Here is a 57,671-nt window from a genome sequence, read left to right as displayed (position 1 = left end):
GTGATGTCATAGGGGCACTAATTGAAAATCCTAGTTTTTTGGAATATGAATCTGCCATGACAAACTTGCATTTTCTAGCTAACCTCAATCATCGTTTTAATGAAAAGCGGGTAAGAAGCTTATTACAACAATTTGAGCTTGATCCTGATGATTCCCAAGCTATCGCTAAATATTCGGTAGGTATGCGTCAAAAGGTAGGTATTATTCAAGCAGTAATGGAGGAGCAAAACATAATATTACTTGATGAGCCCACACGCGGTATTGACCAAGAAAGTATTGGGCAATTTTTGACCCTCCTAAATCGACTGAAACAGGAAAATAAAACAGTAATAATTGCTAGTCATGATCAAATTGACGAGATTAACTATGATCAGGACTTAACACTACAAAATGGAATTTTGCTTAATGAATAAAAAATATTCTTTCACTATTTATGCCGTTATTTCTGCGTTAATCATTTTGCTGGCTAGGCAAAATTGGAATACGGTATATTTAAAGTTACCTCAATTGGTGCAGGCAAGTTTTGGCTGGATTAGAAGTCCAATGAAATTAGCGTTAATAAGCGCTAATAATTTTGTCTTTGATTATGTCACGATTATCTTACCCCGAATGGAAAGAAATTCAATCGAATCTTTTATAATTGTGCGTAAACCCAAGTTGCAGGCTTTAATAAGGGGCTTAGCTCCTAAAGAATATTCGTATTTACTTTTATTTGTCATAGTCCACTTAACTGCTTTTGATATAAGTAATCTTATTAGTTCACTATTAATATTGTTGGTAATGATAATAGTCTGGTTAGTATTAGTGTTTGTTATGACATATCGCTTGTCAGTGGTTAAACAGAATGTACTAGTTTTCTTGCTCTTATTGGGATTACGTACGTTAATATTTAGTTTGAATTTATAGTTTGAAAAATCGATCTGATCCGCACCTTGTTTGGTTTATGCATGAATTTCGATTTGAGGAAAAAGCGATTTTTCAGACTAAACCAAAAAAGTATTTTGCAATTTATTAAATTAGCGATTATAAAGCCGCAACCAATGACTTCAAACTAAAGTTTCCTGATTGTAGTATTTTTACAGCTTACTCAGCTCAATTAAAATAAGCAACAAAAGGGAATCAAGGTACTAATTTTTAGGTATAACTTAGCTTATGACCAATTATTATTAATCATTGAACTAAGTTATAGCTTACTTTTCTTGCATTAGTTTAAAAATCAAACTTGTCTTCTTCTAGATGAAGTAGTTTTACTAAAGCAATGATTCCCAAAAAACCAATAAAAGCAGCCATAGCTACATCAGAAAGATAATGTTTTTCCATAATCATTCTTGAAAAACCACCAATGATTAAATAGATAAAACCAATATATTTCAAAAATTTTTTCAGTTTTTCATTATTGTTATTAACAAACATAGGAAAAAAAAGTGCCATACTAAAACATCTTGTGTGACCTGATGGAAATGATGCAAAATTATCAGAACCTAACATACCATTGATTATATACCATGATTTAAATAACTTTTTTTTAGTTAAATTCATAAAAGGACGTGGTCTGCTAACAATATTTTTAATTTGATTAAGAATTTCTCCAGTTGCCGTGTCAATTACAATTCCAGCTAAACCGACGATTACCAATCTTGCAAGATCACGGTCACTAACTTTTTGTAACCAACTTAATTGTATAATTTCGTGAATTATATAAAAAGAAATTATATATATTAAAATAATATTTAGATCTTTGTTTGTAATTATGAATGTGTAGTTGCTAACAGCACCAACAGGTAGATTTTTATTAATATTTGCAAAAGCTTGTCCCATTTGGCTTCTAGCTTCAATAAAAAAGTCCCAAGTCTTAGTTAAACCAAATAAAAAACTAAAAATCATTGTTATATATTTAAATAAACGATTTTGCAGTCTAGTCCCTTTTTGAAAAATGACTTCTGCTCCTAAAAAACATAGAATTACATTTGGAAATGCGCCTATATCTTGCATTATAGCTGCCCACCATACATTTTGATTTCCTACTAATTTAGAAAGTGGTTGATCCCAAATAGTGCCAATAACAAATAATATTAGGATTACAATTAGAGTAATGGTAATTGTTTTCTTGGAAAAAACTTTGTAATTTGACTCTAATTTTTGCTTAGTATTCATATCCATAATTAATCGATAACTTTTTAAACCTTTCTAGATTTCAATTATTAACTCTTTTGCCATTGGTTTATTGCTACAATATGGAGTTATTATCAATTGCTTTTGTTTGTTATATTTAACATAAATATTTGTTTTATAAGTAACAGCAAGATAATGCTTTACTTGGCCATATTCTTTTATTACATAAAATTCTGCGCCTTTAATTTTTGGCCAAGTTAAATGAATCATACCAATTCGCTGATCAATAACTGGTCTAAAATCTTGATTAAAGTTTTTTAACTCAATATATTTTTCACCAATAACATTGCTTAAATGTTGTGCAATAATTTTAGCTAAAGTAAAAGCACCGAACGAGCAAAAATGGGTTATATCATGCTTGTTTTCACTAAGATTAGGATAATCTGCTTTACTCGTTTGTAAATAAAGCATGTGTGCTGCATCCCAACCTAAAGTATTTAGTAACTCCGTTGATTCTTTGCCTAAATCAATTAACAGGATATTTTTTTGGTGACTAAGCTGCAGCATAACTTTGCGGTAATCATTAAAACATACACTAAACCGTTTTATTCTGCTATTATATTTAAACTGTGCTGGCGGAGAAACTAAAATCGGAATAGCTTTTCTTACCAATGCGCTATCTATAAATTGTTCTAAATATTTTGTGAATTTTTTGGGTTCAACATAACGATTAGGACGATACATTGTTGCATCATTATCACCGAATTGGATGAGTAAATAATTTCCCGGAGAAATATCTTTTAAAATTGCTTCAAGTCTTGCTTCTAAGATAAAAGACTTAGATGATCTTGCTCCTATTGAGCGATTATCAATAAATATATTCTCCCATTCATAGATTGTTGCTTGCGGATAAAAAGATGATCGCCTTATTTTTACCGTTTTTCCTTTTAATTGATGATATAATTCTTCTCCCCAACCTGATTGCGGATATTCTGTTAAAGAATACGTTTGTGCTGTAGAATCAGAGGCAATATAGATGCCTATTTTTGTGCTAGGTGGCTTTAACGCCTGCCGTTCTAGCTTCAAATATTTCAAATAAATTGCTGCAACACGTGCTGTTTTAGCATTATCAGGTCGATTATGAGTAATTAAAGATAAATCAAATGATGTCTGCGATAAGGCAATTTCCAATTTTAGTTTTAACTGCCCTGTAGCTGGAATTAATATTGTTTTTTCGTTAATTCTATTAATAATAATATCAACTTTTTGATCAACTTTTTCAGGATTAGCAACTGTTAAGGAAAGTTGATAGTTGGCATTAGCAACTTCAAGTACTAAATGTAATGTTTCAGCGTAGGTATAATGTGGACAAGTTTTAGTATCATCATTTATTGCTACGCCAGTTTCATCCCATGATTTATTGATCATTTTTAAGCCGTCTAAATCAGTCTTTACAGAGTAATTACTAGTAATTTGGGCAGATCTTGGATAATAAACCTTTTCTTGCCATCCTACAGCAGATTTAGGGTACTCACAAAAATAATATTTGGGAGTATTGGTAAAATTATTCTTTTGAAAATCAAGTACAATGTCTTTCATTTTATACACTACTTTTTATACTTCGCGTAATATCCATAACTTTGTTATTTCCCCAAACTCTTTCATACGGTAGTCCAGTTAAATTTTCGACAACCGCCTTAGTAGTAGGAGTGACGTCCTTTTTTGAACCACCATTTCTAAGCCGCTTTATTTCCCGCAGAATAATCTTATGATTTTCTACATTCAATTTACAAATGTAAGAAAAGGCTATACCTAAAAGCAATAGAACGATCGGTACTATACAATATAAAATTAATAGAGCATTGATCGTGGTTGGAGATTGTACTTTTGTACCAGCCTTAAATCCGGTCGTTTGTAAAATAATACCGATGATTAGGGTAAAAAGCGAATCAAGAATAGTATCAATGGTAGTGTTTACACCAGCATATTCTCCTTCTCGCCTTTTGGTAGTGACAATTTCATCGACATCTGGTAAAAAAGTAAATATATATTGTGAAGAATTAACGACTCCAGTAATACCAAAATTTAGCGCTACCATTGCAATAATCCACCAAATATTTAAATGATCTGGTTTTAAAACGGCTAGTATGAAAATGCCAATAAAGACAACGATCGCTCCCCAAGCACCCACACGGTATGAAAACATACCATTTGTTTTAGTCTGTAACCACATGAAGAACACTAAAAAGATAATACCAAAAAAGTAGCCTACACTCGTAGAAACAGCAACTTCTGTGGGACTTAATAGTAAGACAAAGATAATGAAGTACGTATTAATATCTCCCCGAATAGTACGAAACAATTCTTCACACTGCCACATTAATAAATATGTCCAATAAGATTTTATTCTGATAGCACTAATAAAATTCCAAAAAATATTAACTAAACGTTTCCACAAACTAATTTTATTTTGCTCAAGAACTGTCGACTCATCAACAGGTCTTTCATAAACCGAATTATAAAAAAGAATCAACATCAACGTACCCATAATATCATAGACTATGGCGGCGATTACAAAACTATTAACATTATTTTGACCACAAAGTTTGAATATCCAAGCAATAAATAAAGAAGCAAATATTCCGGAAGTAGCTGCTCCAGCCTGATTGAAACCTACTAATTGTGCCCTTTGATCAGAATCTTCTGACATTTCTGATGTCAAAGTTAACTGAGAAGTTGATAGCATCGGCGTAATAAGAAAATATAGCAAAAAGAAAATAAAATATGATGGTTGTGGCATTCCTGGAATCCACATAAAAATATAGGTCAGGGATTTTAGCGGAATTCCTATTAGAAACATTGATTTTCTACGCCCATGTTTGCGACCAAATTTTGTTTGATACAACCGGTCTGAGATGTAGCCATAAATTGGGGTTAAAACAGCACCAATAATCTTAGCAGATGTGAACATTAAAGTAACGACCACAATCGGAATTTTGAGAAAAGTTGTGTAATAATACATCAACCATGTAGTTACCAGTGTGATCATTACATTGGACAATTGAAAAGCCGAAAAGCCGATTTTTCGCCATAAAGGAATTTTAACTCCTTCTCCACCTGTAGAAAGATACTGGGTGTTTTTCTTTTCTTTGCTCATAATTGGCCTCCTCATACAGAAAAGCACTAATCAATTATTGATTTAACTAAACTTATAGTATCGCACATTAAGTACCCATCAGTTGAAATACTAATAATATTATTGCTTAAAATTTTTGCGGCAGGTAATTTTATCTGCCATAGGTGATAGCCACCACTTTTCATGGCTGAGCGGTAAGCGGCACGATCATTTGGGAAAGTTTTAGTCGCTAATGTATTACCATTTAAAATGATTTTTATCGTGCAGCCATTATCATTTGTCATATTTTTTTGAGATGTGCCGGCAAAGGATAGTTGCAGCACATAGTCTTGGCCATCGAATTGTAATGATTTTTTACTAAAGTGGATTGACCACTGTCCACAATCATTTTGCAAATAATACCATTCTGTATCTTTACCAATGTAGTAATCCAAGTTTGTAGGAACCAAATTAATCCAACTATAATTTCTTAGTTGATCGTTTAATTTCATTCCAGCTGTAGTATGGGTACACAGTCCAATTTGCCAAATAGTTCTTGTTGACCGTTTAATTTTTAGTAAACCAAGATTTAAATTGTGATTGGTAACTGTTACATGTTTTAAAAAATGCGTTGTCAAATCATCCGCATAATTTTCATAAACATATAAAAAATATTTGTCTGGTCTGATGTTATTGATGTTAAATTCGCCTTCAGTATTCGTATCCGTATAGTACATAAAACCAGCTTTTTGCTGGTTAAGCGGAACTTGATCAGCATCAGTATCAGTTAGAATGACTGTACAGTTTTTATTATGATATTCTGAATAAATTTTACCTTTTACTTGAAAAAGAGTTTGGACATAATCAGGGTCTTTAACCCATTTATAAGGCCAAGAAGCTTTTTCATGATCCGCTTTTTTTTTGGCATCGGCTAAATCACCATTATTTAAATAAATGCACCATGGACCAAAAATTTTATTAAAATTAGGCTTAACTTCAAACAGGCCTTTGCCGAAGTGCTCACTAACCATGTAATTTAGGATAATCGCATCATAGTGCACCATTAGATCCTGATTAAGAGGACCACAACCATACGCACTTTTATCTGGTAAAATTAGCCAAAATCCTAATTTAGCACTAAATTGTCCCCACAAATCTGTCTTTCCCAAATAGCCAGCATAATCATATTTTGAATAAATCATACTACTGTCATAAAGTGAACCATCCGGCATGAGGTAGGTTTCATCTTGTAATTTTTTCCCTTGCATCATGTGCGCGGAAGAAGGTTGTAATCCAGTGCGCTCGCCATTATAGCTAATAGGAAATAAAGAGCGATTTAATCGGTAAACCGTGCGTAATTCATTAATTTTAAAGCTGTGGTGCACGTTATTCCAAGCTTTAACATAAGAATAAATTGCGGGATCGTTATTATTTACAATAATATGATATTCAATACCTAATTCTTTTGTATCATCAATATATGCAATATGTAGTCTTAATGCAGATTTTTCAATAATTTTTAGGGAAGAAGGCTGTAAGTTAACAGTTTTTCCAGCCATATGATAGTCACAATAAAAACTATGACTTTTATCGGGATCATTCGGTTCGCCAGCAAGGTTGGTAAGTAATTCCAAGCCCTGATAGCGTAAATGCCTTACTTTGCCTTGCTCATCAAAATATACTTGCAATTTACCATTATCAATTAAAACTGCGCGTGAATTTTTGCCATTAATTTTAAACCATAGACTTGATTTCATTTTTAATTTACCTTTTTAAAAAAGACCAGACAAAGCACAAGCTCTACCTCGTCTTTAAATCAAATGATCAGCATATCGCATTATCTACTACAAGTGTAGTTGCTATACCCCAAATGTGCACACTATTTATTTACTTTTTGCAAAACCAATTTTGCCATGCCTAAAATTCCGGCATTATTGCCTAAACTTGCTAATTTAATATTAATTTGGTTCTGATCGCTAAAATAAAGATATTTATTCATAGCACGTTCAACTTTTGCTCTTAAAAATTCGCCAGCATTTGCTACACCGCCACCGATAATAATTTCTTCTAGATTAAGAACATTAGAGACATTTGCTAAAGCCAATCCTAAATAATCACAAGCTTGATCCACAACGCACAAAGCTAATGGAGAATTTTGCTTTGCCTTATCAAAAATTTCTTTTGCTGTGATTGAGACTTCATCTTGTCCACTCTCTTTTTGATAAAGATGTACTATTCCAGTGGCTGATGATACCGTTTCAAGACAACCGCGATTGCCACATGTACATTTGAATCCCTTTGGGTCAACAATAACATGTCCTAGTTCACCGGCAGCACCAGCAAAACCGTGAACCAACTCACTATTTAATACAATTCCGGCTCCTACACCAGTTCCTAACGTAACGTACATTAAATTGTCTTTACTGCTACTATCTTGCCATTTCTCACCGATAGTAGCAGCATTTGCATCATTTTCTATCACAATTGGAATATCCAAGCTTTTTTTAAGCAGCGCTATGATATCTGTATCATTATTCCAACATAAATTATTACAGTCATAAACAGCCAAAGTCTCGGGTCTTACTGATCCCGGCATACCTAGACCAACTCCTAAAAGCAGCTCTGTATTACTTACTTGCCGTTTTATTTCCCGAATAATTTCTGCCATAACGGTTTCTGGTGCAGTTTTTGTGGGAGTGGCAAGAGACCATTGCCTTTTTATGTATCCAGTTTCAGTAACCAAGCCAAATTTAATTGTTGTTCCTCCAAAATCAATACCAATTACAACATTTTCCATATTTATCGCCCGTTATTTACTAAAATTTTAATTTGTTAAATCATCAATTTTTAAATAGTTGGCAGTATTAGCCGATACTTCTTTATTATTAATAGTTAATTTTTCAGGTCTTACTTTGAAGTTTCGTCCGTCAGCTACTACTTCTCTTTTTACATCATCTATTTTAAAGCGTTGGAGTAAATTAGTACGAGAGGGTAACTTACCATTTACTGTAAAACAGGTAATAAAAATAAAGTGATTAGTACCGTTACTGATAAATTCACGGTTCGTTTCGGGACCAAACTTAGTTTTTACAATTGAATTTGAAAAATGAATAAAGCAAGCAGCATTACCTTTACGAAAGGCTAACCAATTTTTACCACTTAATTCTTCATCAAACTCCCAGAATGGATAATACATATGAATAAAGGGTAAGTCATCTTTAGTTAAATTATATGTCATAAACATATAATTTTTATACTGATTAATTTGAGGTTCTCTATTATTACCTGCCCAGTAACTCGGCTTATGATCACCGCTATACTTACGCTCACCTGGATTAGTAATCCATACATTAGTAATCATATCTTTCAAAGTAATATTCATATTATGTTGCTGGACTCCATGCTGACCAACTTGGTAGTTAATTACACTGGCCATTGCGTATTTAGGGGCTTTATAGATATATGAATGAGCCTGATTAATCCCTTGAAGATATTCAAATTTATATGGTTCAGTCGGTATAAAGTATTTTTTGAGCTTACTTTGCGGTACATAATCAGAGAGTGAAAATATGGCAACATCCCTTAAGGCATCATTAAAACAGCCAATATTAAACGCCACTTTAGATAAACTTGCAATTTCACTTAAAGAGATATTTTTCAAATTATGTTCATAAACGCGCCCATAAGTTGAAGCATAATTTTTACCAAATGAATTAATAGCAATAATTTGAAAACAAAAATCTAGTCCTTTTTTCGCTAGATTCCTAATACTTTCATCTGGTGCTGCATTGTATAAACTAAATAGACCAATTAAATCAATTGGCATGTAAGTTAATGAATTCCATTCAGCTAGACCATACTTAAAAAACTCATCAAACCAGTCTTCAATTTGCTTTTTACCCAGTTCATATTGTTCTCTGCCTTTATGACCACTTACAGCAAATAGTTCATTAGGATAAAGATGACCAGCAAAGTAACGTGCAATATGAAATAAAAATGCGTGATTCTCACTGAAATACCACATAACATCATTACCCGGCTCATCTATCCAATATCTAAATTTTAGTGAAGTTTCTTTAAGCGTCTGCTTGATTTCTAGGGGCATCTTGTCCGGATATTTAATCATAAAGCTTAACAAAGGTGCCAAAATAAAGTCTGAACAATCCCCATGGTTATTAACTAAATTAAGAGCACTTTCTAATTCAAAAGGCAGCTTGTGTCCTTTTTTATAAGTAAGAGGCTTATTCAGATACATCTTTGCCATAGCAACATTAATATCATCAAGATTTTGCTGAGCATAATATTCTAAAGCCTGTTTTTTGCGCTCTGCCAATGTTTTTCCAGTAATTACATTTTCATAATTTTTAGTATTATAAATTGTTAGCGTAATAATTCTTGTAACCCATGAATCGTCTGGCAATTTTACCCCAAATTCAACATTGGTTAAAGAAGCAAATTGGAAATCATATGTATTGCCCATTACATATTCATGAGCACCTGTGTTAATTGTTATTTTGCGCTCATCCTGTTTAAATTCGGTAATATTTCCGTTCTGCATATCACTATATGGATCATCGGTAGGTGGATTAAATCTAATTCTTAAAACAGTATCTATTGTTGAATCTGCAAAAAACTTTATGTCACCTTGAGCATAATAATCTTTCAGGAAATGAATGGAAGCCAATAAATGTTGCGCATTGTCAAGAGCAGAAACATCTTTAACTGGAATGTGGCCATAGAGCTTTTTAGTGCTTAAATTGACCATAGAAAAGATAAAATCGGCGTCTCTTTCTGCTAAGTCATCAAAATAAACAACTATTTCATTAGTACCTTTTGCTAAAAACAATTCGCAATTTTTAGCCTTAGTTGTATTCCGCGTATAATTTTTATAAGTTACTTCCAACTCATCATTAACCCATATCTTCATGCCACCAGGTGTTGAAATTTGGAATGGAATTTTAGCATCTTCATCCAAATCAATATAAGTTTTAGCCCAACATCTTAAGATTGTAGGCACCGGAACCTCAGTAGATAAAGTAATAAAATCATCTTCAAATCCAGAATACACTTTGGTATATTTAATATTCTTATCTAAATCTTGATGATCAATTACTTTATGAGTTAAAAAATAAGCTCTTCCCGGATACTCATTATCAATGCCGTTCATCTCATACTCATATGGACTAGGACGAAGTCCACTACGAAATTTTCGTGGTGGAACTGTAGTCTGTCGTTCGTAGGTAATTGGTGAAAGCAAAAAATTAGTTAAAGATTCATTTTGTGAAGCAGTAAATTTCTTAGAATCCATTTAAATATTTCTCCTAACTTTTTATTTTTTGTGACCGCTTCCATGTTTTTAATTTAGCATAGTAATTTAACTAAAACAACTTTTAAAAAAAACTGGTTTTTTTGATGAAATATGTATACAATTTTCATTGGAACCGCTTTCTAGAGGATAAAAGGATTAGATTTAATTTATACTTAGGGGGGTAATAATTTAAAATGAATAAACTTTCAAAAAGGATTTATACTAAGCGAAAAGTCACTCTCTGGACTGCTATATGTTATGGTTTAACTGATTTCAGTAGTGGTGGGGCGCAAGCTGTGCAATCAGCGTGGATGCTCTACTTCTTTACATCATTTTGTAATTTGTCGGCTACACAAGGTACTTCAATTATTGCTATCGGCAGTTGGGTAACTGCAGTTTTTGGTTTGGTTGCTGGTGGTATTACCGACAACTTTTACCATACTAAACTAGGAAAAATATTTGGTAGGCGTCATTTCTTTTTAATTTTTGGTTCCCCATTAATTCTTTCCTACATTTGTCTGTGGTTTGGTGGTTTAAACTACTGGTACTACTTCTTTGTTTATTTAGCATTTTTGCTAATTCAGCAGATGATTACGGTGCCGTATTCAACATTACCTAACGAAATGACTACTGATTTTAATGAACGTACGCTACTTTCTACTACTAGGTTAGTATTTGCTGCGTTTTCTAACTTTTTTGCCAATTTTATTCCAGCACAACTTTTTAAGGTGTTCGGACAACACAGTGCTATGGCGCTAACGCTTAATGCCGTGTTCTTTGGTATAGTATATTTACTTGGTCTTTGGCTGACAGCCTTTAATACTTGGGAAATGCCTGTTGACCAAGTTGAAAATGTTGCTGACAAAGAAGCGAAAGAAAATAACCAAAAAAAGAACCAAAAAGTTCACGGTTCTTTCTGGAAAATATTGGGAAGACAGTTATTGGATTATCTTCGCGTATTCCGGGTAAAATCATATACACAACAAATTTTAATTTATCTACTGTCATTTACCGGCTTTGATGTTATGAGTATGGTATGGACATATTATGTTATTTTTTGTCTACATGGCACTGCTTCTACTGCTGGGTATATCATGTCATTCGCTGGTTTCGGCTTTATTGGTACTTTAATTGGTGGCTGGGCAGTTGTTAAATTTGGACCTAGAAAAATTTATGGTGTAACTTTAACAATTGATTTGGCTACATTTATTATTCTTTATGCTCTAGGCAAATTGCAACCCAAGAACACATTTGTATTATTATTTATTATCATGATGCTCTTTATAATTTCGAGGGCTATTGACTGGTTCCTGCCATGGAACATGTACCCATTTATGCCAGACTTGGGCGAACTTCTCACTGGCGAAAATAAAGCTGGTACTTTCCAAGCAGTTGTCAGTTTTGTCCGTGGTTTAACTTCTGGACTATCTGGCATTTTCGTTGGTATGTATCTTGATAACAATGGCTTTGTAAAAAATGCACCGACTCAACCAATTGCAACCCAAAATGCAATTTTAAATGTTATTTTATTTGGCTCTGGTATATTGATTTTCTTAGCACTACTCATTTCATTAGGTTATAAATTAAACAAGAAGAATCATACAATAATAATTAATGAAATTGCCAGACTTCGTGCCGGCGGCTCTAAAGCTGATGCTACTGATGAAGTAAGACGTACCACAAAAGAAATTATCGGCGTTGATTACGATAATGTATGGCCAGAAGCTAAAAACTCAAATAACTAGATTTAATTGCTTAAGAGATCGGAAAAATATTTCCGTCTCTTATTTTTTATAGAATAAAGAAAGTGTTATAAAGTAATGGTAAAAATTAAGAATCCTGTACTAAATTGGTTAAGTGATCCGGAAGTTTTTCAAGTTAATCGTATACCGGCACATGCGGATTTTGATTTTTATCAAAATCAAGTAGAATTTAAGAATAAAAAAACCAGTTTAAAGCAAAGTTTAAACGGTATGTGGAAAGTGCATGTTGCTCAAAATCTGTCTACTGCACCATTAAATTTTTACAAAAATGATTTTAATGATAATAGTTTTTCATACGTTAAAGTCCCCGGCCAATTAGAATTACAAGGATTTAATTGCCCTAAATATGTTAATACGCAATATCCGTGGGATGGACATGAACAGTTGATGCCTCCCGCTATTCCGCAAAAATTTAATCCAGTAGCAAGTTATGTTAAGAGGTTTAAAGTTAATGATAATTTTAAAAACAAAAAAGTTTTTCTTTCTTTTCAAGGCGTACAAACGGCTTTTTATGTTTGGTTAAATGGTTGTTTTATAGGATATAGTGAAGATTCATTTACTCCTAGTGAATTTGATATCAGTGATTATTTACTACCTGGTATCAATCGTTTGGCAGTGGAAGTATTCAAATACTCCAGTGCCAGTTGGCTGGAAGATCAAGATATGATTAGATTGTCTGGGATATTCCGTGATGTCTATCTTTATGCTGTACCCTCTATTTATATCAAAGACCTGCATTATCAGCCTGTTCTTAACACCGACTTTTCAGAAGGAAAAGTTAGCATTACTGCTGAAGTGGAAAATAAGAATGATCAAACCAAGTTTTGCTTTGAATTATTCGATCCATGCAATAACAAAGTGTTAGAGCGAACTTTACCTTATAAAGAATTATCCCAGGCAGTATTTAAGATAACTCAACCTAAGTTGTGGAGTGCAGAAGAACCTAATTTATACAAAGCTGTTCTTAGTATTATTAATCAAAAAAATCTTATTGAAATCACGTCTACTCAAATTGGCTTTAGAAAATTCGAAAAAAAGAACGGCATTATGTTGCTAAACGGAAAAAGAATTGTCTTTAAGGGCATTGACCGTCACGAGTTTGATTATCGTTTTGGACACAGTGTCACTAAAGAAGATATGATATTCGACATAAAATTTATGAAACGGTATAACATTAATGCCGTAAGAACATCTCACTATCCCAATCATCCTTTGTGGTATAAGCTTTGTGATCAATATGGTATCTATATGATTGATGAAGTTAACTTAGAAACTCATGGATGCTGGTTACAAATTGATTCTTTAGGAAAATCTTGGAATATTCCTGGTGATCATCCTGAATGGCTCCCCGCTATTATTGACCGTGACAATTCTATTTTTCAAAGAGACAAAAATCATCCAGCAATCTTAATTTGGTCTTTAGGAAATGAATCATATACCGGCGAAGATTTAGTCGCAAGTGCCAATTGGTTTCATCAACATGACCAATCAAGATTAGTTCATTATGAAGGATTCTTTAGGGGTGGTGCAAATCAGGAATATTCTGACATGGATACACATATGTACTGGAAACCTCAAGATATTATTAATCAATTGGAAAAACACACCGACAGGCCTTTTATTCAATGCGAATATATGCATTCAATGGGTAATTCAACTGGCGGCATGAAATTAGATACTGACCTTGAGGACATGTATCCTAACTATCAAGGGGCATTTATTTGGGACTTTATTGATCAAGGCCTTTTAGCAAACGACCCACGCGGACATAAATGTATTTCGTATGGCGGTGATTGGACAGATCGACCAAGTGACTATGAATTTTGTGGTGACGGTATTCTGTTATCTGATCGTACTCCTTCTCCTAAAGCAGTTGAAGTTAAGCAAGACTATTCTAATATTAAAATAAAAATTGATCAGGAAGGTTTTGCCATTGAAAATAAAAATTTGTTTGTTAACACTTCTAATTTAGTTTTTACTGCTAAAATGTTAAAAGATGGCAAGCTTTTGAAGCACCAAGACTTTAACCTAGTTGTTAAACCTGGTAAAAGCTTTCATCAATCTTTGGATTGGTCAACCGATACAAAGTCAGGGGAGTATGTTGCAGAAGTTTCGGCTAAACTTAAAAATAATACTCTATGGGCTCAGAAAAATTATGAAATCTGCTTTGCCCAAAAGCTAATCAAGCACATTGACAAATCAATAGTTCAAAAAGATAAAATTAACGTTGTTATTGGCAGTACCAACATTGGTGTCAGTGGGGAACACTTTAGCCTAGAACTATCAAAGGCCAAAGGCGGCTTAAGTTCATATAAATACGACGGACAAGAATATATTTCCGAAATTCCTAAGTCTAGCTATTGGCGTGCATTAACCAATAATGACGATGGTTACAATGGCGGCTTTAAGCTTGGTATGTGGTTAATTGCTGGTAAATATCAAAAATTAATTGATAGTAATATTTCTCAAACTGAGACAACAGTTACGATGAGTTTTAAGTATCAATTAGCTCTGCCCGAAAAAGTGTATAACATTATCACCTACACGATAACTCAAGATGGAGCTGTAACAATTACTCTTTCTTATCCAGGACATAAACATTTACCTAATATTCCTGCTATCGGGATGGATTTTAAGTTGCCATTACAATTTAACAACTATGAGTTTTACGGTTTAGGACTAGACGAGAATTATAGTGATCGTAATAACGGTGTTAAACTCGGAATTTTTAAAGGTAGTGCTCAAGACAATTTCACTCCATATTTAGTACCACAAGAGGCAGGAAATCATGGTGAAACACGTTGGCTCACAGTAACTGACAACAATGGACAAGGGTTAAAATTTACTGCACTCAATAAGTCGTTTGAGCAAAGTGTTCTTCCTTATAGTGAATATGAAATTCAAAACGCTCATCATTATTATGAATTACCCAGTCCTTACTGCACCAGAGTACGAATTTTGGCCAAACAAATGGGTGTTGGCGGAGATGATTCTTGGGGTGCACCAGTTCATTCACAATACCAAATTAACGCAAATAAACCAATTAAACTATTATTTAAGTTCCAAGGTTTTAATGAAAGCCATTAAACATTTAGGCTTTTGATAAGAAACTAGTAATTAGATAACTATATTTGATAGCTCTTTAAATAAAAACAAAAAACATATTGTCAAATTAAACTAATATCAACAATTAAAAAGAAGATAAAATAATTTTTCAATGTGTAGACTTCTTCTTTATTAAATCAGAAAGCAAATTTTATTAACTCTTTTAGCTTACGTCCAAGATGTTTAATTGCGGTAAAATATAACTAAAAAAGAAGGTGAGCTAATGATTAAAATTATTCAGGGAGATATTACCCAATTAGCCGTAGATGCAATTGTTAATGCCGCCAATAATTCGCTTCTTGGCGGTCTTGGTGTTGATGGCGCAATTCATCAAGCAGCTGGTCCCGACTTACTTCAGGAGTGTCGCGGACTTCACGGTTGTGAGACCGGTCAAGCAAAAATTACCCAGGGCTATCGCCTGCCTGCTAAGCATGTGATTCATACAGTTGGCCCGGTTTATTCAGGTTCATCTACCGATAGCCAGCTTTTACGCGCTTGTTACCTTAATTCGCTATCTTTAGCCAAGCAGAATAACTTACACAGTATTGCCTTTCCGGCTATTTCAACTGGTGCTTACGGTTTTCCTGCAAAAGGGGCGGCTGAAATTGCATTTGCAACAGTAAAAGACTGGTTAAAGCAAAATCCTTCAGCTAAGATGGAAGTTACGATGTGTGCTTTTGACAACGCAACATTTCAGCTTTATCAAAAAGAACTAGCCAAATAAAAAAACTCGTGAATGATCATCAGTCCGCTAACTAGTAGACGGTTTTTATCAAGTTCACGAGTTTTTATTTAACTTAGTTAACAATTGCAGCAAAGGCTTCATATGGTTTTAAGGTAAGTGCCTGTAAAGTTTGCGGAGCGCAATAGTTACTGAGTAAAACCTGTTTAAGCTGATCTGGTGCAGTAAATTGCGCTTTATTTTCACTAAGATTAGCGACAATTAGCCAGCGCTGATCGCCTAATTCGCGGTAATATGCTAAAACATCAGCAGAAGTTGTTAGTGGCTTAAATGAGCCCGTAACAACAATTTCATTTTCATGGCGCAAACGAATTAGTTTTTGGTAAGTGTAAAAAATAGAATTAGGATCAGCTAAAGCGGCTTGAACATTAATTTGCTTGTAATTGGGATTAACTTTAAGCCAAGGTTTACCACTGGTAAAACCGGCTTGCAGCCGATCCGACCATTGCATTGGCCGCCGAGCGTTATCGCGACCTTTGGCATTAATTGCCTTAAGGAGCTCTTGTTTAGAATAGCCCTTTTGAAGTCGGTCATGATACATATTGATGCTTTCAAGGTCTGCAACTTCAGCGATATCTTTAACCGGATAATTGGTCATCCCAATTTCTTCACCATTATAAATATAAGGTGTGCCGCGCATTAAATGGAGGGCAATTGCGAACATCTTCGCTGATTGCACGCGGTAAGTAGTGTCGCTGCCCCAGCGCGAGATGACACGGGGAAGATCATGATTTTCCCAAAAAAGACTATTCCAAGCATGGCGGTAGTCTAGTTGCGTTTGCCATTTAAGCAAAATCTTTTTAAGAGCAGCTGGTCGATAGGGGGCAAGATCCCACTTTTCTTTGCCTAGCTGCTGGTCAACTTGCTGATTCTCAAACTGAAAGACCATTGAAAGCTCATGCCGTGCTGGATCTGAATACTTAGTAACTGTTTCTAAATCGGCGCTCCATGTTTCGCCAACGGTCATGATATCACGATTGGCTAATACTTTCTGGTTCATTTCTTGCAAGTAGGGATGCAATTTTGGTCCGTTTGCGCCAATCTTGCGATCAGGCTCTTTACCAATTAGCTCAATTACATCCATGCGAAAACCGCCAATGCCCTTATCAAGCCAAAAAGTCATCATCTCATAAATTTTTTGTCGTAATTCAGGATTTTGCCAATTTAAGTCAGGCTGCTCAGGAGCAAAAAAGTGGAGGTAGTATTGGCCAGTTGTCTGATCATATTGCCACGCAGAACCAGAGAAATTAGAAGTTAAGTCATTAGGCTCGTGCCCATTGATAGGATCACGCCAAATGTAAAAATCACGCTTAGGATTATTTTTACTTTTCCGTGCTTCGATAAACCATTGGTGTTGATCAGAGGTATGGTTAACCACGAGATCCATAATAATGCGGATATTTCTTTTTTTGGCTTCTGCAATCAGCCTGTCTAAATCCGCCATGGTCCCATATTGCGGGTCAATGGCCTGATAATCAGAAATATCATAACCGTTATCAACGCCAGGTGACTGATAAATGGGTGAGAGCCAGATGGCATCAATTCCCAATTTTTGTAAATAATCTAGGCGGTTAATAATCCCGTTTAGGTCTCCAATACCGTCACCAATGCTGTCTTGGAATGATTTAGGGTAAATTTGATAGATAACTGCATTTTTCCACCAAGGTGTCATATTTTTCCTCCCATTTGTAAGCGTTAACTTGAGATGCTAGTCAAATTATAACATGGTGCAGCTTCAGTAGATTTTGTTACCGGTATCTAATTAAATCCCTAGTTCATTGCGTAAAGCTAGCGCATCTTGATCGTTACCTAATTGAGCAAGTGCATCTTTTAAGCCTAATAGCGGTTTACCATCACGGTCTGGCGTGGTTTTGCCATGAGCTAGTGAACTTAGGATAGCTTCATTAACAATATCGACAGTAATTCTGAAGTAGCGGTCAATCTTATCATCAGTAATTGCTTGAATCGAACTTAATTCATGTTCAGGGAAATGACTAACCCGGTTTGTAGTTGAAAAGGCCAGTGTAATTTCGCCACTGCCATTACCACTAAATGAACCGCTGCGAGTAATGCCGATACTAGAACGTTTAGCGATTCTTTTTAATTGACGCGAATTAAATGGAATATCCGTTGCAATAATCGTGATAATACTACCTTTTTCTTTACTATCTTTATTATCAACAATCTTTTTGCCAATTGCCCGACCGTAAATATTTAAGTCGGTGCTGAGGCCAAAATTAGACATGACTAAAGCGCCCATTGTGAAAGTTTGGTCATCAATTTTAATTTTGCGTGAAGCAGAACCGATGCCGCCTTTAAGCTCATAGCAGCGCATTCCAGTACCAGCGCCTACGCCACCTTCAGCAAATTCAGACGAAGCAGCCGCAAAGGCCTCGTTAACGTCTTCTTCAGTAACGCCTAAATCGCGAATATGATTAATACTACTGTCATTGCATTCCATTACTATCGGATTAACACTACCCGTTGACAGGCCGATTTCTGGATTTTCAGCGAGCATTCTTTTCACTAAAGCAGTAGTGGCGGTTCCGACACTTAGAGTATTAGTTAAGACTAGCGGTGTTTCAATTGTACCCAGTTCTTCTATCTGAACTAAACCAGTGCTTTTACCAAAGCCGTTGATAACATGCGCAGCTGCCGGCATTTTTTCACGAAAAATATTATCCTGGCAAGGCTTGATGACGGTTACACCTGTTTGCAAACGATCAGTAACAATTGTTTTATGGCCAACGGTCACGCCAGCCACATCGGTAATTAGATTTCGCTGTCCGGTCGGTGCGTCACTAAGCGCAAATAAAAGTGGTTTGTTAAGTCCCATGGTATCTCCTTTAATGTATAAATTGTAATTGAAACCTTATTTTAAGCTTAAATATAAAATGCTTCAAAAGTCAAAACAGGAAGGCTAAGTTTATGAATTAAATCATTATATTTTTTAAATTTAACTATACTGGTTTGTATTCTATATTTAAACTGAGTACGTAACCTTTTAGCATGTTACTAATTTTAGTATTGGATTACATTTTCATAGTCTCCTACAATATTTTCTGGCAAACAGTAGGTTAAGTGATATCTGTGTCATATTTTTGGTACTTATTATTCAATTATCAAAAGCTATTACAGTTTTGATAATAATATTTATAAAATAGTTATACAATTCAAAGTAGCGATCCATATTAATAATGGATCGCTACTTGATTAATTAATGGGAAAAATTATCCTAATATAACAGAATGTGAAATAAATCTTTCTTCTTGCAATTAAGAAAACTCTGTAAAAAGAAAATTAAACAGTTCCATTTTCTTTTTACACCATCAAATTAATATAAAATATACTAGCTAACTCTCAGCTTTTCCCTTTCGACCAAACTGTATATCTATCAATCCTCCAAATATTGATAGATAATCTCAAGTTCAACAATTTCCAGAAAAATTGTTGTCTGTCTGTATCAGTTTCAGCAAGTTCACTGCCAATGACATTACTGCTCAATGCCATATAAATGTAAGTTACATCTTGTAGTTAATTTGTAAAAATGCCAGACTCATTAATTACTTGAAAGTTAGAATATAGCCTGCAAAGTTTTGGTTAGAGATAGCATGTTGGCACCTACTATGTCTTTTAAATCAATTAAGTGCCAATAGTGCTGATACTTTGCACATTACTATTACTAAGAATAGAGAAGACAGTTGAATACATCTGCAATGATAAATTTGCTAACTTTTAAATGGATCATGCCCTTAATATTAGTATTAAACATAAATTCCGCAGATGACTTATACTTGAAAAGTTTGTTATTCATTCCGAGTATCTTACAAATTTATCTCTCCAAAATAAACAGGAAACTTTCACCACATAAAGCAACTTTATGGTAAATTTATTCTAGCATTTTAATTAATGAAAGTATAGTATTAATTACCATAAAATTATAATTATTTATTTACTGTAAGTAGCTATTGTTATTAAAACCCTTAGCAATATACAACTGTAGAAGTATATACCACTTCTTATTTATCTGAAACGTTTTTTTATAAAATTAAATCATTATAAAATTTATTTATCTTATTCTGCAAGTGAAAATATGATTTACGTTATTTTTGATAACGCCTAATAAATAAGAAAATATATTTTTTATTACTTAATATTTGTGAAATATTTAACTTTATTAAAAAATATGTTATTTATTTTTTATATAAATAACATATTTTTTAGTAGCTTTAATTTAAGAATAAGCGTTTTTGTAAATTACTAAGATATTATTTAGAATATGCTATAATTTTGTTAAAGTATTTCTATTTGAAATAAAATAGGATAAAAAAGCGCATATTCATTATGTTCTTGAATATACGCGCTAAAAATATTATTTAATAGTTTTATTATAATTTCTTGTAGATATACCAACTTCCAGCAAGACTTCCGATTATTGCAATAGAACCTAATCCAATTACTACTGCATTGAAGCAAGCGTTAATGCCTGTCCGTGGTAATTCTTTTGAGAACTTGTGTTGAGTAAAAAGTTTTCGATTTACTCTAATAGTTTGTTTTAAATTATTTGCTTTAATTTTAGTCCTGATTCCACTTGATACTTGATTTTTTTTATGGACTTTTTTATGAGATAGATTTTTAGTAAAAGTATCGTTAACTTCTACTCCTGCTCCTTTTTCATCAATTCCGATCCCAATTACATCATTTCCATCTCCGGGAAAATGTTTTGCTTGTTCAGCAGCTTCGGCAGGGCTTATTTTATGATAAATATAAGTAATGCTTTGCGTATTATTGTTAAAAGTACCTGATGTATTTTTAGAATAGTAATCTAAAACATAATCAGTAAACTCTTTCGGTGAAGTAGAGTACTTTTCTCCTATATAACCATTAATAACTTCATCTGGAGCAATCGCAATACCTTCTTCATTAACATAGTGAATTATTATTTTACTATTTTGAATAGTTTGATCAAATACTTTCTGAATTTGCAATGAGTCAGTATTAAAAATAGTTTTTCTTGGAGAATATACACTGGTAGTATTGTTTGAAGATTGTCTGGTCATATCCTTAGTTAACAAATTACTTGTAGTTGATAAAGTAATAGCATTAACAGTATTTATACTTGCATAATAAGCTAAGCAAGTCATTGTAATTAGACTAAACAAAATTTCTTCAGTAAAAAGCAGCTTACTGATAAATCTCTTCATTATAACCCCTCCATGTTTATAATTTTAAAAAATATATAATTATAATATAACATAAAATACTTTTATAGCTTCAATAATTTTATATATTATAACTTTTATGAGTAAATATTTAAATTTTGCTGTTAATAATTTAATAACGTATACTTTTGCTATCGCCTCAAGTTGACTTTCTTAATTTAATTGATGTATTTGCTGATATTTAAAAATGAATTATAACTTATTTAGCATTGTTGATTTTAATAATCATGTAGTTTATTTGTTATGCTACAAACTAAAGACGATTTTTTGCTAAATAACAATATGCCTGGCTTGACCTAATATAAATAGTAGTGGGTTTAAAAAGTTGGTCATAATAAAACCTCGAAGTTGTATTCACTTCGAGGTTTTTATCATATGTAACTTAAAGCGGTCTTTTGATTACTTAGTTTTAAAAGTTAGCTTTCTTAACGAATCGGTTAGTGGCAATAATGTAAAATCTCTTACCATTTATTTTGACAGTACCACCGTAGGTTACAACTTTATGATTCTTTTTGAGTACTTTACGAGTAACACGCTTGCCCTTAGCATTGTAAATATAAGCGTTGTGAGTCAGTTCCCGTTTGACACCAGTAATATTATTAGCTTTGACATAAGTTGTATCGTCTAATTGATAGTACTTCTTACCATTAATAATTTTAGTGCCGTATGTCTGAATGCTTTGACCAGCTAGATATTTACCATCTTTCCGGTTACCGTTTTGGTCATAAAGATAGGAGTTGTGCATTATGACTTTCTTAACTGCTTGTTTGTCGTGAGTAGCAGGTTTTTGTTCTTCGAGCTTTTCATTTGAGGTTGGAGGAACAGTTACGCTATTTGATGTGCTTGGTACACTTGGAGTGCTTGGTGCACTTGGAGTGTTTGGTGCCTCAGCGATACGATGATATTGAATAGAACTAGAATCCTTGCTTGTACCGTCGTATTTGGCTACTAATTGGCTTGAGGTTAATTTAGGATCATCGTTTTGATTAGCGTTTTGCCAAATAGCTGGGGTATTAAAGCCTGTATCTTGCAAATTAGCGTTTTGCGGAAGGGTTAAGCGCTGTAATTGATCTAGACCTTCTAACATATTCTTACTTTCAATAGCTTTGCCTGAATTTGAAAATTTAAAACCGCTAAGGTTCAAATCTGTTAGTGATTTGTCACCAGTGAACATGTAATCCATATTATCGACTATGCTAGTTACAAAATTATTGCTAAATGTAATGTTTGTTAAACTGGAACAGTCATTAAACATACTAATCATGTTAGTAACTTTTGCTGTATCAAATTTACTTAAATTTAAGTCAGTTAATTTTTCGCAGCCGTAGAACATGCCTCCCATATTCTCAACGTTACTAGTATTGAATGATGATAAATCTAGATTTTGAGTATCAGCTCCCTTTGCAAATGAGCCGGCAAACATGGTACTCATGTCTGTAACCTCACTGGTATCGACATTAGTAAGTCCCTCAATACTTGATAAGTAAGGCAGATTAGCAAATAAACCTGAAGCGGATCCGGTAATTTTTAAACTACCGGCAATTTTAATATGAAAAATGTTTTCCGAGCTTATTTTGGCAATGTCACCAAGTGGTGTAGGTGTATCTGAAGAAATTTCGCCTTGAGGAATAGTAAGTGTTTGTGTTTTATCATTAAAGGTAACTGTTAAACCGTTCCATTCAGCTGTTCTAACGCCTTCTTCTGGTGTAGTGCTCTCTTTTTTGGCGCTATTAGTCACTTGACTAGTAGGAGCGACTTCATCAGCCTTAACAGAGTGAGCTTGACTTGCTGTCAAACCTACTGCCGCCAATGTCATACCACAAAGTAATATTCTTTCTCCTTTTTGGTAAATGTTATTTTTAATATGATGATTCATAATATCCTCCTTTGTTGTCTCTAATATCTTTATTGTATTCGGATACATTAATTAAAACCAATAAATCTAATAATAAATTCAAAATAATACTATAAGCTAATAATTTTATTAGCAAAAAAATCCAATCTAATTTCAAAATAATTTATAACTTGCGAATCGATAGCTACATACTGATGGTTAAATATAAGATCTTTAGAATTAGTATACATAAAGCCTATTTATGTATATAAGTTATTTTTTACATATATGAACATATAGCCGCTGATATTAACTATAGTCTAACATCTAACTGCAAAAATATTTGCTAAAAATCAGGCTCTAATGGCAATATTATTTTGAAATGTTATTGTAAGTGGCAAGTGTCTATTTTCTAGAAATGTTATAACCAGACCCACAAGTTTTGAAATAAATCATAATGTCACTAATAAAAAGCAAACCTAAGCAAAAAAGCCGTAACTAGCAAAAATAGTGCCAATTACGACTTAATAATGAGCGAATCAAATTAGTGTTACGCTCTAGTTATGAGTGCCAAATTCTAACTAGACGCCAGACAATAATTAGGAAGAAGATAACGTTAAAAATAATAATGGCAGCTTTAATCAAAGTCATGTTTTGGAAAAACTTAGGCTGAGCTTTCGCGCGAATTTGTTGGCTCTTTTTAATAGTATGCCGTCCCTTTTTGGTTGGTAAAGCGACCTTTTTCTGGTCTTTTTTTGTAGAAAAATTAGCAGTTAATTCAGTCGCAGATAAATTCTTGTTGGTTGCCTTAATTTTGCTGATTAAATCACCCTGCACAACTGTGCGGTGCTGCCCATACCCGTACTTCGAAGTGTTAAAGTCTGAGCATGTAATCAAGGTAATCATACTTCTATCCTTTATGTTGTTTTCGACTTCAACTTGTGTTGGTTTAATTGCAAAAGAAATTCTTTTAACTTCATAGGCATAAATGTGATGAAGATCGGTTACATAGATTAAGTCACCCCGTTTTGCCAAGTGTAAATTGTCTAATACAGCAGGGCCATATGCGCCCATATAATGTCCTGCTAGAACATAGTTATTAGCTCCGCCCATTACACGATCTGGGAGGCAAGTAACAACGCCGTATTCCAAGTTTTGGTTTTCACTGCCATATCCGGCAAACAGCGGATTGTGAATGTTAACGGCTGGAAGCGAAATTCGCCCAATAGCATAAGCCTTAATTTTCTTTGACCGTAAAATTCGCGTTGTACTAATTGACTTGGTCTTACTAGCGTCATAAGTTGTTTTCCGGTGCTTATTTTGATCTGCTTTTTTAGGTGTTAATCCTGAAGAAGCTTGCTCTGCGTTTTGCTGGACAAGGTAGGAGTCACCGAAACCAGAACCGAAGAAAATAAGTGTTACCCCTAAGTAAAAAAGTATACCTATAAATAGAACCTGGATTGTAGACCAGATTTTTTGCTTGGTGGTTAAATTTTGCTTTTTAGTTGCCATTGCTATTTGTCCTCTGATTTTGCGAAAGTTATTCAAATTACCTCTTAATTTTAATGATAAATCGGTAAAATGCCTAATTATTTGAGAAATAACTAGAAACACTGATAAAAAATCTTCAAATAACTATTGAAATCGCTTTAACACTGTTTTATAATCTTAAGAGTAAATGAGTGTGTTACTGATTCGATCAGGCATTAACCTATGAACAACAAGGCTTTAGTGTTGCTCATAGGCTTTTTTATTGAAAAGAGGAGTTTGCTGAGTGAAATTTATTAAAAATTTTAACAACAATGCTGCTTTAGTGTCGGATGAATCTGGTGTTGATTGGGTAGTAATTGGAAACGGAATTGGTTTTGGGAACAAGCCCAATGATCCAATTGATGAAACAAAAATTACTCGTCGTTTTGTTGCTGTCGAAAAGAATATCAAGATGATTGACAGTGTTAGGGATATTGATAAACGTACTTTGTCTCTGACAACTGATGTAATCAATCTTGTTTCAAAGAGACTAAGCGTTAATTTTACTGATTATCAGTACTTGGTTTTAGCTGATCACATCGATTTTATGCTTAAAAGAACCGATGAAGGCTTTGAATTAGGCCAAGGTACTGTGGGATGGGAATTAAAGAAGTTATTTCCTAAAGAATATTCAGCTGCGAAGGATGCGCTGAAGCTGCTTCAGGAAAAAACTAAGCTAACCTTTCCCAATTCAGAAGTTGTTTATCTGACCTATCACTTTATCAATGCTAGTTCTGATCAAACTAAGCTTCAAGATACAATCAAAATCACCAAGTTAATTCATGGTGTAATTGAAATCATTGAATATCAGTACGGGATGCAGCTTGATCCGGAATCATTTAATTTCAATCGGTTTATGACGCATTTACGTTCGTTCATGGTGCGGCACCTGTATGAAATTGGTGATGAAGATAGCGGCAGCGAGCTTGATAATTCATTGCTCGAATTAATGAAGGTCAAGTATAAGAAAGCATACGAGACGGTTTTAAAAATCGGCACTTATTTATCTAAACAGGCTGGTTGGAAATTGCAACCTGATGATGAGGTCTATCTGACGCTCCATGTCTGGCGGGTAACGCATAGACAAAAAGATGGTACTGATTCGGAAGCAAAGCAAATTCCAGCCGATGAAAAATAATTTGTTTAAACGGTGTGTTACTGTTTTACAGGCATTAACCCGAGAACATAAAGAAAACTTCCTTGTTTCATCCTTAATTGAATGTTTGCAAGAGGTCTTCTTTAAGTCCCCGGGTTTTGTGATTTTTGGAGGAAAAGATGGCTTACGAAGAATTAAGTCGTGAAATTATCGCCAACGTTGGTGGTAAAGATAATGTAGCCAGCGTGGTGCATTGTACAACACGTTTGCGCTTTAAGTTAAAGGATGCTTCAAAGGCAAACGATGAAAAAATGAAGGCAATTGATGGTGTCTTGTCATTAGTTAAGTCTGGTGGTCAATACCAAGTTGTTATTGGTAATAACGTTGCTGATGTTTACGATACCCTAATTAAAATTGGTGGTTTCGGTGATGGTGGCTCAGTTCCTGATGATTATGTGGACACAAGCAACATGAGCTTGACAGATAAATTTATTGACCTAATTTCCGGTATCTTCAACCCAATTTTAGGGCCAATGTGTGCTGCCGGAATGATCAAAGGTTTCAACGCCATGTTCTTGGCATTTGGTTGGGTTACTGCTAATAACGGAACCTACATTATCCTAAATGCAATTGGTGATAGTTTGTTTTACTTCATGCCAATCATTTTAGGAATTTCATCAGCTAAAAAGTTTGGTATTAACCTCTACTTAGGGGCAACCATTGGTGCCGCACTTTGCTACCCATCAATTGTAGCAATGGCTGGTAGCAAAACCGCTTTATTTACAGTGTTTAAGGGAACATTCCTACAAGCACCAGTTCATATGACTTTCTTGGGTATCCCAGTTATCTCAATGAACTATACAACTTCGGTTATTCCAATTATTATTGCAGTTTGGTTTGCTTCGAAAGTCCAAAAGGTTGCGAAAAAAGTTATTCCTGATGTGGTCAAGACCTTTTTAGTACCTTTTGTTGTCTTATTGATTACTGTTCCGATTACTTTCTTAGTTATCGGGCCAATTGCCACTTGGGTAGGTAATGCAATTGCTCAAATTGTTAGTGCAATTTACAACTTCAGCCCAGTCTTGGCCGGTATCTTAATGGGTGCTTTCTGGCAAGTATTTGTTATCTTCGGCGTTCACTGGGGCTTTGTTGCCGTTATGATGACCAATATTGCTGCTATGGGCTTTGACCCAATTGTTGGTTTATCACTTGCTGCATCATTTGCTCAAACCGGTGTTGTTTTAGCTATTATTTTCCAAACTAAGAATGAAAAGACCCGTAGTATTGCAATTCCTGCATTCGTTTCCGGAATCTTTGGTGTTACTGAACCAGCAATCTATGGTGTGACATTACCACGTAAAAAACCATTTATCATCAGTTGTATTGCTTCCGCAATCGGTGGTGGCTTAATCGGGTTCTTCAAGACTAAGCTTTATATTATGGCCGGAATGGGAATCTTCTCAATTCCTGGTGCCATTGGTAAAAACGGCGTTGACAGTACTGTTTACGGCTTAATTATTGCTATGGTTGTTGCTACTATCCTAGGTTTTGCATTACAAATGATCTTTGGTGGTAAATCGGTTGATGAAACACTTGATGAACAAGTTGCTTTGGCTAATGCGAATGCCGCAGAAGGTGCAGATTCCGCAGATGCTACTGCAGAAACTTCAACTACTGCTAAACCAGCTGAAGTTACTTACAATGAACCTGAAAAATTAGTTGCGCCATTAAACGGAACAATCGTTGCGTTAAAAGATGTTAAAGATGAAGTTTTCTCCAGCGGCTCAATGGGTCAAGGTGTTGCAATTGAACCAAAAGAAGGTAAAGTATGTGCACCATTTGACTGTGAAGTTGCCATGACTTTCCCAACAGGCCATGCAATTGGTTTAAGATCAGCTAAGGGTGCTGAAGTAATGATCCATATTGGTATGGATACGGTTGAATTAGATGGTGAAGGCTTTAAAATATTAGTTGAGAAGGATCAATCTGTTAAAGCGGGCGATCCACTCATTGAGTTTGACTTGGCAGCTATTAAGAAGGCTGGTTATGAAGTTACAACTCCGGTAATTGTAACAAATACTAACAATTACCACGAAGTTAATGTTGTTGCTAGTGGCGAAGTATCAATCGGTGATCAGCTGCTAGACTTAGAATAATCGGGCGAGAAAGAGGAGTATACACATGAATACAAACAATTTCCCTAAAGGCTTTTTATGGGGTGGCGCCACAGCGGCTAACCAACTCGAAGGTGCGTATCAAGAAGGAGGCAAGGGCTTGTCTCTTCCTGATGTTTTGCCTGGTGGTAAAGAGCGGATGAAGATTATTGCTTCACCAGATTTTGATTTCAAAATCGATCCTAAATATGTTTATCCTAACCACATTGGAATCGATCACTATCACCACTATAGGGAAGATATTGAATTATTTGCGGAAATGGGCTTCAAATGCTACCGTTTCTCAATCGCTTGGTCACGTATTTTTCCTAACGGTGACGAAGAAGAGCCAAATGAAGAAGGACTTAAGTTCTACGATGGGGTAATTGATGAGTGCTTAAAGCACAATATTGAACCTGTAATTACGATTTCACACTATGAACTTCCTTTGCACTTGATTACTGAATACGGTAGCTGGAAGAACAAGAAGTTGATCGACTTCTATGAACGTTTTGCTAGAACCGTATTAACTCGCTACAAGGACAAAGTTAAGTACTGGATGACTTTCAACGAAATTAACAGTGCTGCTCACTTCCCAATCATGAGCCAAGGCTTGACTGTAAGTAACGGCGCTCTTGACAAGAAGAATGTTTACCAATCCTGGCACAACCAATTCGTTGCCAGTGCTAAAGCTGTTAAAATCGGTCATGAATTAAATCCTGATATGAAGATTGGCTGCATGATTCTTTATGCAACAACTTATAGCTATGATTCAGATCCAAAGAATCAAATTGCTACGCTGCAAGAAAATCAAGCAAACAATTTCTTCTGTGCTGATGTACAAGTTCGGGGCCATTACCCAGCATACACGAAGAGCTTATTAGCTCGTCAAGGCGTTAAGTTAAGCGACATTGACTACAGCGATGAAGAACTTGACTTGCTAGCTAAATACCCGGTTGATTACATTGGCTTTAGCTACTACATGTCATCTGTTGTTGATGTTACTCACGAAAACCAAGAAACGACTAACGGTAACTTGATGGGTGGTGTTAAGAATCCATTCTTGAAATCAAGTGACTGGGGTTGGCAAATTGACCCAACTGGCTTAAGAATTGCACTTAACGAATTATCTGATCGTTATGAAAAGCCATTATTCATTGTTGAAAATGGTTTGGGTGCCATTGATCAACCCGATGAAAATCACTATGTTGCTGATGATTACCGTATTGATTACTTGCGTGAACACATTGAAGCTATTTCAGAAGCCATTAATGATGGTGCAGACGTGATGGGTTATACGCCATGGGGCTGTATTGACTTAGTCAGTGCTTCTACGGGAGAAATGTCAAAACGCTATGGCTTTATCTACGTTGATGAAAACGATGAAGGTAAGGGTACCTTCAACCGTTACAAAAAGAAGTCATTTGATTGGTACAAGAAAGTTATTGAAACTAATGGTGGCGATTTAGCCTAAACTCAAGTAATAGTTTGGAGTGAGCGAGAAAATGAAACGGCGTGTGACAAAATTTTTACTAGCGTTAGCAAGTCTTATCGGAGCAGTCACAATTGGCACTAATCAAGCTGAGGCAAAAAGTAATAATAAACCGGTGACGATTTATTTGACCCGTCATGGCGAAACTACTGCTAACGTGATGCACCTTGCTCAAGGCTGGAGTGATTATACTCTAACTGATAATGGTGTCAAGGGTGCTGAGTATCTTGGTAAAGGTCTGAAGGGAATTAAGTTTAAAGCAGCTTATTCCGGTGACTTAACAAGACAGGAAAAGACTGCACAGGGTGCTTTAAAGTATTCTGGCAATAAAAAAGTTAAACTAAAAATTGATTGGCGTTTGCGTGAATGTAACTACGGTAGTTATGAAGGCCGCCCTGATGTAGCGCAGAATGTACCAGAAATTGCCCAATACTTTGGTTATGATAGTATTGCTGATTTTCAGGCTAAGACTGGCAAATTATTTCAAAATAAGATGCAAGACGGTTATTATGCCTTAGACCAGGAAAATAAGTTAAATACCAGCTTACCAGCACAATATCGTGCGGAAAGTACTGAAGCTGTTCAAAAGCGAATGACGGCGGTATTGACGAAAATTGCAAAAAGTCAACACAAAGGCGGCAACGTCTTAGTTGTGAGCTCTGGGATGGCAATTAATCTCTTCTTGTCGACGCAAAACTACCCTGCTTTTCAAGGGACTGGCCTTGCGAATGACTCAGTTACTAAATTAGTTTACCAAAAGGGTAAATTTAACTTAGTCGGCGAAATCGGCAGTTTGAAGTATTACAATGCTGGCCAAAAATAGAGTTTAGCTAATATTAGAAAAAGCGTGATTTTAAATCACGCTTTTTTTAACCCCAAATTAGCGGTTAGTTGGTATTTTCATCGATCAGTTTTTGACAGTGCTGACTAAATTTTTCCATTCCGATTAAGGAAAGCTGCTTAACCTGCATTTCACAATTATCAAGATAAACTTGTAGTGGCTCATAGTGATAACTAATTAAATTTTCCAGTAAGAAGAGCACCATTTTACTGAAACATGTACTGGGCTTAGTAGGCACTTTCTTCGACATTTTGATCATTTGTGTGGCATTTTCATAAGATTGATGCTTAATGCTGATACCAATCATGTTAATTAAAATACCGAGAACTAAAAATTGAATCTTTTCATCATTGCTTCTACTGAATTTTTTGAAAATCTTTTTTGTAATCGTTAAATTACTGGTAAAGTCAAAAAAATACATGTAATTGCAGAAATTTTTTAGGGATTCTTGGTCCAAATTATCTTCATTGTAGAACTTATTTTTCAACTGCTGCTTTTCTTTTAAACTGAGTTTTTCAGGTGAACTGTTTGCAGTATAAATTAAAGTGTTGAGCTTAAGAATCAAGTCTTCTTTGTTATGCACAGCACTTTTGGCGATAGCATCTTTAATAGCGGAGAGCTGGTCGATATCGAACTTATAATAGGCATCAATTGATTTTGAAATTACGTTTTTCTTGAGTTCATCTTCAGATTTTGACCGGTAGTCTAATTTGCTAAAAAAACTAGCAAGATCAATATGGTTATAGCGCAGTATTTCAATCAAATCCTGAGCAGAAATCCTAGTAGTATTCTTCTCAATTTTAGAATAAAATGAGGGGCTAACAATATCACCGATCCATGCCCGCTGCGTCTTACCTGCTTCTTGTCGATATTGCCGTAGTAAGCTTCCAATAGTCATTAAAATTTCTCCGAAAAATTAGTTTCATATATGACACTTTCACTATTTAAAATTTTAACACAAATATAATTATGTTATCAGTAAATAAATAGAGGAAGTAAATTAATTCATGGACATATTTTTCAAAAATAAATATTATCGCCGATTTTCAATCGCTAGTATTCTATCAAGTGCTGGCGATATTCTTTTTTACTTAGCCTTGATGACTTATGCTAGTAAGTTGAAAAATTACTCATTAGCTCTTTCACTGATTGCCATTTCCGAGTCGGTACCTAGACTACTTTCAAGTGTCGGGGGCTATCTTGCCGATCGGACGCATAACAAATACGAAAAGATTGTTTGGCTTGCAATGATTAGGGGGGCACTCTATTTATTAGTTGGTTTTCTTTTTAGTCAAAATATTGCCGGTTGGAATCTGGTAATGATGGTTATCGTCATTAACTTCATTTCTGATACAGCCGGAACGTATTCAAGCGGTCTGTCCACACCTTTAATAGTTGATTTAGTGGAAGAAGACCAAGTTGCCAAGGCAACGGGTTTTACAAGCGGCGTTTCCCAAGTGATTACGACCATTGCCCAGTTTGTCGGCTCAGGCCTGTTATTGTTCATGTCTTATTCAACTCTAGCAGTTATTAACGGCTTAACTTTTATTGCTGCTGGCCTAATTTATTTGTCGATTGCCCGTAAAAATAAGGATGCAGCAATTAATCAAGATGTTGATGAGCAGAGCTTTTTAAGTACGCTTGCCTTGTCTTTTCGCCAGGTTAAAAAGGCGAGTGGTCTGTTAACTACCGTGATGGTTATTGCCTTAATGAATGGTATTTTGAGTACAATTGAGCCAATATTATCGATTGTCGTTGCTGGCAATAAAAGCATAATGGTCATTGGCACCTATACTTTCACAATTGCAGTTATTGGTGCGGCAGCAGCGGTGGGCTCCGCTTTAGGTAGTATTGTTGGAACAATGATTTTCAAAAAGGTTTCGGTCTATGTGATCGTCTTACTGGCTTTATTCTCTGCAGCCTGCGTTCTTGTGTCCACGATGAGTAAACAAATAATTTTTTGTTTAGTTACTTATGCCTTATTAGGCTTTTTTGTAGGAACAGCTAGTCCGAAGTTAACGCAGTGGCTGGTTGCAACGGTTGACCGCAAGATTTTGTCATCATCAGTTGGCCTGTTAAATACAATTTTGTTAGTGATTACACCATTAATGACAATCCTGTTTACCAGTATTTCAGCGGCATCAAATGCTAATATTGCGCTGATAGGGATGCTGATTACCAGTATTATAGTTTTCAGTATTACAGTTGTCGTTATGATTAAAACCAAAGAAAATTAAGTCCGTTTTTTTACTGAATTTAAGAACAAGCTAAAAGGACTAGTTCTAAGCTAATAGCTCGAACTAGTCCTTTAGTTTTTATTTGCTTTTTTAATAGTTATTGTCTACTGCCGTTTGGGTTGGTGAAAACTAAAGAAGATAATCAAAATAAAGTTTATCAATAAAGTTAAGCCAGTAGTCCAAAAGACAGTTGCATAATTAAATACTCCGGATATGGTTGACCCCATTAGTGAACCAAAGACTGATCCGACCGCCTGAAAGGACTGGTTGTAACTGAAAATGCGACCAAAGCTTTCTGGTGGCGTGTTAAGAGTTAAAACCGTCTGCGCTGCCGGCAGCATTGCGGCACTGGCAATTCCCAGCAAAAAGCGCAATCCAGCTAATACCCACGGTGAATGTGTGAGTGCCATTGGAACAAAGAGGATGGCGCCAACAATTAGTCCAACGCGAAGAATCTTTAGCGGACCAATTTCGTCCATTTTGTGGCCGATTTTGGAAGCGGCAATCAACGTACCAAGCCCCGGTGTTGCAGCAACGACACCAGCAACAAAGGCAATATTTTTACTGTTGGGCATCATTGATTTGACGTAAAGTGAAACAATCGGGTCAATTGACATGTTGGCGGCTTGAACTAATAGCGTTGTTGCAAACATTGCAATAATTAACTTAACATTAGGCAAAGTATGCATAATTTCTTTCATTGGTTTCATTTCTTCACGCGAAACTGGGGTGAATTTTTCGTGAACTAAGAAAGTTGAGCCAAAGAAGACTAACACCATTAAGAACCCAGTGATGAAGAAAGGAATCCGGTATCCCCAAGCTCCACCAAGCCAGTTACCAAAGAAATTAGACAAAACCCCGCCAAGTAAAGGTCCAACTAGGTTTCCAGCAGTTCCTGCGGTCATCATTTGGCTCATAACCCAGCCGCTTTTTTGATGAGGAGTTTCACCAGCAATCAATGCGGTAGCATTATTAATGTAGCCAGAAAAAGCTCCCTGAATAAACCGCATGACAATGATGTAAATTGCATTGGGAGCAAATCCGGTAGCTGTGATAGTCAGAGCCATTACGCCTGAAGCACGCATACACATCAATTTGCGGCCCTTACGGTCAGCTAAATTGCCCCAATATGGTGAAACTATTGCCTGGGCAATAAATGTCATTGCAAAAGCCAAGCCTGAGTAAAGACTGATTTGTAATTGACTATAATGACCAAGGTCGGCAATAAAAAGTGAAATAAAGGGCATTGTCATCGAGTAACCCATTCCTGTAATGAAACAACCTAGCCACAGGGTATAAAAGGCTTTGTGCCATCCAGCTGGCAACTTATCTGAACTTTTCAAAGTATCCTCATCTTTCCGTTTGAATTTTTAACAAAAACATTATCTTTTTTATTCTAGCACAATAAAATTGCTAAGAATTTGCAAAAAAGGGTAAACTTAGCCCCAAAACGTGATAAGATATTGTCTCTGAAAGGAAGGGTGCTGTATGAGTCAGGATTCACATATGACTAGACGTGAATATCGCAAAAAGTATGCGAATGAGAATGCTGAAACGGTTAATTCTGCTGCTACCAAAAGGCCCGCTAAAGAGAATCCGGCTGAATCACCACGAGCTGATTACCGTCACCTTAAACTAAACTTTTGGGAAATCTTTTCTGATCGGCCTTATGTCGCAGTGGCGATTGTTGTATTGGCCATCTTTTTTGTGATGGCTAAATTATGGTGGTTATTATTGCTATTAGCAATAATAGTGGCTGTCGGCATTTTCATCATCGGTCATAGCCATCACCCAGATCGTGTTCTCAGCCTGGAATTTAAAATGAAGGCTTCCAGAAAGCTTAATATGCTGCGCGCACTGCAATTTGGTGGCTCTATTCTCATGTTTTTAGCAACTTACATGAAGAAAGTTGTCACTGTTAATTTTCCGGAAGCAGGCTCAACCGACGGCTTACAAGTTATCCAAGGCATTTTATCGAATCGTGGCGGGATTTATGGGCAACAAGGCTCATATATTCTTAGCTTGCTCAATACTTTTACTGGGGGACAACTTTGGGGCAAGTACCGCTATGCGACTAATAGTGCGCAAATGATGAATAGCAGCGCCGGCAGGCTGATTATTATTTGGGTTCTTGTGTTGATGATAGCACCAGCATTCTGCGTCATGGCACAGTTTTTCCGTGAGCCTTATTCACGAAATACGGCACTAGTCGCGTCAGTCATTGCTACCATAACTTTTATTTTGACTCCACGGTTATTGCGTAAATGGATTGTGGAATACGCGGTGGAAAACCGAATGGCTAGTCAGCAAGCACAAGCTGCAATTAGTGTTGGTCCTATGGCATACGTTGCCATACTCTGTGCAATCTTAGTTTTGGTCATTTCCATTTATCGTGTAATTAAGAAAGACCGGTTTGAATGACCAGGATTTAGTCATTTTTAACTTTAAAAATCATTTTAAAAGCACTGTAGGTGAGTAACTACAGTGCTTTTTTAGTACAACTAGATCTTGGGATAATTCTTTTTGAAATATATTTCAGCGCGCGAAACGCTTATTTCAAGTTATGAAATACTTATTCGCTTTTTCAGAAAGCGGATACAAAATGAGCAAAATCTGATATAAATATAAATAAGCTAGCTTATGAAGACAGCTCAAATTGGGCAATTTGATTAAAAAAGGAGAAAACAATGTCTGCAACTGATAAACGTTATTCTGTCGTAATTGCCGGTGGGGGTAGCACTTTTACACCCGGCTTTGTCTTAAGCTTAATTGCTAATGAGGATCGTTTTCCACTCAGAAAGCTGAAATTTTATGATAACGATGAAGAAAGACAAAAGAAAATTGGTGATGCCTGCGCAATTATCATAAAAGAACGTGCACCCCAAATAGAATTTTCGTATACCACTGATCCTAAAGAAGCATTTACTGATGTTGATTTCGTAATGGGATCAATTCGGGTCGGCAAATATAAAATGCGCAGTTATGATGAAAAAATTCCTTTAAGATATGGGGTTAATGGGCAAGAAACTACCGGACCCGGCGGGATGGCTTATGGCCTGCGCTCAATTCCAGCCATTATCGAAATTATCGACTGGATGGAGAAATATTCACCAAATGCTTGGATGATTAATTATTCTAATACCATTGCCATTGTTGCAGAAGCATGCCGACGCTTGCGGCCGCATGCAAAAGTAATCAATATTTGTGACATGCCGGTTGAAATCATGACTAGAATGGCTCAGATTTGTGGCTTAAATGATTACCATGACCTGGATGTTAATTATTATGGCCTTAACCACTTTGGCTGGTGGAAGGAAGTTCGTGACAAAAAAACTGGTAAGGATTTAATGCCACAACTTAAAGATTATATTGCTCAAAATGGTTACTGGATTGGAGGCAAATTTGATCAGGAAACCGAAAAAAGCTGGGCGGAAACATTTAAGAAAGCTAAGGATTGTTATGTACTAGATCCAGAGACTTTGCCTAATACTTACTTGCAATATTATTATTATCCGCAATATGAAGTCGCAAATGCTGACCCACAACACACTAGAACCGATGAGATCCGGGAATATCGACAAAAGATTGTCTTTGATGAATGTGCGCGCATTGTGGACGCAGGAACCGCAAAAGGTAATATCTGGGAAGCAAACGTGGAACATTCAAATTATATTGTCGATATTTGTCATGCAATTGCCTATAATACGCACGAAAAATTCTTTGCTAACATTCCTAATAATGGGGCAATTGCTAATATTGATCCTGATTCGGTGGTTGAAGTACCGTGCTGGTTTGGTGCTGACGGTGTTCAGCCAATGGCAACTGGCAGATCCGGCGAATTTGAACGTGCGATGATAATAGAACAACAAACTTGTGAGAAACTTGTGGTTGATGCATATGAACACCATTCTTATACCAAAATGTGGCAGGCGTTTGCACTTAATAAAACTGTTCCAGATGCTCTGGTTGCCAAAAAGATTCTTGACGATATGATTCTAGTAAATAAGCCATACTGGCCAGAACTTAACTAGTTAGGAGCTGATTGCTTATGATGCAGAAATTCCAAAAGTTTGGAGCGGCAATGTTCGTACCTGTACTTTTGTTCTCGTTTGCGGGAATTGTAGTAGCAATTGGTAGTCTGTTTACTAATCAAGCTGTTTTTGGTTCGCTTGCCAATCAAGGTACGACTTGGAACTCTATCTGGGATACAGTTACAGCCGGTGGCTGGACGGTTTTTAAACAGGAAGCATTGCTTTTTGTGGTCGGTTTACCAATTGGCCTAGCTAATAAGGCTAAGGGAAGGGCCGCAATGGAGTCATTAATTACTTATATGACATATAATTATTTTATTGGTGCAATTTTAACACATTGGGGTGCAAGCTTCGGTATACCTAACTTTACTAAAATTCAACTAATAGAAAACTCAACCAACCATGGCTTGACGGAAATAGCTGGTATTAAGACACTTGATACCAGTATGATTGGCGCATTGGTAGTTGCAGGAATAGTAATTTGGTTACATAACCATTATTTTGACAAAAAGCTGCCTGAATGGCTAGGAACCTTTCAGGGTTCAACATATGTTTATATTCTTGGCTTTTTTGTCATGATTCCTCTTGCCTTCATCACTTGCTGGGGCTGGCCAAAAGTTCAGCTGGGAATTAGTGGAATGCAACATTTTATCCTTAATAGTGGCGTAATTGGCGTTTGGATTTATAATTTTTTGAATCGAGTCTTAATTCCTACGGGTTTGCATCACTTGGTTTATATTCCATTTCAATATGGTCCAGCAGTAGTAGCTGGAGGTTTGCAACCTTGGTGGTTAAAGCATCTAACCCAGTTTGCCTTAAGTACAAAGCCTTTAAAGCAATTAGCCCCGGCAATGGGCTTTCAATTATGGGGCAACGAAAAAATTTTCTTGGCTCCAGTAATTTGTCTAGCCTTTTATGTTACTGCTAAAAAGGACAAGAAAAAACAGACTTCAGCCTTATTGATTCCGGCTGCGTTAACTTCCTTTTTTGCTGGCATTACAGAGCCAATCGACTTTACTTACTTATTTGCAGCTCCTGTTTTATGGATCATTTATTCTGTTTTAGCTGCTACTATGAATACTGTAATGTTTTGTTTTGGTGTAGTTGGTAACTTTATTTTTGGAAGTATCGATATGGCAGCTGAAAACTGGATTCCTTTGTGGGCAAACCACTGGCAGACCTATTTAGTTCAATTTGCAATTGGCTTGATTTTTGCGGCAATTACCTTCTTTATCTTTAAGTTTATGATCGAAAAATTTGATTATGCGACTCCCGGCCGAGAAGCAGACAACGAAGATGTTCATTTGTTAAATAAGAAAGAATATCAAGTCAAAAAGGCCAAGCAGCAGGCTCAAACTTCAGGTAGCTCGGCGGAAAGTGATCCCTACATTACTAGGGCTACGGCCTTTCTCGACTTGCTAGGTGGTTCCACAAACATTACTGAATTAAGTTCATGTGCGACCCGCTTGCGAGTATCTGTCAAGGATCCCGCTAAAATGGGCTCGGATGCCCAGTTTAAAGAAGCTAAAGCAATTAACGTTGTGCATCATGGCAAAGCCATCCAGGTTATTGTGGGGCTAGATGTTGCTCAAGTTCTTGAAGCTATGCAAGAATTAATAAAAAACGATCTTAATTAGAACAAAGCTCAATGACTTTAAAGCGCTTTTATAATTAAAAGTTATAATTAAAAGTTAAGTATAATGAATTAGTAACTATTTTATATGGAGCGTATTAATGTCAAAATTAAAATCCCTAATTTATCAAAATAGTAGCAAGTTGAATGATTCTGAAATACGGATCATTCAATTTGTTCTAGACAATGCTAAATTGTGTAAGAAATTGAGTCTTTCCGAATTAGCAGAAAAATTGTATGTTTCGAGATCGGCAATTTTTCGTTTGTGTAAGCATCTTGGTTTAAGTGGCTATACCGAATTAAAATTTTATTTAAATGAGGTTTGCTTAGAAAATGAGCAGAATAACAATAAAATGAACTTTGCCAATAACTTTGGAGCAGATCTGGAAAAAGAAACTGAGAATTTACGTAAATATTTTGACTCGCTTGACTTGGCCAGATTTTATACTGAGCTAAGCAATGCTAGTAACGTTTATATTTATTCAACAGGCTGGATTCAGCAAATGTTATCCAATTATTTATCGCATGAATTGTTACTTTTTGGTATTTCTTCGATTGTACTGCCTGCCGCGATTAGCGAGTTGGAAATGGTGGGTAAAATTGCGCAAAAAGGGGATATGCTGTTTATTATTTCATACACAGGCGATAATAAAGAAATTAATGACGAACTAACGAAGTTTGAATTAGTTAATAATAAGTTACGTTACGTTTCTTTCACGGACTTAAAGCAGAACGAACTTGCTTCGCTTTCTGATTATAATTTTTACTATCCTACAATTAAATTTACTACTACCAAAAATGCCTCATTTATTATGGCTTATTCATTAGTTGATTTTTTGGTAAATAAGTTTGATATTTGGCGGAAAGAAAAAAGTGAACAAAATGATAAGTAAAACGAACAATTTTGTTATTAAACTTTTAGATAGAGCACATTTAGATACCAGCAAAATTTTAAACACTTATATTGCTGCTTTAATTATCATACCGCTATTTTTTGCCGGCTTTGTTGCTTATGAAGCCAGTTTAACTGCACAAAGTTTAGCCGCGATCTTAACGGCAACTCCGATAATTGCGGTTGACATGATTATGATGATTATCAACTTTATCTTTGGTTATTATTTGTGGCTAAATAAGGAAAAAATTTTAGCCGATTTACCTACTTACCGCTTTTTTATGCTGTGCCAGGCAATTGGTCAAATCATGGCGGGTAATTTTATTTGCGTATTATTGGCTATGGGTGGACTTGTTCGCACAAATGGTATAAACCAGAAAGAGCAGAGTAATAATAAACTGATTCGGGGAGCTTCAGTAATTTTTCTGCTTATATTTGGCTTGTGTTTAATTTTGACCATTTGGTTAAGTAGTAAGAAGTAAAAGGTGATAACAAATGTTTAATTTATTTAAAAAGAAAGATTTTACGGTAAGTGCGGCGGCAGACGGCGAATTGTTGCCACTCACAGAAGTCAAGGATGAAGTGTTTTCGACTAAAATGTTAGGAGACGGCTTTGCGATTAAGCCAACAGATGGGAAAATTTATGCTCCAATTGCAGGTAAAATTACTACCGTTTTTCCCACCAAGCATGCTATCGGAATCACGGCAAAAAATAATTTGGAAATATTGGTTCATTTGGGGATTGATACGGTTGAATTAAAGGGAAAACCTTTTAATGTCTTTGTCCAAGAGGGTGATTCAGTTAAACAAGGTGCCCCGCTGGCTGAGATGGACACAGTGGTAATTACCGGAGCAAATTATGATGATACGGTGATTATTGTTTATACTAATATGGATATTATTGATTCTGTTTCATCAATTTCACCCGGTAAAGTTGAACACGGACAAGAAATTCAAACGATTAAGTTCAAGAGTTAATTTTTTGATGAATCATTAGCTTGAAATCATGATAGAATTTTGGTTATATATTAAAATTAAAATTACTATGATTAGGGCGAACTAGTCCTAAAATACTATGTTATTAGTTACCGAAAAGATGGTAGTAAAAATGGATTTACTGAAGTTATTAGAAAAGCAGAACTTACCCAAGAAAAATGAACAAGCTTTAATTACTGCCGCAATTTCGCAATTAAAGCAACATGAAAATGAGTATCAGGTACGAAGCAGGCTATTAATCAAATTAAGTGAGCTTGCTCGAAGCATGACGCTATCTAAGGAGGGCATTGACTTGCTTACTAAGTTAAATCAGCCAGATAAAAATGAAGATATTGCTTTATCTTCGACTACCTGGTTTTAAGCTTACTAAGTTTTTAGAGACAAAAAAGAAGAGTTTGGCAAGAAACTAGCTCTTTAAACTAAAATAAAGCGGAAAAAACATTTTTTAGTGTTTTTTCTGCTTTTTCTTGATTACAGCTTTTAATTCTTCTACCTTGATCCATGTGAGTTTTTTTGTAATAAATATGTTGAATGACTAAGTATCTCATAAGTAGAAATTAGTTCTCTAGAACTGCTAAATTAGAAAAGTGGCGCTTCTTAATATCATTGATTAAAACTATATAATGGCTTTTGTACGACTTTTGGCGTACAATGACAATGAGGTGGTAAATATGGATAGAATTGAAGCTAGAATTGATTCAGCAACTAAAAATAAGGCAAAAGCAGTACTTGCTAATCATGGTTTGACTATTTCTGAATTTGTTCGAATGACAGTTACTACTGTAGCAAACAATGGGTTACCTAAATACTATTCTTTTCCTAACCAAGAGTTAAGCAACTCTTTACAAGAAGTGACCGATGATTTAACTGGAAAAAAGAAGCTGCCAGAGGCTCATAGTTTTGAAGAATTAGAAGAAATGCTCAACTCAGATGAATAGCTGGAGCTTGAGAAATAAATGATGAAAGCAATCAAATATACTAAGGTATTTAAAAAACAGCTAAAGAAACGAAGACAGGACTCAAAATGGCATTCAGTATTTAATGGGACACTTCCTTATGAACTTGATAAACAAGAACGGAGTCCGTGGGAATTCATTATTCGTTGTTTAATTGAAGATCATAAAATACCCGATTATTTTCACCCACATGCTTTAGAAGGCTTAAATAACATAAAAAAGCAAATCAAAAAGCAGCTAAATGATGCCCAAGCAACAATAATTGTTCTGGAGCTTCATTTTGATGGCCATAGTGGTGATCATTTATTAGTTTACGTGCCTACACAAAAAACAGTTTTTCTAGCTGGAATAGGTACGCATAGTGAATTGTTTAAATAAATTATCTATAAGTAAAAACAGGCAAAACACTTTTTTCAGTGTTTTGCCTGTTTCTTTATTCAAAGAGCTAGTTTCTACTCAGACTCTTCTTTTTGTTTTACTGCTATTTAGTTATCGTTTAGCTCTGAAAAAAATGATTTCACGTGCGGCAACCAAAGGTCCGGAGCTTTGATAAATGGTGAGACGAACGGCCTTTGCCCGCACATCGCGTAAGCCAACTACTTTATTTTTACTGTCGGCTCGCCATTTTAGGTGCTCGGCATACAAGTTGTAATTTTCACCATCAGTTGAAACAGCAACACTGATATCTGTTGGGTCGCCTTCGTGATCAATGTTACGGGGAACAAAAGTCATCCGACTTAACTTTTCAATATCATTAAAGGTAAAAGTTAATTCCAGAGGCTTATCCGGCGCAATACTCTGCTCAGTTTGCCATTCACTGGCCATCTTGAGGTCGGTCAAGTATGCGAGCGGATGGTGCGGCTTGCTATCGCAGTTGCTGGAAACGGTAATCTCCTGAATTGCATAGTCCTCGGCTGCGTGCTTAGTAATTACGCCGAAAAGATCAGACCATTCTGATACGCGATTGCCCACAACATAGCGCATTCGGATGATATAGCGGGTATTAGGCGTCAGTTCATGGAACGTAAAACTATTACCCTTAATTCCTTCGTACAGGATATTGTTAATTTCAACTTGAACTTCGTCAGCTTGTGACCAAGCGAGTTCAAATGAATGAGCTGTGATTTTGCTGGAATCAACTGAAGGAAGTTTCGGTGAGGGAATAATCCCACTGGTAATTGAATGAACCATGACTTTGCTGCTGTAAGTAAAGTTACGCACCGTCACTTCAATTTTGGTAGTTGCAATTTCACGGCTAGCAAGCTTAATTTGGAGAGCCTTTTGCTTTTGGTCATGATATTGATCAAATTCAGCTAAGGAATAGTTAGTGTTATAAAAAATTCCTTCGTGCGCTAAGTTAAAGGCATCAAGCGAGCCGTAGACCTGGAGCGGAACAATTTGGTCATTTATTTTAATAATAACATTATCGGGATAAGAATCGCATAATAAAGTTAAATTGGTTCCTTGCTCTGCTTCCAGATCAGGGTATTTGCCTTTAACCGGATTAATAGTAACTGTCAGCTTTTCCTCATCAAGCTTGCTGGTAATCTGAGTCTTGCAATAGTTATGTTCAAAATCGGTTAAGCCATCATCGTCGTAAATTTCTGCCTGGCTGTTTCCTTGTGGATAAATGACATAGTCACGCTTGCCAAAATCAAAGATACTGCCACCACGGACAAAGACTGGCAAATGCCAGGTTGGGTAGGTTAAGTTATTGTAAACACGACCACCAGCATATTTTTCGCCGGTAAAAAGATCAATCCACATTGTGTGCTTACCCGGCAGGTATAAATTGTCCTTGCGGGAATTGCCCTCTTCATCTTCGCGGCCGTTAGTAATAGGTGCAATTAGCAAATTGTTACCTAGCATGAACTCGGTACCGAATTGTTCGGTGTAATTAGTCCGCTCATCTGGAAAAGCAATAAATAGTGGCTGCAAGATAAGATTGCCTTCGCGTGCATGTGCATTAAGAGTGTATAAATAATTTTTCAGGCGGCTGTGCAACTGCAAATAGGCGCGGTTAATTTCCGTAATTTTCCGATTGTAAGCAAACGGTGTTTTGCTAAAGTCACCTTGGTCATCAATGTTGAAAAGAAGGGGTGTGAATGCTTTCCATTCGAAGTCGCGAACATTAATTTGCGCATTGCCACCGCCTAAAAGGCCGTCAACTGCCGCTCCAGCAAGTGGTTGTCCTGACAAATTAGAGCCTAATAAACCGGCAACTTGAGTGGTGATACTCTCCCAATTACCCCCAACATCACCATAGATTATGGCGGCGTCTTTTTGTATACCGGCAAAGCCGGAGTTACTTAAGACCAGTGGCCGCTTGCGTTGTAGTTCTGTTTTCAGTTTCTCAGTATCCGAAGCAGTTAAGTTGGGGTTATTACTGTAAGTAAAGGCGGTTTTTGCTGGTAAAGTTGCGTCTTCTTCATGCCATAAGCCGGGATGAACGCCTTGATTTAACGCATAGTCGTTAAAAAAGGCGAGAGCTTGCTCATTAGTTGCTTGAACGCCGTAATTGGGTACAAACCAGCTTAATGGGATGTGCATGGCTTTATAACGGTCAATCATTGCCCTTGCTGAAAAGTGATAATTTTCTTCACCGTTAAGTGATGCTTTTCCCGAGGCAGAATTTTCATCGCTCGTCCGCAGATAAAAATTATTGTTAATTTTTGTTGCGTTGCGAACTGATGCTGCACTAGGCTGCCAAAGAGTGGTACAAAAATTGCCTAGATGTCCTAAGCCAAGCATATATTTAGGCAATAGGATAGGTTTTCCGGTTAGCTGATAAAATTTAGCAAGAAGTTCCTGCGGGGTGTTGCCTACCAGGTAAAAATTGTCAAAAAGTTGATCTTGGTGTGTCAACGTAGTGACGCTGTGATTTTTCTGCCCAAAATCATATGTACCGCTTTGAACAGTATTACGTAATTCACCATAGCCTGCGTTGGACCAGAAGAATGGGACTTGCGTGACAACCCCGCCTTCGCCTGTGATCTGGTCATGCTTAATTTGAATTTTCCGACCTTTATGACTAAAATAACCGTTTTGCAAACCGCCACCAAAGTAAAATTCGTTTTTATTTTGGACTAAAAATTCGCTAGTTTGCTCAGCACCAAATTCTAATGGGCTAGATTGCGACATTCTCGTTCGGTGCAAAGTTTCATCGAAGATACTCATAATAGCCGGCTTTTGCCAAAAAATAACTTGGTAATTACCCGAGTGAATAATTAATGAGTCGTTAGTTGCCCGTACCTGTGAACGCTCAAAAGCATTGTTATCAAATTTAGCTAGCTGAATAAATGAAGCTGGCTGTTCAGTGAAATTTTGTTCGGGATCAAGGATTAGACGAAAAATTCCATCGGCCAAAATGTAGAAGTGTGCCACTTCACCAGTTGCAAAGTGCAACTCATAATAGTTATCGCACTTACTTGCACCGGTCAATGCCCCTAATTGATGTCTATTTATTTGCGTGTCTTGTATCATGATTTTGCTTCCTATATAGTCTACCTATACCTATTATAACTAAAAAAACAAAACTTTCCGTACTATTTGTAATTCAACTGGTAATGACCAGTGCATTAAGCTAAAATGGACTTATAAAGACAAAGTTCGAGTTTTTAAGTGAAAGGCAAAAATTATGACGTATTATATTCATGCTGACAAGTTTTTTCTTGAAAATGTAACTGAAGATGGCGGTTACCTTGAAGTTCAAGATGATGGTAAGTTTGGTTTTTACTACCCTGAAAACGAAACCCCAACAGGTAAGATTGTTGATTATCCTGGTAAATGGATTGCACCCGGATTGGTTGATACGCATGTTCACGGTTCTTTAAAAGAAGATGTAATGGTAAGCGAATGGGATGGCATTAACCGTTTGTCTGAAGGCTTCTTGCGCTCAGGCGTTACTAGCTGGTTGCCTACTACTTATACTGCGGACGAAAATACTTTAACTAGAATTTGTCAAATGTTCGGTGCCCGTAAGGGTGAAGAAACTGGTGCTAAGATTCAGGGGCTGCACTTTGAAGGCCCATACTTTACCGCAGAACATGCTGGTGCTGAGAACCCGAAGTACTTGCTAGATCCAAGCATTAAGCAATTTAATGACTGGCGTGATCAATCAGAAGGCTTACTTAACAAAATTTCCCTTGCACCTGAAAGAAAGGGTGCGAAGGAATTCATTCGTACTGTTGTTAAAGAGGGCGTTGTCGTTTCCTTGGGCCATTCAAGTGCAACTTACGCACAAGCTAAAGCTGGTGTTGAAGCTGGTGCAACCATGTTTACGCACACTTTCAATGGCATGCCTGATCCGTCACACCATGACTCATCAATTTCAAATGCGGCAATGGACTTGCATAATGTTACTGATGAATTGATTTGTGATGGGCACCACGTGAAAAAAGAATTGGTTCGGTCATTAATTAAGATTAAGGGTGCAGAACATATTTGTTTAATCACTGACTGTATGGAAGCGGGAATGATGCCAGATGGTGACTATATGCTTGGTGAATTGCCAGTTTACGTCAAAGATGGCATGGCCCGTCTTAAGGACGGCGATAACCTTGCTGGTAGTATCTTGCAGTTAAATGTCGCTATTAAGAATGTGGTTGACTGGAATGCCGCCACCCCAGAAGAAGCAATTATGATGGCGTCATATGTACCAGCTAAAAGCGCAAATATCTTAGATAAATGTGGTTCAATTGCTCCTGATAAACCTGCTGACTTTATCGTCTTGAACCCTGATATGACATTGAGCGAAACTTACTTGAATGGTAAGTCACGCTATCAGGCAAAAAAGTAATTTAATTCATTTAAATAATTAATGGGACTAAATTCCGTTTCTTAAAGTAGATAACTCATGATTAGTTACTAATTGTGAAATTACCTAATTAAGTTTGGAATTAGTCCTTTTTTACTAAAAATTTACTACAGGCAAAATTGCATACATGATACCAAAATAATATATTGCTTCATAATGATGAAAGTTTTAATATTATAAAAACAATTGGTTTATAGACAACGAACTAAATAAATTAAAATACATGTAATATTTTTATTTATGTATTAACGATTTAGCTGAGAACACTATTAGCTAATAAAAAATAAAACGATAAGATAATTTTATTGATAAATTGAGATAAAAGAAAGTAGCTAGTATTGATGACTTAAAAAGGATGTTTTCAAGATTACTACATGTTGGGGGACTGTACATCATTTAAAAAATGCCAAATCACTAATTGATAAAGACTCACGAGAAAATGACGAGGAAATGACAATGAAGGTATATTTTAAAAAACATTTTGGTGCAGTTTTATTAACATGTTTTCTTTTATTATGTAATTCAGTATTACAGGTGTATGCTGCTACTAAAATGGCGCAACTTGCTAACTATTTAATTGGAAAGCAACTATTATATTTCGGCAAAACACTCCTTATTATTTTCGCCTTGTGGTTTACAAGCTTTATTATCTCTTTACTTGAAAGTTATGTTCAAGAAACCGTAACCCAAAATATGTTAAATGATATTCGAGCAGAAGTTACCAATAATATTGTTGAATTAACACAGTCTGAATTTAAGAGCAAACCTGTTGATTATTATGAATCTTATTTACAGAACGATACCAACATGATACAAAAAGAAGGCATTGATACCTTTTTTCTGATTATCCGTTTTTCTGGGAATGCAATTTTCTCCCTATTTGCTTTATATACTTATAATATTTGGCTTTTTATTGCTGCTATTGTTTTGGTGATTATTATGATTATAGTCCCCAAGATTTGTAAAAATTATTTATCAAATGGAATTAAGGGTGTTTCAGAAGCGAATGAACAATTTTTAAAAATTACAAGTAGTGGATTACATGGATATGAAACTCTATATGCATTTAATGTCTTAGGAGAATTAAAAAAATTAGTTAGCAGAGGTTCAAACTTACTAAAACAAGCAAATGTTAAAAATACTGTTAGGCGGTCAATAATAGGTATAGTTACTGGAGTAATAAATATTGGAAGCCAATTAATAATTATTGGTATTACGGGCTATCTCCATTTCAAGGGTTTGTTAACAGCAGGGGCCATATTGGCTACTGCAGAATTAGCAACAAAGGTTTTTGATTCTACTAATATTGTTGATCAATACTTTTCTCAGTTATTATCAACCACTAGTTTGTTTGAAAAATTTGCTAAATTAGTTCCTTCTAGGAAGCTCATGCGTAATACTCAAAGTTTTGCTACTATGGACTTCCCCAAGGAGTTTGTATCCCTGTCATTTGAAAATGTTTCCTTTTCTTACCCTGGTTCAAAAAATCAGATACTAACCGATTTTTCTTTTACTTTTAATAAAAATAACTTTTATAAGCTAAATGGAAAATCAGGTCGTGGAAAAAGTACACTTTTAAAACTTGCAACTAATCAATTACAGCCTCAAAAAGGTAAGGTGCTTCTAAATGGGGTTGATATTAAAACGATACCTCAAACTGTAATTAATAATATTATTGTTTATGTACCGCAGACCGTTACGATATTTCCACAATCAATAGATTATAATATTAAATTAGGACGTAATATTAGTGGTAAATTACTAGAAAAGGTCAAGAACAACTACAAAGTTGATAATAGCTGGAACCCAGATTCATTATCCGGTGGAGAACAGCAAAGAGTTGCCTTAGCGCGTATACTTGATCCTAAAGGTAAACTAATCTTATTAGATGAAAGCTTTTCAAATATTGATCTTAAATCAGCTAAAGATATTTTGAATAATTTACTTAGCCATGTCGAAACTGTCATAGTAGTATCACATAGAAATGAGGAGATAGATCCTCAAATTTTTAAAGCAGTTGATATAAAATGACTGTTAATTGTTTTGTGAATAATATGGTAGGGCTCACTATGTTGATTATTTACTTAAAGATAGTTGTTTACGATTATAGAGTTTTTAATTAAGATTGATAACCAACTCAGATAAGAAATATGCTGAATCTATGGTTAAGTTAATCGGTATAACAAGACATTATATTAGAACACATACTTTTAAATGATATAATTGTCGTAACTAGTAAAGTCCAGGCCATAAGAGAGGAGTAAAAATAATGGTTAGTCCAAAGCAATTAGAAGAAGACATTAAGAATGTGGACTATGATCAGATTAACAAAATGATTGACAACTCGAATAATCAAGTTGATACCAACTTTTGGCTAGCAATCCGTGACCGCGCGCTACAATTAAGACAGAAACAGATAATTAATCGTAAAGATTTTATCAGATGAGCATAGACCTTTATATGTTTGCAGGAGTTAATGGAGCTGGGAAATCAACTTTGTATAGCTCAATAGCTGCAAGTGAACGACCAAAAATTAAAAGGAGTAGGCGTGCTAATGCTGATGAAATTGCCCCTGAAAACCACTGGGATTGGCGCGATCCTGTAAGCATCTTAAGATCAGCTGAGGTATAGGTCGATACCAAGCTTGGTGGCAGCATTCTCACTCCTATACGCGTGGGCGACATGGTTATGCAGTTTTAAGCGGTAATATTGATTGCTTCTTAGGGAAAATCATGTTTCCATACACGTCCTTTTAAATGGTATGATTAAAAAATGAATGATAAGAAATTTTCGAAATTAAGAGTGTTAATGGATTTTTTTAAAAAGCAAGCTCCGACAGTTACTGTTAAAGAAAATATAACTAGTATAGACAATTACAAGGCAGAGTCTGTTGAAGATTATAATAGAGCAAGAGCTTATCTTGGGGAAAATAATAATTCTTTCAAATCTTTAACCGTTTGTGTAAACTCAGGAAAAGATTTTTTGAATTTACTAAATCTTTTGGGAGCTATACATGCGAATTTTAACATTTCTTCAAAACCGTTTATAGCAGAATCAGACATAGACGAAGATGATGATAGTGAAACAATCAAAAGGTCGAAAACCTATAAAGACTTTGAAGACTATGATAATAATTGGATGTACTCTTTTGAGAACTATGTATTTAAAATAGTTAATTTTGATGAAACTGCTTTAGAGCATGACCAATACTATATCTAATTTTATTAACCAGACAAAGGGCAGTGGTTTCGCTGCCTTGAATGTAGGTAATGTTTTTGTCTTGGAGGGATGTAATATGATAATTGATACAAGAAAAATACAAAAGGCTATTATTGAAAACAAAAAGAAACATGGTTTTAATACAACTGATGTTGAATATGAACTACTTAGATTATATGGCGAGGCTAATGAACTTTTTGAAGCATGGCATAAGGAGGATAAAGAAAATATAAATGAAGAATTAGCAGATGTAGCAATCTTTTTATTGGGAATTTCAGAGATTCTTGATAGTGACTTAGGGGAAGACATAGTTAAAAAAATGGAAATAAATAAAAAAAGAGTATATAAGAATGGTATTAAAAACGTGTAATATAGAATTCTAAAAAATCAGTAACCGAAAAAGCTTTGTCAATAACTTTTTATAATATTTAAGCAAACTTGATAAAAGTAATACTTTAAGAAATTCCAACTTATACAGCAATCAAACAAATCAATATTGATAATAGAAAAACTATGAACCAACCTTATTATACAAAAATAATTAAATTTAACGAAAAATTAGGGAAATTGTCTATTGAATTACCTAGCCCTTTTAAATTGATTAACCCATACAAAGGAAAAGAAGGAAATTTAGTCCGTAAAATATCTAATTCTTTTTACAAAATATATTTCGATGATAATATTAAGCGTCGCTTAATATTAGGAAGCTCTCCAGCAAGGAGAGGAACTGCAATTACTGGTATTCCATTTGAGGATATGAATCGTTTACAAGAGTTGACTGGATATTATATTAAAAATTATCATGTTAGCAAGGCCTCTTCGGATTTTTTACATGAAGTTATAGATAATTATGGTGGAACTGAACAATTTTATAAACACTTTTATTTAGGCTTTGTTTTTCCTTTAGGATTGAGCAAAATTAATTCAAGAGGTAATGAGGTTAATTGTAATTACTATGAAAACAAGCAAGTTGAACAATTACTAATGCCATTTATTATTAAATCAATTCAACTTCAAATAAATTTTGGTATAGATACCTCAATTTGTTATTGCATCGGTTGTGGAGATAATTATAAAGAATTGAAAAAGATTAATAATAATTTTCAGTTCTTTAGAAAAATAATCCCTTTGGAGCATCCACGCTTTATTACACAATATAACCCGAAAGATCGAAAAAAATATCTAAAGAAGTATTTGGACGCATTAAGCATGCCATAAATATGCTATGTAATAGTAGTTACACAGCAAAATTTCAATTAATTTAAATGGGGCAATAATAGAAATAAAAGCAGAAAAATGATTGGTATATTTTAATGTCAATAGTGCAATTAATTTGGTTGGCAAAATTAGTGAACTTCTCACTCTGCCGAGCGATTTGTTAATAATCAAATCGGCTTCGAGAAGCTCATTACGTTAAAATCGTTATCTATTTTATCAATATTATTCTTTTTCCATTTTAATCAACTCAAAAACTACATATAATAAAAATGTACTATTAAAGTTGAGTAAAAAGGGGCAACTAATTATGAAGCAAAAAGTTAAATATTTGATAGTTGCAGCACTGTGCGCCATTTCTTTTGGTCCAAGCAGCCAACTAAATTCAGTTCATGCTGCAAGTCATTCTATTTCCAAGACAATTATGCATGATGCTCAGGCCTATTCTAAGGAAGGCAAAAAAGTTAAAGGGAAATACCATGCTTATTCCAAAGTTATTCTTGATGATCAGCCGATAATTATTGGAACTGAGCCGCATGCTCCTTACTATAAAGTAAAAAATAAAAAGCAATACCTAAAAGCTAATAATATTGACGGTGTAAAGCGTAAAGTAAACCATAATTCGTATGTTTATGCTTCTAGCACGCGTAAAGCTGAACCAAAAGTCATCAAAGCTGGCAGTACGGTAACTACCTATGGCGGTGCCTATCAATTTAAAAATGGTCTATTATATTACCGCATCGGTGGTCCAAAAAAGCAATATATCAAAGCGCAAAATTTAGGAGCGATAACTGGCTCAAGTACTGAAGAAACCACAGTAACGGTCACCTTTACTCTAGGTACGCCAATTTATGAAGATAACGGTATGATTAGAGTTATAAAGCACGCTAAAAAGGGAACAAAATTCAAAGTCGATCGTTGTGAAGAAGGTAGCCGTGCTGATGCAATCAGCACGGCTGTGCCAAATGGGACAATTTATCGTATTAAAGGCACCCATGATTGGCTTTGGGGAGTAGATGTTAAGGCGGCCAAGAAATTACCTGTTCATGACTATGATAATGAGACTTTTTCGTACATCAAGTTTACTAAAGACGTAGATGTTTATAATGCAGACGGCACTATGCAAGACCATCACGGTCAAAGAATCAGAAAACAGGGTGGATTCATTAAAGTAGATAAGCTGCTATATCTTTGGGTGCCTGCTGAAAATAAGGCAGAATTATTCTATCACCTTAAAGGTCATCAATTCTATGCTACTCAGCCAGATGTTAACGAAAAAATTGATGTTGGCGACGCTTATGTTAAAAGTAGCGAAGTAAAGTTCGTTTACGGGATTAAGTTAAAGCCAAGCAACACTGCCCAAGATGCAGAAAAGCAAGCCCACCAAGATAAAACAAATTAGTCAATAAAAAAATAATAAAGTCTAAATAGTCTAGAGAAAAAGCTAGACTATTTTTATTTAAAAATTTATCTAATATAGCATGATTGTATATTGCTTATATAATAATATATTATATTAAGATACACTTTGTAAGAAAAAAATATTTTACAGTATTGTTTGACTTTTATATAAAAGTAAATTATATTGATAAAAAATTAAAATATAATGAAAGAAAATTTTATATATATTGCTGGAGGAAATCAATAATGGGAATTAAAAAAATGATCGCAATTATTCCCAAAAGCTTGCTTATCATCCTATTTATTACCTTATTAGTAAGTTCTTTTGAAGGTGTAGTGAATTCAGCTGTTATTGGTTACTTACCGAATTTCACTCAAAATAGTTCAGTTGAGAAATTTATTCAGTTCATTTGTATTTCAGTTCTAGCTTATTCTGTGGTTTACGTTGCCATTTGGTTACACACTCGAATTCAGAACCGAATCATTTATTTGCTCAATACACAACTGAAATCTGACTATATCAAAAAGGCCACTTTTGAACGAATTGATACTAATACGGAACTTTCAACTTTAATTAACGACTTTAAGTTAATTGAAACAAATTATTTTAATTTATTAGTTGAGGTGGTTGCTGATCTATGTATGTCACTTTTTTCAACAATTTTTATTTTGCGGCTTAATGTGACTTTAGGTATTGTCTTTATTGTTTTTGCACTGCCCCAATTATTTGTACCAAGGCTTTTTCAACCACTGCTATCAGTGCGCTCAGCCGTTTGGTCGAAAAATAATGGTAAATTTGTTGAAAAGATGCGTGATTTATTGGGCGGTAGGGAGACAATCTTGCGTTATGGCGCCTTTGAGCCAATTGATCAAAAAATCAACGACCAGTTGGCTACAACTGAACGTTCCTACCAATCTTTGAATAATGGCAGAATGAACGTGCAAATAATTTCCTGGCTTTGCTCTCTAATTGCTTTGTTTTTACCAGTTGGCTTTGGCTTTTATTTAATGATCGACCAGCAAAGTGTGACTTCTTCAATTATTTTATCTATTTACTTGGCTAGTGGGCAGGTCATGCAGCCATTAAGAGAAGCAATTAACGATTTTGCAACGATCAAAACAACAATTGCGCTCAGAAAATCAATTAATAATGTTCTTTCTAAACGAGTTGTTGAGGAAAAGCCACAAATTACAAGTGATAAGGCGACGATAAATAAAATAGCAGGAGAAGGAATAACGTTTTCTTTTGGAAAGAAAACGATTCTTGATCATGCCCAGTTTATAATCAATCAGGGTGATAAGATTTTGTTAACTGGCGCTTCGGGAGCTGGCAAAAGCACTATTTTTAACTTAATTATGGGAACTTTGCACCCAGCTGAAGGGAAGCTGGCTTATCGCGTCGATGGTCAAGCTCAACCTGAGATTAATCCCGCGTACTTTGCTTTAATTCAGCAAAGCCCCTATATTTTTAATGAAACAATACGCTTCAATTTAAGTTTAGGTTTAATGTTCCCTGATGAACTGTTAATAACCTGCTTAAGGGAAGTGGGCCTTGATCAAGAGCTTGGTGGTCAGCCTTTAGAGTATGTTTGCCAAGGCAATGGTTGCAACTTATCTGGCGGACAGTGCGAGCGACTGGAAATTGCTCGTGCATTAGTGTTTAACCGACAAATAATTTTAGCCGATGAAATAGACGCTAACCTTGACCCGGCAAATGCTTTACAGGTGGAAAAAATGCTTGCAAGCATTAATAAAACGGTCATTATGATTTCACATCACATTAATTACCAGCGGGCAAAAGACTTGGGCTTTCGGCATTGGGTACTAGAAAATAATAAGTTAACCGAGATAAAGTAGTGCTTTAAAGTCATAATAGTTATGCGAATAAGATGGATACAGCATAAGCAAAGGCAGATTTGCTTAGGGCAAACTTTAAAAATAATATAAATGGAAAATCACAAAATAATTTTTAATACTAAAAATACGTTGTGGTTAAACAAAGGGTGGAGAATATTGGCATTCATAACTGCAGCAATTACAATTTTGATCGATTTCATGTTGCTGACAGTTCATGCTATTACCATTAGAAATCTACCTAATTTAGCATATTCTCTATTATTAATGATACTACCATTGGTTGATACAGCTATAAAATTTTCGGTTTGAATTTTTTAGTAAATTTACTATAATAATTTTCGAAAGCGATTTCTTTATAATAAAAGGTATAGTTTGGTTTGATAAATTGATTAGAAAGAGATGAGTCTTATGAAAATGAAAATAAAAATAAATATATTATCATCTTTTTGTATAGCAATAATAGGACTAGGAATTATTAGTAGTAGTGTTGTTGAAATATCTCAAGTTAATGCAGCAACCATTTATACTACCCCTGCTAATCCTTGGCGATATAAATATTCCAATGCATATTATTATGATTTATCAACATCAAGTTATTATAAAGATGTTTGGAATGCAGCTACTAACGCATGGAGCAATAATGGATTTTATTGGAAAAAAGCTGCAAATAATTCTAAAACTACTGTAAGTAGCTATGATGGATCAAATGAATTGGAAATAACAGGTGTTACTCATACTTCATATAATACTAGTACTGGTCAAATTGTTAGTAATGAGGTTCTATTAAATAGAGCTGCTCTTTCATATTATAATTATTCAAAGAGTGAACGAGTTAATGTAGCGGAACATGAACTAGGACACGCATTGGGGTTGGATCACAATGCCTCTGATAGTATATCAGTGATGAATCCATCAAATCGATTTTATAGTATTCAATCTTGCGATATTAGAGGTATGAATGCGATATATTCTACACCAGCCTTATTCAGCGCGGAAGAAATTAACGATACAAACGACATTATAACAGTTACTACCTATGTTAAAGCTGTTCCCAAATTAAGAAATATTCATGCACTTTATGATAATAATAAAAATCAAGTAAAGTTAACTGGTGAAGCTAACGGACTAAAGAAAGTAAAAATATTTTATAATAAGCAAAATGTTAAAACAGCTAAAGTTAATAAATCAGGCAATTTTGCCGCTAACCTTAAATTTAAAGGTTACAAGAATTTCACTCTGTATGGTATAAATAAAGCTAACAAGAAAGCAACTACCAAGGTAAAACTCACCAGTAAAGATTATGCTGCACCTGTGCCGTGCGCTGTTAAAGGCAATCGAACAAAAGAAAGTGTTACTTATGAAATAGCAACAAACAAGGGCTGTACACTGAATTTTTACTACAATAACCACAAAATGTATGCTGTTACGGCTGATTCAGAAAAAACGCAAGTAGTTTTTCCTGCTGGCCTGCTCAAAGGCAAAACAGGGCATTTTACTATTCGTCAAGACCAAACTGGTAAAAAAATCAGCCAGTCTGCTAAAGTAGCAATTCCTAAAGTAGGCTATGCGTTTGAAGTAAACAGTAATAAAAGATAAAACCACTAAAACATAGTATTGAAAACAACTGGTTATTTAATATAAAGAATTAAAAATCTGCTCAAAAATTGATGTTGGCGATGCTTATGTTAAAAGTAGCGAAGTAAAGTTCGTTTACGGGATTAAGTTAAAGCCAAGCAACACTGCCCAAGATGCAGAAAAACAAGCCCACCAAGATAAAACAAATTAGTCGATAAAAAAATAATAAAGTCTAAAGAGTCTAGAGTTAACTTCAACCATTGCACTTTTTAGATTTAAATTTAAAAGGAGATTAATCAAAGTACAGTAAAGGTCTGACAAAGGTTTAAATAGCCTTTGCCAGACTTTATTTGTGTTTAGCTTTAAAAAACTACCAATTCTTAGATAGGTTAATAGCAATAGTTTCTACTACTTAAGCCAATCATCAATTTTATTTGTACTACATTTATTTATTCTTCGGGTGACTAATATATTTTCAATTGTTTTATTATCAATCTTTTTCCCATTTTCAGTAATTTCCTCAAGGTCAATTGAGTTAGTAATATTTATGATAAATTGATAACCACTGTCTATATTATCTCTGTTGACATATATATTATTATTCACTTTTTTGTATATCGTAAAGTATACTTTAAAATCAAAATTTTTTGGCTTTCTAACTAGTCTATAGTCATTACCAATTTTTATTTTATAAAAATGATAGTTATTTGTTAGCTTTATTAGATACATTTTACCTTTAAAAGCCAAACTGTTTCTATCCCAGGAAAAAATCAAATTATTTTTATCTTCATTGCACTCTTCACATGTCAAAGCCCAATTTTTGTAATAGTTATTGCCGCCTTCATTCTTAGGAACAATGTGATCTATTTGAAAATCATCTTTACGTAATTTTTTATTACAATATACACATCTATGCTTATATAAATTATATATGCTTTTTCTATCGGAATCTTTTAAAACAAGATTGGTAGGTATTTTGAATCCGAATCTACAATGATATTGTGCTGATTTAATAATTTTACAGCCATTATTTTCCATGCTGTTGAGAGCAGTGAACTTAGACATAAAATTAGGATTTCTCAGATCATATATAACATAACATCTTCTTTAATATAAATAAGAACTTTCGAATTTGCTATTTGATACGTTTGTTCTATGTCTTTAAAAATTTTTTCTACATGGCTCAGATTTTTATCTCCCATTACTGACATCTTATGTAGTAGCTTGCCATCATAAGTGGAGTAAACATAAGAAAATTTATTACCCATGTATCCAATGGCATTAAACTGATCTAGATTGAGATCATTAATTTCTTGAAACTCACAAGTCGATAAACTTAGTTTAGATTGAGTTTGTAATTTGTCTATTATTTTTTGTCTATAATCAATCATAATAACTTTCGAAATAATAATTATAAAAACTGAAAAATATAATACTCAGTTTATAATATCATAGTTAAATTAGATAGGGGTTTAAATAATCTTGTGTAAAATGACTATAGCCTTTATTAAATTATGTTAAATAAATGTTATGACTATATTGCTTAGATTTTGTAAAGATATAATTGCAATTTTTTTTAGAAATTGTGTATACTTGTACTAACGTTAATTAGGGAGTTAATATTAATGGAAAAGAAATTAGGTAACTTTGTTGTTAGAAAAGTTGGTAATTCTACTGCTCTCACGGTTCCTAGTAAGGCAGGTGTTAAACTTGGTCAACGATTTGAATTGACTCAAGAAAATAATGGCACTTTAATCTATAAGGCTATTGACTCTAATCCGTGGTTTAATGGTGAATATGACGATATTGACTTTAAAAAAGAAATTAAAAAAGTAGGCAATCCTGATACGATGCAGATTGGTAAGGAGAACATACCGTGGTAGCGCCCAAACAAGGAGATATTATTTGGATAGATGCTGAACCTCATGCAGGACGAGAAGAAGGTGGGCATAGTTTTCAATCTGGCAATATTCAGAGACCAGCAATAGTTATATCAAATAATGCATATAATCAAAAAACGGGATTAGTTATCTGTATGCCTCTCACGCATGGCCTTAATAAAGATAAGGGTGAGCTATACTATCATTTTGCTGACATTAATAGTGGAGTATCTGATAGTGTAATTACTTTTTTCATGCCTAATTATGATTTTTTCGGTCGACATGGTAGAATTGTTGGCCATGTTAGTGACAAAGATTTGGATAACTTACTATCTAGAGCATATCAAATTTTAGATAAGCGTTAATTTTGTCAAAATATTGCTTAGCCTAAACTAAAACCCTGAAATTTAATTGCAACTAAAAAATAGACACTTTATTATTAAGCAAGAACTAACGCACGACTTCGATATTTAATTGGAGCCGTGTATTTTAGTTTGTTAGATCCTTCAATTTTTCAAAATATCTAGTTTTAATATTATCGTTCGCTACTTTTCCTCCATAAAGCGAAAATCTGCACATTGTCTTTACAAGAAGCATTTACAGTTTCTTAATTGACTATAAATTTATAATGTAAGCCCCCTAGATTGAAA

Annotated in this window: 47 protein-coding genes (1 of these 47 running past the window's edge); 31 read left to right on the top strand and 16 right to left on the bottom strand. The window is 34.9% G+C overall.

All coding sequences use genetic code 11. The features are described 5' to 3' along the window. Together J3U54_RS02305 and J3U54_RS02300 are read left to right on the top strand one after the other, a co-directional pair. Positions 1-413: the 3' portion of an ATP-binding cassette domain-containing protein gene (locus tag J3U54_RS02305; RefSeq protein WP_103752534.1), read on the top strand. Its footprint begins 187 nt before the window's first position; the window shows 413 of its 600 coding nt (coding positions 188-600); the start codon falls outside the window, past its left edge; it ends in the stop codon at positions 411-413. Beyond that, a complete protein-coding gene (locus tag J3U54_RS02300) occupies positions 406-906 on the top strand; it encodes a hypothetical protein (protein WP_103752533.1) in 501 nt (166 codons plus the stop codon). The genes J3U54_RS02305 and J3U54_RS02300 overlap by 8 nt, the downstream gene beginning before the upstream one ends. 303 nt (positions 907-1,209) lie before the next feature. On the opposite strand, the gene J3U54_RS02295 is transcribed toward J3U54_RS02300, so the two are convergent. From J3U54_RS02295 to J3U54_RS02270, 6 genes are all read right to left on the bottom strand, one after another. Further along, positions 1,210-2,160, bottom strand: coding sequence for a phosphatase PAP2 family protein (locus tag J3U54_RS02295; RefSeq protein WP_103752532.1), 951 nt, complete (start codon positions 2,158-2,160; stop codon positions 1,210-1,212). Between the two features lie 27 nt (positions 2,161-2,187). Further along, positions 2,188-3,720 (bottom strand): hypothetical protein, encoded by a 1,533-nt coding sequence (locus J3U54_RS02290; protein ID WP_220234922.1) that lies wholly within the window; start codon positions 3,718-3,720, stop codon positions 2,188-2,190. After that, the gene (locus J3U54_RS02285; protein WP_103752530.1) at positions 3,713-5,269 is read right to left on the bottom strand and encodes an MFS transporter; all 1,557 of its coding nucleotides are present in this window, start codon (positions 5,267-5,269) and stop codon (positions 3,713-3,715) included. Before J3U54_RS02285 ends, J3U54_RS02290 begins: the two co-directional genes overlap by 8 nt. A 26-nt stretch (positions 5,270-5,295) precedes the next feature. Next, positions 5,296-6,984 carry a polysaccharide lyase family protein gene (locus tag J3U54_RS02280; protein WP_267384938.1) on the bottom strand — a complete coding sequence of 563 codons (1,689 nt, stop codon included), beginning with the start codon at positions 6,982-6,984 and terminating at the stop codon, positions 5,296-5,298. Between the two features lie 122 nt (positions 6,985-7,106). After that, a complete protein-coding gene (locus tag J3U54_RS02275; protein WP_103752528.1) occupies positions 7,107-8,024 on the bottom strand; it encodes an ROK family protein in 918 nt (305 codons plus the stop codon). A 27-nt stretch (positions 8,025-8,051) separates the two neighbouring features. Next, the gene (locus J3U54_RS02270) at positions 8,052-10,394 is read right to left on the bottom strand and encodes a hypothetical protein (RefSeq protein ID WP_127326211.1); all 2,343 of its coding nucleotides are present in this window, start codon (positions 10,392-10,394) and stop codon (positions 8,052-8,054) included. A 335-nt stretch (positions 10,395-10,729) separates the two neighbouring features. Here J3U54_RS02270 and J3U54_RS02265 point away from each other — a divergent pair, with 335 nt between their 5' ends. The 3 genes from J3U54_RS02265 to J3U54_RS02255 all read left to right on the top strand — a co-directional run bounded on the left by J3U54_RS02265 (position 10,730) and on the right by J3U54_RS02255 (position 16,127). Continuing rightward, positions 10,730-12,280: an MFS transporter gene (locus tag J3U54_RS02265; protein WP_103752526.1), complete on the top strand. Its 1,551-nt coding sequence runs from the start codon at positions 10,730-10,732 to the stop codon at positions 12,278-12,280. 75 nt (positions 12,281-12,355) lie between these two features. Continuing rightward, a complete protein-coding gene (locus J3U54_RS02260) occupies positions 12,356-15,385 on the top strand; it encodes a glycoside hydrolase family 2 TIM barrel-domain containing protein (protein WP_103752525.1) in 3,030 nt (1,009 codons plus the stop codon). A 241-nt stretch (positions 15,386-15,626) separates the two neighbouring features. After that, a complete protein-coding gene (locus tag J3U54_RS02255) occupies positions 15,627-16,127 on the top strand; it encodes an O-acetyl-ADP-ribose deacetylase (protein ID WP_103752524.1) in 501 nt (166 codons plus the stop codon). Positions 16,128-16,200: 73 nt separating this feature from the next. On the opposite strand, the gene J3U54_RS02250 is transcribed toward J3U54_RS02255, so the two are convergent. The 5 genes from J3U54_RS02250 to J3U54_RS02230 form a co-directional block, all read right to left on the bottom strand. Continuing rightward, positions 16,201-17,817: a glycoside hydrolase family 13 protein gene (locus tag J3U54_RS02250; protein WP_267384936.1), complete on the bottom strand. Its 1,617-nt coding sequence runs from the start codon at positions 17,815-17,817 to the stop codon at positions 16,201-16,203. A gap of 90 nt (positions 17,818-17,907) precedes the next feature. Next, complete coding sequence (locus J3U54_RS02245; RefSeq protein ID WP_267384935.1) at positions 17,908-18,981, bottom strand: P1 family peptidase; 1,074 nt, start codon at positions 18,979-18,981, stop codon at positions 17,908-17,910. A 1,552-nt stretch (positions 18,982-20,533) separates the two neighbouring features. Continuing rightward, the gene (locus J3U54_RS02240) at positions 20,534-21,349 is read right to left on the bottom strand and encodes a MucBP domain-containing protein (protein WP_103752522.1); all 816 of its coding nucleotides are present in this window, start codon (positions 21,347-21,349) and stop codon (positions 20,534-20,536) included. 427 nt (positions 21,350-21,776) lie between these two features. Beyond that, entirely contained in the window at positions 21,777-23,243 is a 1,467-nt protein-coding gene (locus tag J3U54_RS02235; protein ID WP_267384933.1) for an SLAP domain-containing protein, read from the bottom strand. A gap of 519 nt (positions 23,244-23,762) precedes the next feature. Continuing rightward, a complete protein-coding gene (locus J3U54_RS02230; protein WP_267384931.1) occupies positions 23,763-24,749 on the bottom strand; it encodes a class A sortase in 987 nt (328 codons plus the stop codon). Between the two features lie 226 nt (positions 24,750-24,975). Between J3U54_RS02230 and J3U54_RS02225 the strand changes: the two genes are divergently transcribed. From J3U54_RS02225 to J3U54_RS02210, 4 genes are all read left to right on the top strand, one after another. Next, complete coding sequence (locus J3U54_RS02225; protein ID WP_103752520.1) at positions 24,976-25,869, top strand: PRD domain-containing protein; 894 nt, start codon at positions 24,976-24,978, stop codon at positions 25,867-25,869. 137 nt (positions 25,870-26,006) lie between these two features. Continuing rightward, positions 26,007-27,983 (top strand): beta-glucoside-specific PTS transporter subunit IIABC, encoded by a 1,977-nt coding sequence (locus J3U54_RS02220; RefSeq protein ID WP_103752519.1) that lies wholly within the window; start codon positions 26,007-26,009, stop codon positions 27,981-27,983. Between the two features lie 25 nt (positions 27,984-28,008). After that, positions 28,009-29,454, top strand: a complete 1,446-nt coding sequence (locus tag J3U54_RS02215; protein ID WP_103752518.1) for a glycoside hydrolase family 1 protein — start codon at positions 28,009-28,011, stop codon at positions 29,452-29,454. 31 nt (positions 29,455-29,485) lie between these two features. Next, complete coding sequence (locus J3U54_RS02210; RefSeq protein WP_103752517.1) at positions 29,486-30,295, top strand: histidine phosphatase family protein; 810 nt, start codon at positions 29,486-29,488, stop codon at positions 30,293-30,295. Between the two features lie 64 nt (positions 30,296-30,359). Here J3U54_RS02210 and J3U54_RS02205 read toward each other — a convergent pair whose 3' ends face one another. Further along, entirely contained in the window at positions 30,360-31,211 is an 852-nt protein-coding gene (locus J3U54_RS02205; RefSeq protein WP_103752516.1) for a helix-turn-helix domain-containing protein, read from the bottom strand. Between the two features lie 109 nt (positions 31,212-31,320). Between J3U54_RS02205 and J3U54_RS02200 the strand changes: the two genes are divergently transcribed. Further along, positions 31,321-32,550, top strand: a complete 1,230-nt coding sequence (locus J3U54_RS02200) for an MFS transporter (protein WP_103752515.1) — start codon at positions 31,321-31,323, stop codon at positions 32,548-32,550. A 104-nt stretch (positions 32,551-32,654) separates the two neighbouring features. On the opposite strand, the gene J3U54_RS02195 is transcribed toward J3U54_RS02200, so the two are convergent. Beyond that, positions 32,655-33,893: an MFS transporter gene (locus tag J3U54_RS02195; protein WP_103752514.1), complete on the bottom strand. Its 1,239-nt coding sequence runs from the start codon at positions 33,891-33,893 to the stop codon at positions 32,655-32,657. Positions 33,894-34,038: 145 nt separating this feature from the next. Here J3U54_RS02195 and J3U54_RS02190 point away from each other — a divergent pair, with 145 nt between their 5' ends. From J3U54_RS02190 to J3U54_RS02150, 9 genes are all read left to right on the top strand, one after another. Continuing rightward, on the top strand, positions 34,039-34,971 hold the full coding sequence (locus tag J3U54_RS02190) for a cytochrome C5 (RefSeq protein WP_220268649.1): 933 nt from the start codon (positions 34,039-34,041) through the stop codon (positions 34,969-34,971). Between the two features lie 266 nt (positions 34,972-35,237). Beyond that, positions 35,238-36,581: a 6-phospho-alpha-glucosidase gene (locus J3U54_RS02185; protein WP_220268648.1), complete on the top strand. Its 1,344-nt coding sequence runs from the start codon at positions 35,238-35,240 to the stop codon at positions 36,579-36,581. A gap of 17 nt (positions 36,582-36,598) precedes the next feature. Then, positions 36,599-38,218, top strand: a complete 1,620-nt coding sequence (locus J3U54_RS02180) for an alpha-glucoside-specific PTS transporter subunit IIBC (RefSeq protein WP_267384918.1) — start codon at positions 36,599-36,601, stop codon at positions 38,216-38,218. 97 nt (positions 38,219-38,315) lie between these two features. Further along, entirely contained in the window at positions 38,316-39,107 is a 792-nt protein-coding gene (locus J3U54_RS02175) for a MurR/RpiR family transcriptional regulator (RefSeq protein WP_220268646.1), read from the top strand. After that, on the top strand, positions 39,097-39,588 hold the full coding sequence (locus tag J3U54_RS02170) for a hypothetical protein (protein ID WP_267384914.1): 492 nt from the start codon (positions 39,097-39,099) through the stop codon (positions 39,586-39,588). Before J3U54_RS02175 ends, J3U54_RS02170 begins: the two co-directional genes overlap by 11 nt. Positions 39,589-39,601: 13 nt before the next feature. After that, a complete protein-coding gene (locus J3U54_RS02165) occupies positions 39,602-40,084 on the top strand; it encodes a PTS sugar transporter subunit IIA (RefSeq protein ID WP_267384913.1) in 483 nt (160 codons plus the stop codon). 130 nt (positions 40,085-40,214) lie between these two features. After that, on the top strand, positions 40,215-40,463 hold the full coding sequence (locus tag J3U54_RS02160; protein WP_220234902.1) for a hypothetical protein: 249 nt from the start codon (positions 40,215-40,217) through the stop codon (positions 40,461-40,463). Between the two features lie 310 nt (positions 40,464-40,773). Continuing rightward, on the top strand, positions 40,774-41,040 hold the full coding sequence (locus tag J3U54_RS02155; protein WP_220232435.1) for a type II toxin-antitoxin system RelB/DinJ family antitoxin: 267 nt from the start codon (positions 40,774-40,776) through the stop codon (positions 41,038-41,040). A gap of 18 nt (positions 41,041-41,058) precedes the next feature. Further along, positions 41,059-41,436, top strand: coding sequence for a type II toxin-antitoxin system YafQ family toxin (locus tag J3U54_RS02150; RefSeq protein ID WP_220268642.1), 378 nt, complete (start codon positions 41,059-41,061; stop codon positions 41,434-41,436). Between the two features lie 111 nt (positions 41,437-41,547). Here the strand turns inward: J3U54_RS02150 and J3U54_RS02145 are convergent, their stop codons facing one another. Further along, entirely contained in the window at positions 41,548-44,541 is a 2,994-nt protein-coding gene (locus J3U54_RS02145) for a TIM-barrel domain-containing protein (protein ID WP_267384910.1), read from the bottom strand. A gap of 154 nt (positions 44,542-44,695) precedes the next feature. Between J3U54_RS02145 and nagA the strand changes: the two genes are divergently transcribed. The 10 genes from nagA (at position 44,696) to J3U54_RS02095 (ending at position 55,162) form a co-directional block, all read left to right on the top strand. After that, positions 44,696-45,856, top strand: coding sequence for an N-acetylglucosamine-6-phosphate deacetylase (gene nagA / locus J3U54_RS02140; protein WP_103752507.1), 1,161 nt, complete (start codon positions 44,696-44,698; stop codon positions 45,854-45,856). 474 nt (positions 45,857-46,330) lie between these two features. Continuing rightward, positions 46,331-47,905, top strand: coding sequence for an ATP-binding cassette domain-containing protein (locus J3U54_RS02135; protein ID WP_267384908.1), 1,575 nt, complete (start codon positions 46,331-46,333; stop codon positions 47,903-47,905). Positions 47,906-48,143: 238 nt separating this feature from the next. Continuing rightward, positions 48,144-48,320: a hypothetical protein gene (locus J3U54_RS02130; protein WP_267384907.1), complete on the top strand. Its 177-nt coding sequence runs from the start codon at positions 48,144-48,146 to the stop codon at positions 48,318-48,320. Beyond that, positions 48,317-48,505 (top strand): hypothetical protein, encoded by a 189-nt coding sequence (locus tag J3U54_RS02125; protein WP_267384906.1) that lies wholly within the window; start codon positions 48,317-48,319, stop codon positions 48,503-48,505. The genes J3U54_RS02130 and J3U54_RS02125 overlap by 4 nt, the downstream gene beginning before the upstream one ends. Before the next feature lie 141 nt (positions 48,506-48,646). Beyond that, a complete protein-coding gene (locus J3U54_RS02120) occupies positions 48,647-49,093 on the top strand; it encodes a hypothetical protein (protein ID WP_267384905.1) in 447 nt (148 codons plus the stop codon). Positions 49,094-49,169: 76 nt separating this feature from the next. Next, entirely contained in the window at positions 49,170-49,463 is a 294-nt protein-coding gene (locus tag J3U54_RS02115) for a MazG nucleotide pyrophosphohydrolase domain-containing protein (protein WP_267384904.1), read from the top strand. Positions 49,464-49,606: 143 nt separating this feature from the next. Next, entirely contained in the window at positions 49,607-50,311 is a 705-nt protein-coding gene (locus J3U54_RS02110; RefSeq protein WP_267384903.1) for a uracil-DNA glycosylase family protein, read from the top strand. A gap of 307 nt (positions 50,312-50,618) precedes the next feature. Continuing rightward, positions 50,619-51,710, top strand: a complete 1,092-nt coding sequence (locus J3U54_RS02105) for an SLAP domain-containing protein (protein WP_267384902.1) — start codon at positions 50,619-50,621, stop codon at positions 51,708-51,710. A 245-nt stretch (positions 51,711-51,955) separates the two neighbouring features. After that, on the top strand, positions 51,956-53,566 hold the full coding sequence (locus J3U54_RS02100) for an ATP-binding cassette domain-containing protein (protein WP_103753165.1): 1,611 nt from the start codon (positions 51,956-51,958) through the stop codon (positions 53,564-53,566). A gap of 408 nt (positions 53,567-53,974) precedes the next feature. Then, positions 53,975-55,162: a matrixin family metalloprotease gene (locus J3U54_RS02095; RefSeq protein ID WP_267384901.1), complete on the top strand. Its 1,188-nt coding sequence runs from the start codon at positions 53,975-53,977 to the stop codon at positions 55,160-55,162. Positions 55,163-55,549: 387 nt separating this feature from the next. Here the strand turns inward: J3U54_RS02095 and J3U54_RS02090 are convergent, their stop codons facing one another. Continuing rightward, positions 55,550-56,206, bottom strand: coding sequence for an HNH endonuclease (locus tag J3U54_RS02090; RefSeq protein WP_103753159.1), 657 nt, complete (start codon positions 56,204-56,206; stop codon positions 55,550-55,552). A 14-nt stretch (positions 56,207-56,220) separates the two neighbouring features. Then, positions 56,221-56,532, bottom strand: a complete 312-nt coding sequence (locus J3U54_RS02085; protein ID WP_267384899.1) for a hypothetical protein — start codon at positions 56,530-56,532, stop codon at positions 56,221-56,223. A gap of 234 nt (positions 56,533-56,766) precedes the next feature. On the opposite strand from J3U54_RS02085, the gene J3U54_RS02080 reads away from it, so the two are divergent. After that, positions 56,767-57,024 (top strand): hypothetical protein, encoded by a 258-nt coding sequence (locus tag J3U54_RS02080; RefSeq protein WP_267384898.1) that lies wholly within the window; start codon positions 56,767-56,769, stop codon positions 57,022-57,024. Further along, the gene (locus tag J3U54_RS02075) at positions 57,018-57,386 is read left to right on the top strand and encodes a type II toxin-antitoxin system PemK/MazF family toxin (protein WP_103753162.1); all 369 of its coding nucleotides are present in this window, start codon (positions 57,018-57,020) and stop codon (positions 57,384-57,386) included. The genes J3U54_RS02080 and J3U54_RS02075 overlap by 7 nt, the downstream gene beginning before the upstream one ends. Positions 57,387-57,671: the final 285 nt, after the last annotated feature.

The sequence above is a fragment of the Lactobacillus sp. B4007 genome (assembly GCF_026535895.1).
Taxonomy (GTDB): domain Bacteria; phylum Bacillota; class Bacilli; order Lactobacillales; family Lactobacillaceae; genus Lactobacillus; species Lactobacillus panisapium.
This window is presented reverse-complemented; position numbering and strand designations above follow the sequence as displayed.

What these genes read in the sequence shown, in the direction of transcription:
- J3U54_RS02105 (WP_267384902.1), top strand. Translation starts at nt 50,619, where the DNA reads ATGAAGCAAAAAGTTAAATATTTGATAGTTGCAGCACTGTGCGCCATT.
- J3U54_RS02275 (WP_103752528.1), bottom strand. Translation starts at nt 8,024, where the DNA reads ATGGAAAATGTTGTAATTGGTATTGATTTTGGAGGAACAACAATTAAA.
- J3U54_RS02085 (WP_267384899.1), bottom strand. Translation starts at nt 56,532, where the DNA reads ATGATTGATTATAGACAAAAAATAATAGACAAATTACAAACTCAATCT.
- J3U54_RS02220 (WP_103752519.1), top strand. Translation starts at nt 26,007, where the DNA reads ATGGCTTACGAAGAATTAAGTCGTGAAATTATCGCCAACGTTGGTGGT.
- J3U54_RS02240 (WP_103752522.1), bottom strand. Translation starts at nt 21,349, where the DNA reads ATGAAGAGATTTATCAGTAAGCTGCTTTTTACTGAAGAAATTTTGTTT.
- J3U54_RS02120 (WP_267384905.1), top strand. Translation starts at nt 48,647, where the DNA reads ATGAATGATAAGAAATTTTCGAAATTAAGAGTGTTAATGGATTTTTTT.
- J3U54_RS02280 (WP_267384938.1), bottom strand. Translation starts at nt 6,984, where the DNA reads ATGAAATCAAGTCTATGGTTTAAAATTAATGGCAAAAATTCACGCGCA.
- J3U54_RS02245 (WP_267384935.1), bottom strand. Translation starts at nt 18,981, where the DNA reads ATGGGACTTAACAAACCACTTTTATTTGCGCTTAGTGACGCACCGACC.
- J3U54_RS02185 (WP_220268648.1), top strand. Translation starts at nt 35,238, where the DNA reads ATGTCTGCAACTGATAAACGTTATTCTGTCGTAATTGCCGGTGGGGGT.
- J3U54_RS02150 (WP_220268642.1), top strand. Translation starts at nt 41,059, where the DNA reads ATGATGAAAGCAATCAAATATACTAAGGTATTTAAAAAACAGCTAAAG.
- J3U54_RS02160 (WP_220234902.1), top strand. Translation starts at nt 40,215, where the DNA reads ATGGATTTACTGAAGTTATTAGAAAAGCAGAACTTACCCAAGAAAAAT.
- J3U54_RS02295 (WP_103752532.1), bottom strand. Translation starts at nt 2,160, where the DNA reads ATGGATATGAATACTAAGCAAAAATTAGAGTCAAATTACAAAGTTTTT.
- J3U54_RS02100 (WP_103753165.1), top strand. Translation starts at nt 51,956, where the DNA reads ATGGGAATTAAAAAAATGATCGCAATTATTCCCAAAAGCTTGCTTATC.
- J3U54_RS02110 (WP_267384903.1), top strand. Translation starts at nt 49,607, where the DNA reads ATGAACCAACCTTATTATACAAAAATAATTAAATTTAACGAAAAATTA.
- J3U54_RS02155 (WP_220232435.1), top strand. Translation starts at nt 40,774, where the DNA reads ATGGATAGAATTGAAGCTAGAATTGATTCAGCAACTAAAAATAAGGCA.
- J3U54_RS02130 (WP_267384907.1), top strand. Translation starts at nt 48,144, where the DNA reads ATGGTTAGTCCAAAGCAATTAGAAGAAGACATTAAGAATGTGGACTAT.
- J3U54_RS02255 (WP_103752524.1), top strand. Translation starts at nt 15,627, where the DNA reads ATGATTAAAATTATTCAGGGAGATATTACCCAATTAGCCGTAGATGCA.
- J3U54_RS02265 (WP_103752526.1), top strand. Translation starts at nt 10,730, where the DNA reads ATGAATAAACTTTCAAAAAGGATTTATACTAAGCGAAAAGTCACTCTC.
- J3U54_RS02270 (WP_127326211.1), bottom strand. Translation starts at nt 10,394, where the DNA reads ATGAACGGCATTGATAATGAGTATCCGGGAAGAGCTTATTTTTTAACT.
- J3U54_RS02175 (WP_220268646.1), top strand. Translation starts at nt 38,316, where the DNA reads ATGTCAAAATTAAAATCCCTAATTTATCAAAATAGTAGCAAGTTGAAT.
- J3U54_RS02170 (WP_267384914.1), top strand. Translation starts at nt 39,097, where the DNA reads ATGATAAGTAAAACGAACAATTTTGTTATTAAACTTTTAGATAGAGCA.
- J3U54_RS02125 (WP_267384906.1), top strand. Translation starts at nt 48,317, where the DNA reads ATGAGCATAGACCTTTATATGTTTGCAGGAGTTAATGGAGCTGGGAAA.
- J3U54_RS02250 (WP_267384936.1), bottom strand. Translation starts at nt 17,817, where the DNA reads ATGACACCTTGGTGGAAAAATGCAGTTATCTATCAAATTTACCCTAAA.
- J3U54_RS02210 (WP_103752517.1), top strand. Translation starts at nt 29,486, where the DNA reads ATGAAACGGCGTGTGACAAAATTTTTACTAGCGTTAGCAAGTCTTATC.
- J3U54_RS02135 (WP_267384908.1), top strand. Translation starts at nt 46,331, where the DNA reads ATGAAGGTATATTTTAAAAAACATTTTGGTGCAGTTTTATTAACATGT.
- J3U54_RS02090 (WP_103753159.1), bottom strand. Translation starts at nt 56,206, where the DNA reads ATGTCTAAGTTCACTGCTCTCAACAGCATGGAAAATAATGGCTGTAAA.
- J3U54_RS02300 (WP_103752533.1), top strand. Translation starts at nt 406, where the DNA reads ATGAATAAAAAATATTCTTTCACTATTTATGCCGTTATTTCTGCGTTA.
- J3U54_RS02205 (WP_103752516.1), bottom strand. Translation starts at nt 31,211, where the DNA reads ATGACTATTGGAAGCTTACTACGGCAATATCGACAAGAAGCAGGTAAG.
- J3U54_RS02080 (WP_267384898.1), top strand. Translation starts at nt 56,767, where the DNA reads ATGGAAAAGAAATTAGGTAACTTTGTTGTTAGAAAAGTTGGTAATTCT.
- J3U54_RS02115 (WP_267384904.1), top strand. Translation starts at nt 49,170, where the DNA reads ATGATAATTGATACAAGAAAAATACAAAAGGCTATTATTGAAAACAAA.
- J3U54_RS02165 (WP_267384913.1), top strand. Translation starts at nt 39,602, where the DNA reads ATGTTTAATTTATTTAAAAAGAAAGATTTTACGGTAAGTGCGGCGGCA.
- J3U54_RS02215 (WP_103752518.1), top strand. Translation starts at nt 28,009, where the DNA reads ATGAATACAAACAATTTCCCTAAAGGCTTTTTATGGGGTGGCGCCACA.
- J3U54_RS02180 (WP_267384918.1), top strand. Translation starts at nt 36,599, where the DNA reads ATGATGCAGAAATTCCAAAAGTTTGGAGCGGCAATGTTCGTACCTGTA.
- J3U54_RS02200 (WP_103752515.1), top strand. Translation starts at nt 31,321, where the DNA reads ATGGACATATTTTTCAAAAATAAATATTATCGCCGATTTTCAATCGCT.
- J3U54_RS02145 (WP_267384910.1), bottom strand. Translation starts at nt 44,541, where the DNA reads ATGATACAAGACACGCAAATAAATAGACATCAATTAGGGGCATTGACC.
- J3U54_RS02235 (WP_267384933.1), bottom strand. Translation starts at nt 23,243, where the DNA reads ATGAATCATCATATTAAAAATAACATTTACCAAAAAGGAGAAAGAATA.
- J3U54_RS02190 (WP_220268649.1), top strand. Translation starts at nt 34,039, where the DNA reads ATGAGTCAGGATTCACATATGACTAGACGTGAATATCGCAAAAAGTAT.
- J3U54_RS02285 (WP_103752530.1), bottom strand. Translation starts at nt 5,269, where the DNA reads ATGAGCAAAGAAAAGAAAAACACCCAGTATCTTTCTACAGGTGGAGAA.
- nagA (WP_103752507.1), top strand. Translation starts at nt 44,696, where the DNA reads ATGACGTATTATATTCATGCTGACAAGTTTTTTCTTGAAAATGTAACT.
- J3U54_RS02095 (WP_267384901.1), top strand. Translation starts at nt 53,975, where the DNA reads ATGAAAATGAAAATAAAAATAAATATATTATCATCTTTTTGTATAGCA.
- J3U54_RS02260 (WP_103752525.1), top strand. Translation starts at nt 12,356, where the DNA reads ATGGTAAAAATTAAGAATCCTGTACTAAATTGGTTAAGTGATCCGGAA.